Here is a 56,642-nt window from a genome sequence, read left to right as displayed (position 1 = left end):
GCCGAGGGGCCGACCATCCCGAGCCGCTGCCCGGGCTCCGCGCGCTCGGCCCAGGCGGCGGCCGGGCCGGTGTCACCGTGCAGCACGAAGTCGATCTCGACCAGGCGGGTGCCGGGCCGGCGGCGACGGAGGGTGAAGCTGCGCAGCAGCGGGCGCCGGGCCTCGGGGATCGCCAGATAGGCCTGGTACCAGCTCATCGGGTCGTCGCTCCGCGCGGGCAGCTCGGGCACCGCCTGGCCGGGGCGGGGGAAGCACAGCTTCACCTGCTGGTCGGGCGCCGTGCCCACGGAGTCCGCCAGGGCCTCGGCCTCGAAGGTGACCCGGGCGGTGCGCGGCGTGATCCGGCGGACCTCGACGACCTCGACGAAGGCGACGGGCAGTGTCATCGCAGAACCCCTTCGGTTGATAACCTTACGGCATAAAGAGTTGTCGCAGCCGAGGATACTTTACGCCATAAGGAGTTGCTGCATGGTCGTCTACGCCGGACAGGGCGACGCCCACCGGTCCCTGTCCCTGCTCTGGGGCACACCACCGCAACCGCGCACCGGGCGCAGCGGCCCCAAACCTGGCCTCAGCGTCGACGCGATCGTCTCCGCCGGCATCGCCGTCGCCGACGCGGACGGCATGGCCGCGCTCTCGATGCGCGCCGTCGGCGAACGGCTCGGCCGCACCGCCATGGCCCTCTACACCTACGTCCCGGGCAAGGCCGAACTCCTCGACCTGATGCACGACCGGGCACTCGGCGAACTACGGCTGGACGTAGCGGACTTGGACGACTGGCGCCCCGCCGTCACCGCCTGGGCCGAGGAACTGTACGCCTGCTACCTGCGCCACCCCTGGATCCTCCAGGTCTCGCAGGCCCGGCCGGTGCTCGGACCGGCCGAACTCGCCGCCATGGAAAGCCTGTTGCGCGCCCTGCGACCGGCCGCCCTCGCACCCGCGCGGCTGCACGGCGTCGTCGCGGCGCTCTGGCAGTTCGTCCGCGGCACGGCCGCCGTGGCCGCCGAATCACGCGGCGCCGCCGCCGCGACCGGCATCGCCGACGAGGACTGGTGGACCGCCCGGTCCGCCCGACTCGCCGAACTGGCACCGGACTTCACCGAGCGCTTCCCCCTGCTGACCGCCCTCCAGGGCGCGGCCGACGGCACGCCGCAGGACCGCGACCTGGCGGCCTTCCGCACCGGGCTCTCCGTCCTGCTCGACGGCGTGGCGGCCTCGGGGGCGGGGGCGACCTCGGGGGCGGGGGCGACCCCGGGGGCGGGGACTGATCAGGGTGCCGGTCGGGGCGCGGACTGAGTGCCGACCGGGCTTCGGGCTTCGGGCCTCGGGCCTCGGGCCTCGGGCCTCGGGCCTCGGGCCTCGGGCCTCGGGCCTCGGGCCTCGGGCTGATCCTCTGATCAGCCCCGGCGGGCCGCCGGGATCGCCAGCAGGACGCCGAGCACCAGCAGGGTGGCGTACCCGGCGGTCTCATGGCCGTCCGGGACCAGGAAACGGACGAAGCCGAACAGCCGGAAGCCCCCCAGCCAGTCCGCCGCCAGGCCGGACCCGCCGCCGAGGATCAGCACGAAACCGAGATAGCCGAGCAGCGTCTTCATACCCCGAGCCTAGGCAGCTCCCGGCTCCCGGGAATCCGACTTTCGGCGCGACCCGGGGATGACCAAAGTCGTCCCGGCACCTTCCCCCGGCCGTCCCCGGCGCCCTGCCACCCGGGATCCGTACCACCCGGGCTCCGGACGGAGCAGCAGGCGCGGCGGCCCGGCGGCGCCCCGGGTACGTTCGCCGTGTGCAGCAGATGCCACAGCTTGTCAGCAGAGTGGCGGCGGCCGCCGCGGTGTCCACCCTGATGCTCGCCGCCGGCGCCCCGACCGCCCCCGGGCAGGACGCCGCCGGTGCGATCGGCGGCGAACGGCTCGGCCGGTCCGACGTCCAGGTCGCCCCGCTGGCCGGGGCGCCTACGCTGCCGACCACGTTGACCGGGCGGTCCTGGCTGATCGCCGACGCCGGCACCGGCGAGGTCCTCGCGGCCCACAACGCCCACCTCCAGCTCCCCCCGGCCAGCACCCTGAAGATGCTCTTCGCGGACACCGTGCTGCCCAAGTTCGACCGCACCACGGAGCACAAGGTCACCACGGCCGAACTGGCCAACGTCGGCGCCGGCAGCAGCCTCGTCGGCGTCAAGGAGGACCTGCCGTACCGCGTCGAGGACCTCTGGCGGGGCGTCTTCCTCAGCTCCGGCAACGACGCCGTCCACGTCCTCGCGCACATGAACGGCGGCCTCCAGCAGACCGTCGCCGAGATGCAGGCCCGCGCCCAGACCCTGCAGGCCCGCGACACCAAGGTGGTCTCCCCCGACGGCTACGACATGGACGGCCAGGTGTCCTCCGCCTACGACCTCACCCTGTTCGCCCGCGCCGGGCTGCGCAACGCCGACTTCCGCTCCTACTGCTCCACCCGCACCGCGCACTTCCCCGGCGGGCTCGACAAGCTCACCGGGCAGCGCACCAGCTTCGACATCGCCAACACCGACCGGCTGCTCGGCAAGTACCAGGGCCTGATCGGCGTCAAGAACGGCTACACCACCAACGCGGGCGCCACCTTCACCGGCGCCGCCCAGCGCGGCGGCCGCACCCTGCTGGTGACGGTGATGCACCCCGACACCCAGACCCGGGTCTACGACGAGGCGTCCGAGCTGCTCGACTGGGGCTTCGCGGCGGCCGGCAAGGTCCAGCCGGTCGGGCAACTGGTGGAGGACACCGCCGCCGTCCACCCGGCCGGCATCACCGGCCGGGGCGGCACCGCCGCCGCGACCGCCGCCACCGCCGGCCAGGCGCGTCCGCAGGCCGTCCGGGGCAACGACCCCGGCCTCGCCCCGGCCGCCTGGACGGCCATCGCACTCGGCGCCGTCCTCGCCCTGTGGGCCGCCGGGCGCACCGCCGCCCGCCGCCGCGCCGCACTCACCGCCGACCCGGGCGCGCTCCCCGACCCGGGCGCCACCGCCCTCGGCGGGCACCGCCACCGCGGGCTGGCCCGCCGGGCCCGGGCCCTGGTCAGGCACGCCCTGCCGCGCGCCCGACGGGAATGATCAGGCACGCCCTAGACTTCCGGCCATGACCACGCCCGACCCCGCTTCCTCCGACCGGCTCGCCCGGATCGTCAGCCTCTCCTCCGGCAGCTACCTGCTCGTCACCACCTACAAGAAGGACGGCACCACCGTGCCGACCCCGGTGTGGGTGGTGCGCGACGGCGAGGCGCTCGGCGTCTGGACCGTCACCGACTCCTGGAAGGTCAAGCGGATCCGCAACCGCGCGGACGTCCTGGTGGGCCCCTGCGACGTCAAGGGCCGGCCGACCGGCGAGCAGTACCCCGCCACCGCCGAGATCCTCGGCCCCGAGCGCACCGCCGCCTACCGCACCCTGCTGCGCCAGAAGTACGGCCTGCTCGGCGTGCTCACCCTGCTCGGCAGCCGCCTGCGCCGCGGCGAGCGCGGCACCGTCGGCATCCGGATCACCCTCACCTGACGCGCCATCCGGCTGACGGGGCCCCGGTCACTCGCCCGGGCGGCCCACTCGGGCGGCCCACAGGCGAGGAAGGGCGTGGCAGGCTTGGCGGCCATGGGAGACGCCATGGAGGACAGGGACGCGGACGGGGCCCCGGGCGGGCTGCCGCTGCTGGTGGTCGACGGGGCCAACGTGGTCGGGTCGGTGCCCGACGGGTGGTGGCGGGATCGGCGGGGCGCCGCCGAGCGGCTGCGGGACGCGCTGGTCGCCGTCGCCGGGCAGGGACTGCCGGAGCGGCCCGGACCGCTGGAGGTGGTGCTGGTCGTGGAGGGCGCGGCCCGGGGCGTGGACGGACTGCCCGAGGTGCGGGTGGTCGCGGCGGCCGGCAGCGGTGACGACCGGATCGTCGAGCTGGTCCGGGCGGCCAGGGCCGAACAGCCGGACCGGGACTGCCTGGTCGTCACCGCCGACCGCGAACTGCGGGCCCGGGTCGGCGCGCTGGGCGCGGCGGTCACCGGGCCGCGCAGCGTGCGGGGTTAGGGCCGGTCCCGTTCGGGCCGGTCGCGCGCGGCAGGACCGAACGGGACCCGTTCCGGGACGTAGCCCCCTGGCCATGACCTCGGGTCACGGGCTGGAACGGCCCCGGGGCCGAACGCGTATGGGCGCCTCCCGGAACCGACCACGGGCACCGGCACCTAGTTGACGGGTAGTAGCCGGGGCCCAGCGCATCGGGAGGCGCCGTCCCCGACGCTACCTGGTCACATCGGGTGCGTCATCCGAATTAATCCGGGCCCGGGGCCTGCCGTACGGGTCTCGCCGAGCCCGCGGCGCCAGGGCGTTCCCCACCGGTTCGGACCGTACGGGAACCAACCGCGCCCGCCGTCCGACTGCTGGGGGGTGAGTGCGAAGTCGCCGGGTGTCCGGCCCTTGAGTGTGCTGGCGGGGTTCGCCCTGCTGCTGGTGGTGGTGTTCGTGGTGGCGTATGCGGTGGGACGGCAGGCGGGCCCGGTGTCCCCGGGGCTGACGCCCGGGGGCGGCGCGTCGCCCGGGGCGCCCGGGATGGGCGGGCACGACATGGGCGGGATGCGATGAGCCCGGTCGCGGGGGCCGACGCCGGGGCCCTGGTGAGCACCGATCTGGCGGTCGGCGGGATGACCTGCGCGGCCTGCGTGGGCCGGGTGGAGAAGCGGCTGGCCCGGATCGACGGAGTGACGGCCGGGGTGAACCTGGCGACCGGTCGGGCCCGGGTGCTGCACCCGGCCGGGGTGTCGGTCGCAGAGCTGGTGGCGGCCGTCGAACGAGCGGGCTACACCGCCGAGTCGGCGCCCGCGGGGGCGGGCGTCGGGTTGCCGGACGAGGAGCCGGCGGAGCGCTGGCGGCTGCTGGTGACGACGCTGCTGGCCGTCCCGGTGGTGGTGCTGTCGATGGTGCCGTCCCTGCAGTTCCCCGCCTGGCAGTGGGTCTGCTTCGCGCTGGCCGTCCCGGTGGTGACCTGGGGGTCGGCCGGGTTCCACCGCCGGGCCTGGCAGGGGCTGCGGCACGCGGCGGCCACCATGGACACCCTGGTCAGCCTGGGGGTGGTGGCGTCCTTCGGCTGGTCCGCGTACGCGCTGGTGTTCGGCGGCGCCGGGGAGATCGGCATGCGGATGCCGTTCTCGCTGACCGCGGACGGCGGCGGCGCGGCGCACGTCTACCTGGAGGCGGCCGTCGGGGTGCCGCTGTTCGTGCTGGCCGGGCGGCTACTGGAGGGCCGGGTGCGGCGGCGCAGCGGTTCCGCGCTGCGGGCGCTGGCCGAACTGGGCGCGAAGCAAGTGTGTGTCCGGGACGGCGGGACCGGCGAGGAGCGCCTGGTACCGATCGAACTGCTGCTGCCCGGGCAGGAGTTCGTGGTGCGGCCGGGCGAACGGGTGGCCACCGACGGGGTGGTGGTCGAGGGTGGTTCGGCGCTCGACCTGAGCCTGCTGACCGGGGAGAGCGTGCCGGTGGAGGTCGGCCCCGGGGACGCGGTGGCCGGCGCGACCGTCAACGTCGGCGGCGCGCTGGTGGTACGGGCGACGGCCGTCGGCGCCGACACCCAACTCGCCCGGATCACCGCGCTGGTGGCGGACGCCCAGGCCGGCAAGGCCCGGGCGCAGCGCCTCGCCGACGCGGTGGCCGGGGTGTTCGTGCCGTGCGTGCTGGCGGGCGCGGTGTGCGTGCTGGGCTTCTGGCTCGGCGCGGGCGCGGCCCCGCAGGCGGCGGTGACGGCGGCGGTCGCCGTGCTGGTGGTCGCCTGCCCGTGCGCCCTGGGCCTGGCCACCCCGACGGCGCTGCTGGCGGCGACCGGGCGGGGCGCGGAGCTGGGCGTGCTGGTGCGCGGCCCGGAGGTACTGGAGAGCCTGCGCCGGGTCGACACCGTGGTGCTGGACAAGACCGGGACGCTGACCACCGGGCGGATGGAACTGGCGGCGGTGACGGTCGCCGAGGGGTTCGGCTCGGGGTTCGACTCGGGGCTCGGCGAAGGTCTCGGCTCGGGGCTCGGCGAAGGTCTCGACGAGGGTGCGGTGCTGCGGCTGGCCGGCGCGGTGGAACACCGCTCGGAACACCCGATCGGGCGGGCCGTGGCGGCGGCCGCGCGGGAGCGCTGCGGTCCGCTGCCCCCGGTGGACGGCTTCGCGGCCACCACCGGGGTCGGGGTGTCCGGGGTGGTCGAGGGCCGGAGCATACGGGTGGTCCGCCCGGACGGCACGGCGCAGCCGCTGCCCGCCGACCTCGCGGACGCGGTCGCCGCCGCCTCGGACACCGGCCGCACGGCCGTGGTGGTCGAGCTGGACGGGCGGGCCGCGGCCGTGCTCGCCGTCGGCGACACGCTGCGCTCGGGCAGCTGGCGGGCGCTCCACCGGCTGCGCGGGATGGGGCTGGAGACCGTCCTGCTGACCGGCGACGGCCCGGGCGCGGCCCGGGCGGTGGCGCGCGAGCTGGGCATCGAACGGGTGCACGCCGCGGCCTCGCCGGAGGGCAAGGCCGCGGTGGTGGCCGAGCTGCGGGGCGCCGGGCGGACGGTCGCGGTGGTCGGCGACGGCGTCAACGACGCGGTGGCTCTGGCCTCGGCGGACCTCGGGGTGGCGCTGGCCTCGGGCAGCGACGCCGCGATCGGCGCGGCCGGACTCACCCTGGTGCGCGGCGACATCGAGGCGGTGGTGGACGCCGTCCGGTTGGCCCGGCGTACCCTCGGCACGATCCGGGCCAATCTGCTGTGGGCCTTCGGCTACAACGTGGTGCTGATCCCGCTGGCGGCCATCGGCCTGCTCAACCCGATGCTGGCGGCGGTGGCGATGTCGCTCAGCTCGCTGCTGGTGGTCGGCAACAGCCTGCGGCTGCGCACCTGGCAGCCCGGGCGCGGCACCTCGGCGGCCCGGAAGGGGGCGCGGCGATGAGCGCGGCAACGAGCGCGATCGGACGGCTGCGGGTGGTCGGCCCACCGGTGGGCGCGGCGGCGCTGACGCTGGTGCTGCTGACCGGGTGGACGGCGGTCGGCGGGGCCGGGCGGCCCCGGCCGGTGGAGGCCGGCCCGGGCTGGCTGCTCCTGCCGACGGCGGGCGCGGCCCCGGCCACGGCGGCGTTCTTCACGATCCGCAACCCGGGCGACGTGCCGGACGAACTGACCTCCGCCAGCTGGGAGTTCGGCGGCAGGATCACGATCAAGCGACACCTCCACCAGGGCGCCGCAGGCCGCTGGGAGCCGGTGGCCACCCTCCCGGTCCCGGGCCGCGGCGAGCTGGCGATGGCCCCGGAGGACGCCGACCTGATGATCGCCGACCCCCCACCCCTCCGGGCCGGCCAATGGGTGGACTTCACCCTCGGCTTCCGCCACAGCCCGGACCTCCGTCTCCAGGCCCAAGTCCTCCCCCCGGGCACCCGCCCCCGCTGACCGGGCCGACGACGGCCTGGCACCCCCGGCCGACTGGTCCCCGACACCCGTCGGGGCGAGACCCGGAACCGCCGATGGCCCGGACCGCTGTGCGGTCCGGGCCATCCGTCGGAGGACGATACGAGATTCGAACTCGTACGGAGTTGCCCCCGACACGCCGGCGAAGGCGGGCCTACACGGGTGCCGTGCTGCCACGAGGTGCCCCATCACTCGGACGAGTGATGCAAGGGCATCCTTGCGCAGGAATCGCCTGAGCAGTTGGGAGAGTGGGGGTGTCAGTCGGCGAAGGCCTTCCTGAGGTCGGCCGCAGCATTGGCTGCCGACGAAACGCACGCAACCGTCCTTGCGCGCGATGTGCCCATCAAATCGAGGAGTGGTCTGAGCATGTCCAAAGTCACGACGTCGGGAACCTGGACTGCTGTCACCCCGACCCCGCCCAACGTCTCGGGCCTCAACACCGGCCACGTCACCTGGGGCACTCCCGCAGGTGGGGGCGGCAAGAGCGGCTACTCGTTCGCCGGTGGGATGATCGAGATGAAGGCTGACGGTTCAGAGGTGGTACTGGGCACCTTCACCCACCAGAACTTCCCCATCTACGGTGGTGGCGTCGACCGGTTCGATGTCGACCTCGTGGTGCGCATCCGGTTCGAAGAGGACAGCAAGGACCGCGAGTTCAGCTTCAGGTTCCACCACTTCGAGACGCCCAACGTCGGCCCCGTTCATGATGACGAGGTCGACCTGCCCACCCGGGTGTCCCCGGAGAGCGTGTCCATCGACGGCGAGGAATACGCCGCCGTGATCACCGGCTTCAAGCGGAACGGAAAGATCGTCAACAAGTTCCTCAGCCCCGAGAACGGCGCCAACAGCGCCGACATCGTTGCCGTGCTCTCCCGCGTCGGCGCTCCGGACGTCATCATCACCGACGTCTGCCACAAGGGCACTGTCAAGTACACCCAGGCCGACGAGTACGTCGAGATCGTCAACCAGGGCACGGCGCACGCGGACATCTCCGGCTGGCTCCTCCACGCCGACGACCCCGGCCAGAACTTCACCTTCCCGCCCGGCACCACCCTCAAGGCCGGCCAGCGAATCCGTGTCTACACCAACGAAGTCCATGCCGAATGGGGCGGCTACTCCTTCGGCAGCGGACGCGCCATCTGGAACGACAAGGGCGACACCGCACACCTCTTCGACACCGAGGGCGCAGCCGTCCACCACTACGGCTACGGCACTGAGGCTCCCTGACCTCATTCCTTGTCGGCGGGCTGCGGGAAGGGTCGAGCACTGGCTGCGTGGCCCCGCTACGTGGCTGCAACCAAAACCGCAACCACGGATGATCGGGTTCTGCCTGGTCGAGGGCTCGATCGGGCGCAGGGACCACGGTTCAGCGGGCGGCAGATCGCCGCTCACCCGACACTTGATCACGTGAACAGGCGATCGACTCAAGGGGCGATGTCGCCACGCCCCGGCGAACCGGTCGTGCTGCGGCGCTTCACCCAGGATGACTCCGTTGAGGGACTGACGCGTCTGCTTCACCGCGCTTACTCCGATCACGTCGCCGCTGGGCGAGTCTTCTTCGCCTCGTACCAGTCCGTCCAGGACACGGCCAACCGCCTGAGGAAGGGCGAGTGTTGGATAGCTCTGATCGGGACTGAGTTGGTGGGCACCGTGACGTTGGCGGCTCCGTACGAGGCACCGGAGAGGTACCCGGCCCCGGCGGGTGCCGGTTCGTTCTGGCAGCTTGCGGTGGCCCCCTCACAGCGAGGGACGGGACTCGGGCAGCGTCTGCTGGCACTCGCGGAGGCACGGGTCACTGCTCTCGGCTCAGCTCAGGTCGCGATCGACACATCGGCCGAGGCCACCGAGTTGCTTGGCTGGTACCGCCGGCGGGGGTACGTGCCGGTCGGGACGTGGCGGTGGGATGTGACCAACTACGAGAGCGTGGTCCTCCTCAAGGACCTGGCGGCGGCCTGACGCAGGAGGCGGGGCACGGGTTGCCGGTGCCTCCCCGGTGAGGGGGAGGCACCGACAACCCGTGCCATGGATGACCTGGGGCTACTGGCCGAGAACTCGGGTCGCGTCCTGGACAGCGATGGCGAGCGCCTTGTCGAGTGCTCCGGCATGACGTCCACCGGCGCTGGCAATGGGGCCCTTGCCGCCGGCTCCGCCACCGACCGTGCGGGCGGCCGGGATGAGGATCTGGCTGGCCTGGGTGCCGGTGTCGTGGAGGCTGCGGGTGATCGCGGCGGCGAGGAGGGCCTTGCCGTCGTGTTCGGTGCCGAGGATGACGACGGCGTGGTCGTCGCCGAGGAGGTCGGCGGTGTCGGTGGCCAGGGTGCGGAGTTCGTCGGGGCTGAGGCCGGTGACGTTCTCGGTGACGATCCTGCCGCCGGGGACGGTGCGGGCGGAGGCGGCGAGTTGCTGGGCGCGGGTGCGGAGCTCGGCGTCGCGGAGGCGGGCGAGTTCCTGTTGGGCGGTGGTGAGGGCGTCGAGGCGCTTGCGGAGGGTGTCGGGGGCGTCCTGGGGGCGGGTGCCGAGAAGGGTGGAGAGTTCTTCGAGGAGGCGGCGTTCGGTGTCGTAGTGGGTGAGGGCGTCGCGTCCGGTGAGGGCTTCGATGCGGCGGAGGTTGGAGCCGATGGAGGCTTCGCCGAGGATGCGGACGGGGCCGGCGCCCGCGCCGTGCGGGACGTGGGTGCCGCCGCAGAGTTCCCGGGAGAAGTCGCCGATGTCGACGATGCGGACGTGGTCGCCGTACTTCTCGCCGAACAGGGCGGTGGCTCCGGCGGCCTCGGCTTCGGAGCGGGTGGCGTGCCAGATGCGGACTTCGGGGTCGTCGAGGAGGTGGTCGTTGACGAGGGCCTCGATGGCGGCGAGCTGGGTGCGGTCGACGGAGGAGAAGTGGGCAAAGTCGAAACGCAGGCGACCGGCGTCGACGAGGGAGCCGTGCTGGCGGGCGTGGTCGCCGAGGGTGCGGCGGAGCATGGCGTGCAGGACGTGGGTGGCGGAGTGGGAGCGGGCGACGGCGTCGCGGCGCGGGCCGTCGACGAGGGCTTCGACCTGCTCGCCGGTGCGGACCTCGCCTTCGCGGACGCGGACGGTGTGGACGTGGAAGCCTTCCAGGCCGAGCTTGGTGTCCAGGACTTCGAGGAGCGTGCCGGAGGACGTGCGGATGGTGCCGGTGTCGCCGACCTGGCCGCCGGATTCGGCGTAGAACGGGCTGCGGTCCAGGACCAGTTCGACGGTGTCGCCCTGGTCGGCGCCGGGCACGACGGTGCCGTCAGAGACGACGCCGAGGATGGTGGCCTCGGTGTCGAGGCGGTCGTAGCCGGTGAAGTCGGTGCGGCCGTGGCGGGAGGACAGTTCGCGGTAGGCGTCCTGGCGGCGCAGGGCCTCGGCGGTCTTGGCCTTGCCGCCGGCCTTGGCGCGCTTCTGCTGCTCGGCGAGCAGGGCGGTGAAGCGGTCCTCGTCGACGCTCAACCCGGCGTCGCGGGCGGCCTCGATGGTCAGCTCGACGGGGAAGCCGTAGGTGTCGTGCAGTTCGAAGGCGGTCTCGCCGGTGAGGGTGGTGGAGCGGCCCTCGCGGCTGCGGGTGATGGCGGCGTTGAGCAGGCGGGTGCCCTGGCTGAGGGTGCGGGTGAAGGACTCCTCCTCGGCGTTGACGACCTGCTCGATGAGGGCGGTCTGGCCCACGAGTTCGGGCCAGACGTCGCCGAGGTTGGCGATGACGCTGGCGGTGGCGGGCGCGAGGACGGGCTGATCGATGCCGAGCAGGCGGGCGTGGCGGATCGCGCGGCGCATCAGGCGGCGCAGGATGTAGCCGCGGCCGTCCTTGGCGGGCAGAACGCCGTCCGCGATGAGGTAGGCGACGGAGCGGGCGTGCTCGGCGACGACCTGGAAGGAGACCTTCTCCTCACCGTTGCCGGGATAGTCGCGGCCGGCGAGTTCCTGGACGGTGGTGAGGGTGGGCAGCAGGAGGTCGGTGCTGCAGACGTTCTCGACGTCCTGGAGGATCGCGGCGAGGCGGTCGAGGCCAAGGCCGGTGTCGATGCTCTGCCGGGCGAGGTCGCCGAGGATCGGGAAGGTGCCGTTGTCGTCGTCCTCGCCTCGCAGGGACTGCATGAAGACGAGGTTCCAGATCTCGACGTAGCGTTCGCCGTCGACGGCCGGCCCGCCTTCGCGGCCGAAGGCCGGGCCCCGGTCGTAGTTGAGCTCGGAGGAGGGACCGCAGGGGCCGGGGACGCCCATGTCCCAGAAGTTGTCCGCGCCGAGGCGCTGAATGCGCTCGGCGGGGACGCCGATCCGGCGCCAGAGCTGCTCGGCCTCGTCGTCGTCCTGGTGGACGGTGATCCAGAGGCGGTCCTTCTCCAGGTGGTAGCCCTGGGTGAGGAGTTCCCAGGCGTAGGCGATGGCGTCGGCCTTGAAGTAGTCGCCGAAGGAGAAGTTGCCCATCATCTCGAAGAACGTGGCGTGCCGGTTGGTGCGGCCGACGTTGTCGATGTCGGAGGTGCGGGCGCACTTCTGGATGGTGGTGGCGCGGGGGTACTCCGGGGTGACCTCGCCCAGGAAGTAGGGCTTGAACTGGTTCATGCCGGCGTTGGCCAGCAGCAGGGTCGGGTCGGAGGGGATGAGCGGGCTGGACGGGACGTGGCGGTGGCCGCGCGAGGTGAAGAAGTCCAGGAAGGTGGAGCGGATCTGCGTCGAGCGCATGGCGGTATGGCCCTCACGGAAGAGTCGCGGAGAGAGGTGGGGTGAGATCACACGCCGAGCCGGGCCGAGAACGAGGACTGAGTGGTTCTCAGTTCTCCAGCTCGGCGCAGATAGCTCGCGCCCCCACGGTGTAGACCATGACTCCGGTATCCGTCGCTCTGAGGTGGCGCAGCCGACAACGACGACGCAAACGGTCCGCTGCGGCTGCGCCACCAACAGTAGCCGGTCCGGTGTCAAGATCGCTTGGGGTTGTCCTCCTTGTGGCCGATGCCCACCAGGAGATGATCTTGCGGGTTCTTTCGGACGCGGCCATGGACAGCCCCCTGCCAGAGGAGCGGTGCCCAACGGGTGCGAACGCGACGGATCGGCCAGAGAGCCTGCCCACCGGATGCGGTCGTGCGACCGGTCCCCGGTGGGTCCCGGCAACTGCAACCAGAACGGCAACCACGGAACGACGAAGGGCCCGATCGCAGTGCGGTCGGGCCCTTCGTTTGCCCTGGCGGGCGAAGGCGGCGGATGCGAGATCCGAACTCGTGAGGGGGTGGACCCAACACGCTTTCCAATTCTCCCGAACGCCGACCGGCAGGGTTCACGCCCGTTCCGACCTGCGGTGGAGCGAAGCGCTGGGGAGCGGCTGAACCCGGCGCGGGACCGGGGTGAACGAGACCAGAACTGAGAGCAGCTGGCCGACCGACTCTTCCCGCGGTCGTGGTGACGTCAGGCGGACTTGGCGGTGGCGCGGACGCCGAAGTGGACGTAGCGGGTGCCGTCGCGGAGGGATAGAAGACGACGGGGATCCAGGCGTCCTTGTCGTTGCGGCGGCCGGCGAACATCCGGGCGAAGCGGACCACGTCGGCCGCCGTGGCGCTGATGCCGCCGTACGGCCCGGCGGAGCGCGGCAGCATGTTCCACAGCGGGGTGGGCCCCGTGAACGCCGTAACCAAGCGGAGCGGCGCCTCTAGGGCAGGGATGACGTGTGGTTTCTGGAATGGACGTCCTACCCGTATCCACAGGACCTCGCTGCGGCGATGACCCACCCGGTGGACGGCCTCGACGGTGTGGTTGCCCAACGGGTCGGCCCCACCTGGATCTTGACCTACAAGAGTGCGCAGCTGCACCTCTACGATCGGGAAGCGCCGGCGTGGTGATCACGAGAGCGTAGGCGACCAGCTGACATCGCTCCACGAGCGCTCAGCGCGAGCTGTGCTGGCGCTCACCGCTCGTAGGACCACGCTTGGCCGGTCTGACGGTACTGCTCGACAGGGATGGGCTCGACGCCAGCAGCCATGCGTGCGGTGTAGAGCAGGCCGTCGAGGTGGTCGATCTCGTGGTGGATCAGGCGGGCGAGTCCGCGTTCGTAGACGGTGGTGTTCAGTTGGCCGTCCAAGGTGGTGGTCTCTACGGTGATCCACAGTGGTCGGGGGACCAGTCCACGGACATCGAAGAAGGAGAGGCAGCCTTCGTACTGCTCGTCCGTCTCACTCGTGTGGTTGGTGATGCTGGGGTTCAGCAGGATGATCGCCGGTGCTCCGGGCTCGGCCGGCTGGACGATGGCAGCGGCGCGGCCGATGCCGATCTGCGGTGCGGCGATACCCATGCCCTTGGCGAACGGGTGGACTTGGCCGATGCGCTCCATGGCGGTGAACAGCTTCTCGATGACCTGCTCGGCGGCCCCGCGCTCGGTGGGCAGGTCGAACGCTCGGGCGGGCTCGGCGAGTACGGGCTCGCCCTCCTGGACAACGCCGAGGGACTGCATCTGCTGGCTGGGCCGCACCTCGATCATCTGATCTCCTTGGTCTGCTGCGGGTCGTTGGCGGTGGCGAGGGGGGCTACGGTCTCGGCGGTCATGGAGGTCTTGGTTCCCACGGGACTCCTTATGCCCAGACGCCGACCATTGTCGGCTCGGGCTGCAGCGCGATGCCGGTCGCGATCTCGACCTGCGTCGAGAGTTCGGTGAGGGCCTGGGCGAAGCCCGTCGCGGTCGCCCCGTCGTGGGCGGTGAGCGTGAGGGTCCGACGTTCCGAGCAGCGAATGCCGTCCGCGACTTTGCAGGTGGGGCGGTAGCCGGTGTGCTCCAGCAGCCAGCCGGCGCTGGCCCGCAGCTGCCCGTCGCTGTCGGTGTGGACCGGGCAGCCGGCAGCCGACCAGCGGGCGGCCTGGGTGGCGGTGACGGGTGGGTTGAGGAAGACCGATCCGGCCTGGCGGGCATCGGGACCGTGGGGGTCGAGGAGGAGTCCCCGGCCGTGACGGTTGACGAGGGCTGCGGCGGTCACCTCGGCGACGGGCGGACGGGCGCCGACCTGGACGCCGAGTTCGTCGGCGAGCGGCTGGTACGTGATCGGCGCAGCCGGTGAGCGGGTGAGGTGGAACGTCGCGGTGAGGATGGTCCAGCGGCCGGGGTCGTTCTTGAAGCGGCTGTCGCGGTGGCGGAGGCGGCATGCCTGGGCGGGCAGGGTTCGCAGGCGGCCCATGTCCCAGTCCCAGGCGGTGAGGTGGTCGAGGGCGTCGGAGACCTGCTGGCCGTAGGCTCCGGCGTTCTGGACGGGGGCGGCGCCGACAGTGCCCGGCATGCCGGCCAGGCACTCGATCCCGGCGAGGTGTTCGGCTGCGGCCCACTGGACGAGGTCGGCGAGCGGGTGGCCGGCCTGGACGGTCGCGGCCACCGTGTCGTCGCCCACCCGCTTCACGGTGATGCCCCGGGTGTTCATCACGGCGACGGTGCCCTCGTGGCCGGTGTCGGCGGCGATGACGTTGCTGCCGTGGCCGAGGGTGAGGGGCGCGTCCTGCTGCCGGTCGCCGATCGTATGGACCAGTTCGAACCAGTCGTCGGGATCGGCGACCTGCAGGACGTCGCTGGCCGGGCCGCCGAGCCGCAGGGTGGTGAGGGAGGCAAGCGTGGTGCTGGGCACGGGTGGCCCTCCTAGGGTTCGTCGGTGATCGCCTTGAGGGCGAGGGCCCGGAGTGGGGCGAGGCGGGTGCGGTTGTCCTGGTGGTGGTAGACGGCGTTGGTGCAGATGGCCAGGTAGCGGCCGGTGGCGGGGGCGAGGTAGAGGCTGGTTCCGGTGAAGCCGTGGTGGTAGGCGACCCGGCCCTCGTCGGCGAGGATCCAGACCAGGCCACGGTCGAGGCCGGGTTCGATCTCGGCCTGCGGCTGCATGCTGGCGGTGAGCCAGCGGCCCAGGGGCCCGCCGGTGGCGTGCGAGGACAGCAGGTAGGTGGCGAAGGTGGCGAGGTCGGCCGGGGTGGTGAACACCCCGGCATGGCCGGCGACTCCGCCGAGCAGGGCGGCGTTGTCGTCGTGCGGCATGCCCCACAGCCGGGGCCCGCCGGTCAACCGCTGCTCGGTCGGGGCGACGCGGGCAGAGCGGGCGACGGGCCCGTAGGTGGTGGCGGTCATGCCGATGTGCTGCCAGAGCTCGGCCGCCAGCTCGTCCAGGCGCTGGCAGCGGTAGTGCGCCAGGGCCAGGCCGAGGAGGATGAAACCGCGGTTGATGTAGCGGTGACCGGCCCCGGGGTCGGCGATCAGCGGCTCTCCGCAGATCAGGTCGGCCAGCGGCTCGGGGCGGTTGCGGTACTGGTCGAGGCGGGTGTCGGCCCGCAGGCCGGAGGTGTGGGCCAGGATCTGGCCGACCGTCACCCGGCCGCCGGGTGCCTCGGCCGGGATGCCGGTCAGCAGTTCGCGGATCGGGGTGTCCAGGGTGAAGCCGTCCATGAGGGAGGTGCCGACCAGCGGCCAGGTGGCCAGGACCTTGGTCAGCGAGGCCACGTCGTATACCGTGTCCGGCCCCGGCCGGGCGTCGCCGCAGTCGGGGGCGACGACGCCGGAGGCCAGGTAGCCGGGATCGGTGTCGAAGGTGCCGTGGGCGATGACGCCGCCGGGCACGGTGCCGTCTGCGGTCATCAGGTCCAGACACTCGCGCAGGTCGGCGAGCGCGTTCGGCTTCCACGGCACGGTGTTGGTCACGGCTACTCCTGGTCGATCGTCAGGTGGGCACCGAGCGCGGCCAACTTCGGCAGCAGGCTGCCGTATCCGCGCCGCAGGTGATACATCCCTCGGATCGTAGAGGTGCCCTCGGCGGCCAGGGCAGCGATCACGAGAGCGGTCACCGCCCGGATGTCCTCCCCGGCCACGTCGGCGGCGGTGAGGGCGGACCGGCCCCGGACGGTGATCACCGAGCCGGTCGCGTTGACGGCGGCGCCGAACGCGGCCAGCGCCGGTAGGTGGGTGTCGCGCTGGGTGTAGATCCGCTCGTCGATGCGGGAGTTGCCCTCGGCCTGGGTGAGGAAGGCGGTCAGCTGCGGCTGCACGTCGGTCGGGAAGCCCGGGTGCGGGCCGGTGGCCATCTGTACCGGTCGCGGCCCGGCCGGGGTGCTGACGGCCGTTCCGCCGTCCAGCGGGTCGAGCTGGATTCCGGCGTCGGCGAACACCGACACCAGCCCGTCCGGGAACGCGGCCGGCGGGAAGCCGTCCAGGTGGACGGTGCCGCCGGTGATGGCGGCGGCCAGCGCGAGGGTGGCGGCCTCCAGTCTGTCCGGTGGGACGGTGAACACCCCGCCCCGGATGCGGTCGGTGCCGGTGACGTTCAGTGCCGTCCTGCCGCGCCACTCGATGCCGACGCCGGCCTGCGAGAGCAGGGCGGCGGTGTGGGTGACCTCGGGTTCCACACTGGGGTTGAGGATCGCGGAGGTGCCCGGGGTTCGGGCGGCCAGCAGCATCGCGGTGACCGTCGCGCCCAGGCTCGGCCCCCACGAGCGGGTCTCGGCATCGGTGATGAACGGCAGCCGGTTGCCGGTGAAGCGGGCCCGCACCCGGCCCCGGCTCACCTCGACCTCGGCCCCGGCGGCTTCCATCGCGGCCAGGTGCCGGTCGATGTAGCGGGCGCAGAAGGCGTCCCCGCCGGGGGTGGGGAAGGTGACTTTGCCGGCGCGGGCCAGCAGGGCGCCGCCCATGACCGCGGTAGTGCGGATGCGCCGTCCGAGGTCCTCCGGGATGACGGGGAAGTAGGAGTCGGCCGGTCGGGTGGCGAACTCGTCTCCGGTCACGGTGGCGCGGGTGCCGGTGCGGTGCAGGATGTCGGCGACGACCAGGGTGTCCAGGATCTCGGGTGCACCGGTCAGGGTGAGCGGGTCGTCGGCGAGGAGCGCGGCGGCGTACAGGTGCAGGGCGATGTTCTTGCTGCCCTGGACGGTGGCGGTACCGGCCAGGCGGCGGCCTCCGGTGATCCGTACGGCCCGCTGGTCGGTCGTCGGGGTGGTGTCGGTGGTGGGCATGGTCACCTTCCCTGGCTTCCGGCCGGGAAGAAGCCCCCGACCTGGGTCTTCGGGTAGAGCAGGGTGTGCGCGCCGATCAGGGTGGCGGGCTGGAGCACGGTTCCGGCGGGAACGATCACGCCGTCGCCGACCACCGCGCCGAACTTCGTCTGGCCGGTGGCGATGCGCCGGCCGTCGAGGTGGGCGCAGACCTCTTCGGTGGCCGGTTCGGTGACCGGTCCGGAGGTGACCCGCAGGCCGGTGGTGGAGACGAACGCGCCGATGTTGACGCCGAGGCCGAGCACGGAGTCCCCGACGAAGCTGGTGTGCTTCATGAAGACACCGCCGACGAGGAGGGAGCGGGTGACCTCCGCGCCGAAGCCGATCCGGCAGCCGGGGCCGACGACGGTGTTGTCGCGCACCCGGGCCCCTGCCTCGATCACCGCGCCGGGGCAGACCAGCACCGGACCGGTGACGAACGCGCCTTCGGCGATGACGGCCCCGGGCGCCACGATCACGTGGCCCCGGACGGTGGCGCCGGGCTCGATGATCCCGGTCGCCTCCGGCAGCGGGATGTCCAGGTGGTCGGCCAGCAGGTCGGTGATGGCCTTCTTGAGGCCGAAGACGGTCGGGCAGCAGTTCAGCAGCTCCAGCACGACCGGATCGGTGACGTGTTCGGTGTCGAAGTAGTACTCAGGGGTGGTGCGGTAGTCGATGCGCTCCAGCTCGGTGTGCAGTGCGGGCGCGTCGGTCAGCCGGTGCATGGCTGGATCTCCTCTCGGGCAAGCGAGTGGAAGAAGGGGCCGTCGCGACGGCCCCGGGGCCTCAGGAGGCAGACAGGTCAAGCACGGCCGCCGCCATCCGGGGGCTGGCCTCGGCCGGGTGGTTGTGGACAGCCAGGGCGAGCACGGGTAGGTGCAGGGCGGCCCAGGAGGCGGTGAGGAAGGTGCCGGGCCGGTCGCGGTCCGCCGGGGCGGCGTGCCGCTGGCCAGCGGGCGGCAGGGAGGTGCTGGGCGTTGGCATGGGAGGGTCTTCGACAGCAGAGGGAGGGGTGGACGTTCCCCAGTGAACCGCCGGGCGAAAGGCCGGATCCGTAGCCGGACTACGGGCCGTAGTCCGGCTACGGGTCAGATGATCTGAACGCCCGCTCGGACGGCGAAGTCCCGTACGCCGGGCAGCTTGCGGTCGTGCCGCAGCAGGGTGGTGGCGAGGTCGCGGACGGCACCGCGGCGGATTTCCTGCGGGGCCGCCTCCTCGGCGGCCAGCAGAGCCCGGTAGCACTGTTCGGGCTTGCCCCACTGGTCGAATGCGCGGGCCACGTCGATGAAGAAGCGGGCTTGCCGCTCGGCGGTCGGCAGAGCGGCGGGGTCGATCGTGGAGGCCAGCTCGATCGCCCGGCCGGCGTCGCCCAACTCGTAGTGCACCGACAACTCGTGCAGGGCGACGCCTTGGACGCCGTCCATCAGACCAGAGGCCCGGCTGGCAGCAGCGGCACTGTCAGCAGCCTCATGGATCAGCGAGTGCGAGTAGGCGCGGTCGCCGGTCTTCGCGGCGGTGTAGGCCGCGGTGGCGTACAGGTCGCCGCGGGCAGCCAGACGGGCGGACTCGGACACCGTGGTGTCGGCGAGGAGGTCTTCGGCGGCGACCACCACGATGTCGGTTGCTCGGGCGAGGCTGCCTTGGCGGCGCCAGGAGCTGGAGACCATCCGCTGGGACTCGGCGACGACCAGAGGGTCACCGCCCGCGCGGGCGGAGGTCAGCGCGCGGTCTGCGGTGATGGCGACCAGGTTGTTGTCGCCGGCCTTGATGCACAGTCGGACGGCGAGGTTGTAGAGCTGGGCGACGTTGCATGCGCGCTCCTCCGGCGTACCGGCCATCTGCGCGGCGGCGATCCGCACGGGCAGGGCCCCGGCGAGTGCGTCGTACTTGGCCGCCTTGAATTCCTGGCGCGATGTCAGGAGTGAGGCGGTGACTGACTCCTTGGTCGGCTCGCGCCGAGGAGCTGGAATCCGGCCCGGCCCGTAGAGCAGCAGGTCTTCCAGACCGGCCAAGGGCGAGCCTGTCTCGGCATGTGCGGCCTGCTGGCCGGCAACCGGGGCGAACAGGGCGGCAGCCGCCAGGGTCAGGAACGGGCGGCGTCGCACATCGTCCTCCTCGGCAGCGGAAGTGCTCGTCAGCGTAGCGGAGGCGGACTTGCGGGGGCGGGACCTCGACCGATCCGCGGCTGGCTGCGGTAAGACCATCAGCTCGCTGAGCTCGCAACCCAGCACCGCCGCGAGGCGACGCAGCAGAGTCAGATCCTTTACCTGCTGCAGGTCGCGTTCCACCAGCGACATCCAGACCTCGCTGCGGTCGAGCTCGGCGGCGAGACGGAGCTGCGTCCACTCCATCTCGGCGCGGCGGAGTGCGATGAACTTGCCGAACGTGATGCCACTGCTCCCCACGCCGGCCCCCAGCATCGTGTTGAAACCATTACGGAGGGCTACCGTACCGATGATCGGGGGCGCGGTGTAGGGCTTTCGGGGCGACGCCGGCGTTCACCGCGCTGCCGTGCTGATGCTGCCGCCGGTGCATGTGTCTGGTGTAGCCCAGGAGCCCCTGAGGCCAGCCGGGTGGGCGGGTCTCAGGGGCTGGGTCACGACCAGGTGGTGCCGGCCAGGAGCCCGTCGAAGCCGAGCGCCTGCATTGCGGTGTCGCAGTCGTCCCACTCGTGTTCGGGGGCGGTGAAGTGGAGGTCGAAGTACGCGCGGGTGAGGTCGGCCTCGCGCCATTCGGCCGCGCAGAGGCAGCGGACGAAGACCTGGTGGCGGACGTTGAGGAGGAGCCAGAGGAGGACTTCGGCGGGGCGGTCGGTGGTGGTCAACTCCCCTTGCTGGGCGGCCTCGGCGATGGCGCGGTGGGGCGGCTGGCCAGCCGATTCGGCCTGGGCGAGTGCGGTGGCCAGGGCGCGCCAGGAGGGGGCGGCGAGGATGCGCTGAGCGTGCTCGGGGACGGTGGTCCGGACGTGGGTGGCGAGGCGGTCGGTGGCCTTGGGGGTGGGGGTGCGGCGGGTGAGGTCGGCGATGACGGGCTCGGCGGTCTGCCGGTAGGCGGTTCGCAGGTGGACGAGGCACTGCTGGGCGGCTGTGGCCTGCTTGCGGTGGCCGTGGGCTTCGCGCCAGCGGGCGATGGCGATCAGGACGAACACGGCGGTGGACAGGAGGGCGGCGGCGGTGGCGCCGTCCTCGCCGGAGTCGGCCGTGTTCAGGAGTTCCTGGGCGGCCGAGCGGAGGGCTGCGGCCTGATGGTGTTCGGCGCGAATGCGTCTTCCTGCTGTGGCCGACACCACGGCTGACGGCGGTATGGCCCTTCGCTCAGTAGCGGCCCCACGCTGAATCCTTGGAGGGCGAGCATTCTACCGATCGGATGATCTGTGATGAAGCTTCACTTCAAGGGGTCGGATGGTCTGAGGCGCTTCGACGGTTCGTCAACTACTGGACCGAATAGGACAGGTGACCTCCACGGCAACAGCGGCCGAGCGCGCCGAGGGGCTGTTCCGCATGCTCGACAATGACCATGACGGCTCCGTCGACAAAGCCGATTTCGATCTGCTGACGCTGTCCCTGGGTGCGGTGATCGGGGTCGCTCCCGGCAAGGACGGGTGGCAGCTGCTGACCAAGGGCACCGACAACCTGTGGCAGACACTGGTGGAGATCACCGGTACCGACAAGTCCGGCAAGGTCGCCAAGGGACGGGTCCAGAGCAACTGAGACCAGAACTGAGACCGCGGCACGAAGAAGGCCCCGACCGGAAACCCGGTCGGGGCCTTCAACTGCCTTGCCAGGCAAAGGCGGCGGATGCGAGATTCGAAGTCGCGAGGGGGCGAACCCGGCACGCTTTCCGAGCGTGCGCCGACGGGGCGTCGGTCAGGCGTGGGGGATGACGGCGACCGGGGACTGGGCGTGGTGCAGGGCGGCGTGGGCGACGCGGCCGAGGCGGGGGCCGAAGTCGAGGGAGCGGTGGCGGCGGCCGACGACGAGGAGGACGGCGCCGGCGGAGGCTTCGACCAGGCCGCGGGCGGAGCCGAGCCGGACGTCCTCGATCACCGCGGTGTCCGGGTGCCGCTCGCGCTGGCCGGCCAGGGCGAGGGTGAGCAGTTTGGCCTCCAGCGCCTCCAGTTGGGCGATCTCGGTGGGCGGCACGGCCCCGCCGGCGTAGCCGAAGACCGGCGGGAGGTCCCAGCCGTGCACGGCCCGCAGCCGGGCGCCGCGCAGGGCGGCCTCCTGGAAGGCGAAGGCGAGCACCTCCTCCTCAGGGGCGTGCGCGTCGACGCCGACCAGCACCTCGGGCACTCCGTCGCCGGCCCCCTCGGGCGCGCCCGGCTCGCGCACCACGACCACCGGCACCGTGCTGCGGGCGGCCGCGGCCATGCCGACCGAGCCGAGCAGCAGCCCGGTGAAGCCGCCGAGGCCGCGCGAGCCGAGCACCAGGAGGGCGGCGTCCGCGGCCGCGGCGACCAGGCCGTCCACCGGCGCGTCCAGGACGGCGTCGGTGTGCACCTCCAGGTCGGGGTGGCGCTCGCGGATCGCGTCGGCGGCCGAGGTCAGGACCCGCTGCGCGGCGGCCGGCAGGTCGTCGGGCTCGGCGAAGGTGGCCACGCCGTCGGTCAGCCACGGCCAGGCGTGCACCAGGCGCAGCGGGGCACCCCGGAGCACTGCCTCGTCGGCGGCCCAGAGGGCGGCGGTGGTGCTCTCCGGCGAGCCGTCGACCCCGGCCAGGACGGATGGCGTCATGAGGGTTCCTCCACTGTGTCGGCGCTTGGCGGGGCGGCGCGGGGACGGTGCGCGCACTGACGGCCCGTCCGCTCCTCCCCCACCCTGGCGGTCCGCCAGGGCCTCGCGACAGAGGCCGCAGGCCCCTCGGCGACGGGACGAAAGGCCCGCCCGTGGGAGCGTACGGCGCACCCCGGCGTGCGGGGTGCCGACACCCGGGCACTACCGTGAATCCGGCAATCGCCCTGATCGGGCGGCACCCGGCGCCCTCCGGCGGCGGGTGGAGGACGGGCCAGGGCGAGTACGAGGAGGACAGCGGTGGGCGGAGCGGACGGCAGCGCGGCGGTTGGCGGCGCGCGGATGCCCCGGCTGCGCCTGGACGAGCTGCTGGAGGAGCTCCAGTGGCGGATCGACGCGGCGCGCGGCACCCAGAACCGGGTGCACAGCCTGCTGGAGGCGGTGCTCGCGGTCGGCCGGGAGCTGGATCTCGGCCAGGCGCTGCACCGGATCGTCGAGGCCGCCGCCGACCTGGTGGACGCCCGTTACGCCGCGCTCGGGGTGATCGGCCCGGACGGGCACTCGCTGTCGCAGTTCCTGACGGTGGGGCTGTCCGAGGAGGAGATCGCCGAGATCGGCCCGCCGCCGTCCGGCCGGGGCATCCTCGGCGAGCTGATCCGCGACCCGCAGCCGCTGCGCTGCCCGGTGCTGTCCGAGCACCCGGCCTCGGCGGGCTTCCCGCCGAACCATCCGCCGATGCACACCTTCCTCGGGGTGCCGGTGCGGGTGCACGGCGAGGTGTTCGGGAACCTGTACCTCACCGACAAGCGCGGCGGGCTGGACTTCGACACGGATGACGAGGCGGTGATCTCCACCCTGGCGGTCGCGGCCGGGGTGGCGATCGACAACGCCCGGCTGTACGAGGAGGCGCAGCTGCGCCAGCGCTGGCTGCGGGCCAGCGCGGAGATCAGCCGCAGCCTGCTGTCGGGCGCGCCCCGGCTGGAGGTGGTGGAGCTGATCGCCCGCCGGGCCGGGGAGATCGCCGGCGCCGAGCTGGCCGACGTCTCGGTGGCGCTGGACGGTCCGCAGGAGCGGGCGGAGGAGCTGACGGTGGAGGTCGCGCTGGGCGGGGCGCCGGCCGCGCGGCTGGGGGTGACGGTGCCGGTGGACGGCACGCTGTCGGGCGCCGCGTACGCCTCCGGTTCGCCGGTGACCAGCGACGACCTGGCCTGCGACGCCCGCTACCCGGCGGGCCCGGCGGGGCGCTTCGACGGGCTGGGCCCGGCGGTCGCGGTGCCGCTGGGCACCGGGGCGGGGTACGGGCGGGGCGTGCTGCTGCTGGCCCGCGCGGCCGGGCAGCCGGCCTTCGGGCCGGACGAGACCGGGCCGCTGCTGGGCTTCGCGGACCAGGCGGCGCTGGCCCTGGAGCTGGCCGAGCGGCGGCGCGACGCCGAGCAGCTGACGCTGCTGGAGGACCGGGACCGGATCGCCCGGGACCTGCACGACCTGGCGATCCAGCGGCTGTTCGCGACCGGGATGACGCTGCAGAGCGCGGGCCGGCTGATCGACAGCCCGGCCGCCGCCGACCGGGTCGCCCGCGCGGTGGCGGACCTGGACGAGACCATCAAGATCATCCGGTCGACGATCTTCGGGCTGCGCGCCCACAGCGAGCCCGACCGGGGCCTGCGCGCCCGCGCCACCCGCGTCGTCGCCGAGGCGCAGGGGACGCTCGGCTTCGCGCCCCGGCTGAGCATGGAAGGCCTGCTGGACACCGACGTGCCGCAGGAGCTGGCCGACCACGTGGTGGCCGTCCTCGGCGAGGCGCTCAGCAACGCCGCCCGGCACGCGCGGGCGGGCCGGGTGGAGGTGACGCTGCGGGCGCTCGCCGGGCGGGTGGCCCTGGTGGTGGCCGACGACGGGGTGGGCGTACCCGAGGGCGGCCGGCGCAGCGGGCTGCGCAACCTCGCCGAGCGGGCCGAGCGGGTGGGCGGCACCTTCACGATCGGGCCCGCCGAGGGCGGCGGCGCCCGGCTCTCCTGGGAGGCCCCGCTCGGCTCCTGACGTGCGGTCAGCGGGCCTTCGCTCACGCCGCTCCGCGCCCTCGCGCACGCCGTCCCTACTCGAACGACCGAACGCCCTCGGGCGGGTTCACACGTCGGGCACGCCCCCCTCGAAGAACGCTCTCAACATCCATTGTCGCCACGCATGTTCGACGGTAGAGTCGCCGTTCGCCGAGCACGGATGAGCATTCGACAGCATCATTTGGGGCGGCCATGTCAATTAATCAGGACACCCTTAATCAGGACACCCTCCGGGTCGTTCCCGACCTGATCCACACGTTCACGGAAATGGCGCGCCGCAATCCCCGGCACCCCGCGATCGTCCAGCGGGGGCGCACCCTCGACTACGGCCGGCTCGCAGAGCTGGCGAACACCCTGGCCAGGCGCCTGGGACCGGACCCCGGCACGGTCTCCGTGCCGGCCGTCCACACGGCCGAAACGGTGGTCGCGCTTCTCGGCGTGCTGACCGCCGGAGGCACGTACTGCCCGATCGATCCGGCATTCCCCGAGGCCCGTCGACACGCCATGGCGACGGCCGCGAACTGCCGCACGGCGATACTCGGCGAAGCCGTCGCGGACCACCGACTCGACGCTCGATTAGTGGAGTTACCGACCCTCCCGGAATTCCCCGGAGAACCGCCCGGAACCCTTCCGGCGGACCACGCCGCAAGCGGCCCGGAACATCCGGCCTACATTCTCTTCACGTCGGGTTCGACCGGGCAGCCGAAACCCGTCGCCACTCCCCGCCGGGCCGTCGCGGCCACGGCCCACGCACTGCGCGACCTCTTCCACCTCACCCCCCAGGACCGGGTGCTCCAGTTCGCCTCGCTCAACTGGGACACCTGCTTCGAGGAGATCCTCCCCGCACTCACCGCGGGCGCCACCCTCGTCCTCGACCCCGACGCGCACTGCGGGTCGTTCCCGCGCTTCCTGCGGATGGTCGAGCGCGAGCGGATCACCGTCCTGGACCTGCCGACCGCCTTCTGGCACGAACTCGTCCACCACCTGGTCGACGATCGGGCCGAACTTCCGCCCTGCGTCAGGCTCCTGGTGATCGGCGGGGAGGCCGTCCAGCCGGCCCGGCTGGACGACTGGGCCCGACTGGACACCGGGCGGATCCGGCTGCTGAACACCTACGGCTGCACCGAGACCACCCAGATCACCCACGCCGTCGACCTGTCCGGACCGCTCGCCCGCGAACCGGTCGGGCCCGGCGCCCACCACGCGCCGGCCGCCCGCGCACCGATCGGCCACGCCCTGCCGCACGTCGTCGAACGCCTCGGCGAGCAGGGCGAGTTGCTGATCGGCGGGCCGGGCCTCGCACTCGGCTACCCCGGCCTGCCCGAGGCCACGGCGGCCCGGTTCACCACCGTCGACGGCGAGCGGTACTTCCGCACCGGCGACCGGGTGAGCCGCGGCCCGGACGGCCTGCTCACCCACCAGGGCCGCCTGGACGGCGAACTGAAGGTACGCGGGGTCCGGGTGGACCCGGCGGAGGTCGAGGCGCACCTCACCGGCCACCCCGAGGTGACCGCGGCCGCCGTCACCGGCGCCGCCCTGGCCGGCCGCACCACGCTGCTCGCGTACGTCGTGGCGCGGCGGCACACCTGCCCGCCGGACCTGGCCGGCGACCTGCTCTCCTACCTGCGGGCCCGGGTGCCCGGCCACCTCGTGCCCGGGCGGATCACCGTCGTCCCCCGGCTCGTGCACACCCCCAGCGGCAAGGTCGACCGGGCCGGCTGCCACCTGCGCTACGGCGCCCACGACAGGTCGAAGGAGACCTCCGTTGAGCACTGACCTCACCACCCCCGCCACCCCGCAGGACCTGGTGGACGTCTTCCGGCGCGTGCTGGAACGCGACGACGTGGCGCCCGACTCCGACTTCTTCGACCTCGGCGGCGACTCGCTGATCGCCACCCGGGTGCTGAGCGCCGTCGCGCGCGGCTACGCCGTCGAGCTCACCTTCGACGAGTTCCTGCTCGCGCCCACCCCCACCGCGCTCGCGCGCAGAATCACGGCCGGGAGATGAACGACCGCCCGTCCAACGACCGCCCGTCCAACGAGCACCCGTTCGACGCACATCGGCCAGGAGGAACCGCCGTCGTGGTCGGCGCCGGACTGGCCGGGCTCACCGCCGCCACCGGGCTGGCGGCGCACGGCTTCGACGTGACCGTCCTGGAGGCCCGGGACCGGGTCGGCGGACGCACCCACGGCATCGAGGCCGCCCCCGGCGCCCTGATCGACGCCGGAGCCGCCTACCTGGGCGACCGGCACACAGAACTCCTCGCCATGATGGACGAGTTAGGGCTCAAGACCACCCCCACCACGATGTCCGGCGCCAGCCGCTTCGCCCTCCACACCGGCAGCGACACCGACGCCGGACCCGGCACCGACGCCACGACCCGCGACGGCCGGTTCCCGCCGCTCGACGGCGTCGCGCTCGGCGACCTGTTCGACCGGCTGGCCGAACTCACCGCCGCCGTACGGCCGGAGGCGCCCTGGCTCACCCCGGACGCCGAACGCCTGGACGCCCTGACCGCCGCCGAGTGGGCCGAGCAGCACCTCACCCACCCCGACGCCCGGCTGTTCTTCCCGCTGTTCCTGGGCGAGATGACGGCCGCCGACCCGGCCGACATCTCCGTCCTCCACCTCGCCTTCTACCTGCGCTCCGGCGGCGGCCTGCGCTACCTCAACGCCTTCGCCGGCGGCGCCCAGCAGGACCGGATCTCCGGCGGCGCCCACCAGGTGTGCGAGCGGCTGGCCGAGCGCCTGGGCCACCGGGTACGGCTGGGCGAGCCGGTCCGGGCCGTCCACCAGGACGCCGACGCCGTCACCGTGCACACCGACCGCGGCGAGCACCGCGCGGACGTCGCCGTCATGGCGCTGCCGCCGCTGCTCGCCGACGCGATCGACCACCGGCCCGGCCTGCCGGTGCGCCGGGCCGGCGAGCGCACCGCGCGCGGCTGCGCGGTCAAGGTCCACCTGGTCTACCCGGCACCGCTGTGGCGCGACCACGGCCTGTCCGGCTGGTCGGTCAACGCCCGGGGGCCGCTGCTCTCCACCGTGGACGACTCCCCCGCCGAGGCCGGCATCGGCGTCCTGACCGGCTTCGTCACCGGCGCCGAGGCGCACCGCTTCGCCGCCCTCACCCCGCGGCAGCAACGCGCGGCGGCGATCGGGCAGGCCGCGCAGCTCTTCCCGATGCTCCCCGAGCCGACCGCCTGCCACGTCACCGACTGGCTCAACGACCCGTACAGCCAGGGCTGTTACGCCGCCCTGCTGGGGCCCGGCGACTGGCCGCGGCTCGGCCCGGCGCTGACCGCGCCGCACCACCGGGTGCACTGGGCCGGCACCGAGACCAGCACCGCGTACTTCGGGCTGATGGAGGGCGCGATCCGCTCCGGCCACCGGGTCGTCGCCGACATCCTCGCCCGCGCCTGACGCCCGCGCCCCGAACCCACGCCTGACGCCCCACCCCTGCCCTTCCCCGGCCTTTCCCCCTCCCCGGCGCCGGTTCCACGAGAACCCGCGCCCGCCCCCCTTCGGGAGACCCCCATGAGCGACCGCAGTTCCATCGCGCCCCTCGCCGCCAGACAGCGGCTGATGACCGAACCCGCCCTGGGCGCGGGCAACTTCCTCGACCACGCCCTCGCGGCCAACCCGCACCGCGCCGTCCCGTCCGTCTTCACCCACCGCACCGACCACCGCGGCGAGGTCGTGCTGCGCGGCCACAGCCTGCTCGACCTGGCCGCGCTGCGCGACCGCTACGCCGCCTGGTACCACGCCAACGGGGTGCGCCCCGGCGAGCCGGTGGGCGTCGTGGTCGGCGAGGGCCTGGAACCGCTGCTGCACTTCCTCGCGCTGACCTCCCTGGGCGCCGTCCCCGCGCTGGTCAACGACGCGATGCGGCACGACGTGCTGGTCCGCTACCTGGACCACGTCGGCGTGGTCGGCGTGGTCGCCGACGACCCCACCCGGCTCGCTGCCGCCTACCGCGAGGACCCGGGCCGCCGCCCGCGCTTCCTCGCCCTGGCCGCCGAGGTGCAGGCCTTCGACGCCGACGCCGTCGAGCTGCCCGCCGACCACCCGTACCGGCACGCCCCGGACGACGTGGTGGCGCTGATCCACTCCTCCGGCACCACCGGCACCCCCAAGTCGACGATGCTGGCGCACCGCCAGTTCTGGGACGGCAAGCAGCCGCGGATGGAGCGCTTCCCCGCCGAGCCGTACGACCGGCTGATGTCGCTGATGCCGCACACCCACGCCGGCGGGCTCAGCTACTTCCTCACCGCGACCCTGCTCGGCCTGCCCACCGTGGTGATGTCCGACTGGCGGCGCGCCGTCGTCGAGCCGGTGATGGAGGCCTTCCAGCCGACCATGGTCGCCTCCTTCCCCCGGACCTTCGTCGAGCTGGCCACCGGCGAACTCCCGGTCCGCGGCGCGGCCCGGGTGCACTCCTGGTTCAACACCGGCGACAGCGCGCACCACGGGCACATCCGCCGCCTGGTGACGCTCGGCGAGCGGCCGGCCGGGCTGATCCGCCCCTGGCTGCTGCCGCAGGACCGGGCCGACCGACCCGCGCTGCCCGGTTCACAGTTCGTCGACGGCCTGGGCTCCTCCGAGATGGGAATGGCGCTCTTCGGCCAGGTGACCACCCCGGAGAGCGCCCGCGACGACCGCTGCGTCGGCAGGCCGCTGGAGGTGGTCCTGAAGGCCGCCGTGCTCGACCAGGACGGCACCGAACTCCCGGACGGCACAGTCGGGTTGCTCGGCGTGGTCAGCCCCTCCCGGACCCCGGGCTACTGGCACGACCGGCGGCTGACCGAGAGCTTCGAGCTGGCCGGCTACTGGCTCACCGGCGACGTCGCCCGCCGCTCGCCCGACGGCCGCTTCTACCACCTCGACCGCACGGTGGACGTCATCGACACCGCCGACGGCCCGGTCTACAGCCTGCCGATCGAGGAGGTGCTGCTCGCCGACTGCGCCGACCTGGTGCAGGACTGCTCGGTGGTCGGCGTGCCCGGGGCGCCCGGCGAGGGCCAACGCCCGGTCGCCGTCGTCCGGTTGCAGGCAGGTGCCGGAGGGGACGCCGGGGCCGGCGCCGAGGAGGTGCGGGACGCGGCGAACAAGGCGCTGGCCGCGGCCGGGCTGGCCGCGCTCGCCGCCGTCCGGATCGCCCGCACGCCGCAGGACTTTCCGCTCGGGCCGACCGGCAAGGTGCTCAAGCGCGAGCTGCGCACCCGCTTCGCCGGCCTCCTCGCCGACCCGCGGACCGAGTCCCGAACCGACACCCGGGCCGACACCCGGGCCGAGCTCCGAACCGGCCCACGAACCGGCCTCCCCACCGCCCCCTCCGCCGGCCAGTAGCCGGCCATGGACCACCCCGTGATCCGCCAGCCGTACACGTACGCGCGAACGGCGCTGGTCGAGCCGGACTGGCGCCGGCTGCCGGGCTGGCGCCACGTCACCGAGGCGCAGTGGCGCGACGCCCAGTGGCAGCGGGCCCACTCGGTGAAGACCTCGCGGCAGCTGCGGGCCGTCGTCGGCGACCGGCTCTGCGACCACTTCTACCGCGAACTCGCCGCCGACCAGGCCGGGTTCGCCACCATGCCGATGCTGCTGCCGCCGCAGCTGCTGAACACCATGGCCCCGGACGCCCCGGCCGACCCGCAGGCCTTCACCGAGGCGTTCCTGGCCGACCCGGTGCGCCGCTACATGCTGCCGGTGCGCACCGACCGGCACCCGCACTGGCCCAGCCACCCCCGGGCCGAACGGGACTCGCTGCACGAGGCGGACATGTGGGCCGTCGAGGGCCTGACGCACCGCTACCCCACCAAGGTGCTGGCCGAGTTGACCGCCACCTGCCCGCAGTACTGCGGGCAGTGCACCCGGATGGACCTGGTCGGCACCTCGACGCCCCAGGTGGCCAAGACCCGGCTGCTGCTGCGCCCCGCCGACCGGCAGGAGCAGATGCTCGACTACCTCAAGCGCACCCCCGCCGTGCGCGACGTGGTGCTGTCCGGCGGCGACCTCGCCAACGTCCCCTGGCCCCGGCTGGAGTCCTTCCTGCTGCGGCTGCTGGACCTCGGCACCGTCCGGGACATCCGGCTGGCCAGCAAGGCCGTGGTCGGCCTGCCCCAGCACTGGCTGCAACCGCGGTTGCTGGACGGCCTGGCCCGGGTCGCCGAACTGGCCGCCCGCCGCGCGGTCAACCTGGCCGTGCACACCCACGCCAACCACGTGCGCTCGATCACCCCGCTGGTCGCCGAGGCGGCCCGGGCCCTGCTGGACGCGGGCGTACGGGACGTCCGCAACCAGGGCGTGCTGATGCGGGGCGTCAACGACACCCCCGAGGACCTGCTCGACCTCTGCTTCGCCCTCCAGGGCGAGGCGAACATCCTGCCGTACTACTTCTACCTCTGCGACGTGATCCCGGGCGCCGAGCACTGGCGGACGCCGCTGCACCAGGCGCAGCGCCTCCAGGAGGCGATCATGGGCTACCTGCCCGGCTACGCGACCCCGCGCCTGGTCTGCGACGTCCCGCACGTCGGCAAGCGCTGGGTGCACCAGGCGGTGGCCTACGACCGCGAACTCGGCATCTCGTACTGGACCAAGAACTACCGCACCGGCCTGGAGAGCGGCGGCGGCCGGGACGCCCCGCTCGACCGGCGCCACCCCTACTACGACCCGGTGGACACCCTCCCGGAGACCGGCCGCCGCTGGTGGTCCGAGCCGTCCACCGCAGGAGGAGCGCGATGAGCACCCCCGACCCGAGCCCCGACCCGAGCTCCACCCCGAGCTCCACCCCGAGCCCCGACCCGAGCCCCGACCCTCCCCGGGGCGGTGAACTGCGCCGCCTGTGCTGGATCTTCCCCGACCGGGAGTCCTCCCGGATGGCCGCGATGTGGCACGGCTTCTTCTGGGACCTCTACGCCGAGAGCGCCGCCGGCCTCGGCCTGCGTTGGACCAGGCACGCCCCGGAGGCCGTCACGGTGGACGCCACCGGGCCCGGTCGCCCCCGGGTCTACGTGGACGACGAGCCGGTCACCCCCGAGGACACCCTGTTCATCACCGCGCTCTACTCGCTGCCGTACCAGTCGATGGACGTCTTCAACCAGTACGCGCTGTACGCGGTGCTCGAACAGGCCGGGTTCTACCTGCCGTTCCCGCCGCAGGTCTCGCTGATCGGCAACGACAAGCTGGCCACCCTGCTGTTCCTGGGCGGCTCCCCGGTGCCGACCATCCCGACGGTGCGGATCGGCACCGGCCGGGACATCAGCAAGCACGGCTACGAGGTGGGCCTGCGGAACATGACCTACCCCGCGATCGTCAAACCCGCCGGCTGGTGCGGCGGCGGCGGGATCAACCTGGCCCGCGGCCCGGAGGACGTCCGGGGCCTGGCCAGCCTCGCCCAGGGCGGCGACACCACGCTGGTGGTCCAGCCCTACCTGGGCGACGGCACGATCGACTACCGGGTGTACGTCGTCGACGGCGAGCCGTACGCGGTGATGAAGCGGACCCCGGAGCCCGGCTCCCCGGTCGCCAACGCCAGCCGGGGCGGCGCCATGGAGTTCCCCCCGGTGCCGCCCGAACTCGCCGCCGCCACCGCCTGGTTCGCCGAGCGGCTGCCGATCCCGTTCTTCTGCGTCGACTTCCTGTACGACGGCGAGCGGTACTGGTTCTCCGAACTGGAACCGGACGGCGTGATCGCCCCCGACCTCACCGACCCGGACCGCACCCTCCAACGGGACGTCACCCGCGCCCGCTTCGCCGCCTACCGCGACGGCCACGCCCAGTGGCTCGCGGACGGCGCCCGCCCGCTCACCCTCGACCCCGCCCGAAGCCCCGCCCCCGCACCCACCTCCCACCGCGACCTCGACCTCGACCTCGACCCCCGGACGGACTCCCGATGACCGCCTCCTTCTCCCTGCCCCCCGAGGCCGCCGAGCCCCGCCTGCACGTGGCCCGGCGCACCCTGGAGCGGCTGCGCAGCGTCCCCGCCCTGGCCCCGCGCTACGCCAGCCACGTCAACGTCCACACCCTCGACCGGCTCGCCACGCTCCCGCCCCTGGCCAAGGACGACCTCAACGCCGCGCTCGCCCACCTGGAGCCCGCCGCCGACCAGGCCGCCACCTGGCTGTTCCAGAGCGGCGGCAGCACCGGCGCCCCCCAGGTCGGCTACGCCCCCACCGGCTTCTACATGGCCGGCGTGCATGCCCACTGGCAGCCGCTCGACCGGACGGACGTCTTCGTCAACGCCTGGGGCGCCGGCCGGATGTGGGGCGCGCACTTCCTCGCCGCCGCGCTCGCCGACCTCTCCGGCTGCCGGATCATCGCGCTCGGCTCGGTCGCCGCCGAGGAGTACGGCGACTGGCTGGCCTTCCTGGCCGCGCGCCGGGTGACAGCCATCGGCGGGACGCCCAGCGTGCTGCGGCTCTGGTTCGCGCACGCCCGCGCCGCCGGCATCCGACTCCCGTCCCTGCGCAAGGTGGTGTGGCTCGGCGAGGCCTGGCAGCCCCGACTCGACGAGGACCTCGCCGTGGTGGCGCCCGAGGCGCGGCGCTGGGGCATGTTCGGCAGCACCGAGACCTGGGTGGTGGCCACCAACACCCCCGACTGCCCGGCCGACACCTTCCACCCGCTGCCCGACCAGCTGGTCCACGCCGACGCCGGCGGCCTGCTCGACTTCACCACCCTCAACCCCGAGATGCTCAACCCGGTGCTGCGCTACCGCACCGGCGACGCGGGCGAGTTGACCGACTGCCCGTGCGGGCGCCCGGGCCCGGCGATGCGGGTGCTGGGCCGGCGCGACAGCGTCGTCCAGGTCCGCGGCCTCGGGCTGGACGTGGCCGAGCTGATCGCCCGGGCCGAGCGCGAACCGGGCGTGGCCCGCGCCCAGGTGGTGCTGACCGAACAGCGCGGCCGGGCCACCGGGGTGGAGGTCCTGCTGCTCACCGGCGGGACGGGCGCCGCGCCCGACGCCGAGCGGCTGCGCAAGGAGCTGTTCACCGCCACCTTCACGCTCAGCACCGCCTTCCAGCACGACCCGGAGTCCTTCCGGGTGCGGCCGGTCGAGGAGCTGATCAGCAACGGCCGCACCGGCAAGACCGCCGGGCTGGTCCTGCGGGAGGGTGCGTGAAGTCCGACCGGACGGGCGAGGGCACGACGTCCGACCCGGTGGAGGCCGGGGCGGCGACCGTCCGGCCGGCGCCGCTGGGCCGGGGCTTCGACCTGTTCTGGGCCGGGCAGACCGTCAGCCTGGTCGGCGACAAGGTCACCGTGTTCGTCGTCCCGACCCTGATGATCTTCGTCCTGCACGCCTCCGCCCTCCAGGTCGGCGTGGTGGCGATGGCCCAGTACCTCGGCATCCCGCTGCTCGGGCCGGTCGCCGGGGTGCTGGTCGACCGCTGGGACAAGCGCCGCACCATGCTCGGCTGCGACCTCGTCCGGCTGGCGGCGGTGGCGGCGATCCCGCTCGCGTACTGGCTCGACGTGCTGTCCACCCCGCTGCTGTTCGGCTGCGTGGCGGTGATCAGCGGCGCGACGATCTTCTTCAACGTCGGCTACCTGGTCGCCGTCCCCGCCGTGGTGCCCAAGGACGGCATGGTCCGCGCGTACTCCCGGCTGGAGGGCAGCGGCTCGGTCGCCGAGGTCGCCGGCCCCTCCATCGCCGCCGCCCTGTACAGCGCGCTCGGGGTGGCCGCCCTGCTGGTGGACGCGGCCAGCTACCTGGTCTCGGCCGTCTGCTTCCGGTACATGAGCCCGTGGGGCGAGCGGACGGTCGAACCCGGCTCGATCCGGGAGCGGCTGACCCTCGGCTTCCGGCTCAACTGGGCGGACCCGGTGCTGCGCCGGGTGGTGCTGGCGGCCGTCACGCTCAACTGCGGCGGGCCGGTCTTCGTCACCGTCCTGCCCGTCCTCGCCTACCGGGGCCTGGGCGTGACGGTCGGCGCCTTCGGCGCGGCCATGTCGGTGGCCGCGCTCGGCGCGCTGGTCGGCGCCCTGGTCGCCCCGCGGCTCAGCCGGCGGTTCGGCCTGGGCCGGACGATGGCCTGGTCGCTGCTGCTGCACTGCCTGGCCGGCCTCGGCCTGCTCGCCGCGCCCGCACTGCCGCCCGGGCCGGTGATCGCGGTGACCATGGGCTGCTACGGGTTCTTCATGTCCTGCATCAACGTGTGCAGCGCGCCCACCCGGCAGGCCCGGATGACCGCCCGCAACCAGGGCGTCATGCACGCCGCCTTCCGGACCGTCACCTGGGGCGTGATCCCGCTCGCCGCGCTGGTCGGCGGCCTGGCCGTCACCCTGCTCACCGGCCCGCTGGGCATCCTGGACGCGGCCCGGGCGGTGATGGCGGGCGGCACCCTGCTGGCCGCCTGCTCCTTCCTCCCCGCCCTCGGCCTCCAGCCGCTGCTGGACGCCGCCGGGCGCGAGGCCGCCGCCCCCGGGGAACTCGCGGAGAGCGCGTCGTGAGCGGCGGGAGCGGCGGGAGCGGCGGGAGCGGTGCGAAGGCCAGGAGCACCGACGGCAAGGTCCTGCTGATCACCGGGACGTCCTCCGGCATCGGCCTGGCCACCGCCGTCGCGGCGGCCCGGGCCGGATACCGCACGGTGGCCACCCTGCGCGAACCCGGCCGCGCCGGGGAGCTCCGGCGGGCCGCCGAGGCCGCCGGCGTCACCGTGGACGTCCGCCGCCTCGACGTCACCGACCCCGGCTCGATCGCCGCCTGCCTGGACGGCGTGGCCCGGACGTACGGGCGGCTGGACGCCGTGGTCAACAACGCGGGCGTCTCCAACTCCGACCCGACCCTGGAGATGTCCACCGACGCGGCGCTGCGGGCCAACCTGGAGGTCAACTTCTTCGGGGTGGCCGCGGTCAGCCGGGCCGCGCTGCCGCTGCTGCGGGCCGCCGCGGGCCGCCTGGTCGCCGTCGGCAGCGTGCACGGCGTGGTCGGCCAGCCGTTCAACGAGGCCTACTGCGCCGCCAAGTTCGCCGTCGAGGGGTTCCTGGAGGCGCTCGCCCCGGTCGCGGCGGCGCACGGCGTCCAGGTCTCGGTGGTCGTGCCCGGCTACGTCCCGGACACCCGGTTCGGGGTCTTCCCGGACATCGACCGCGGCACCATCCAGGCCGCCTCCGGCCCGTACGCGCCCACCTTCGCCGGTTACCTGGACTGGGTCGGCGGCCAGGGCTGGGAGTCGGCCGGCCAGCCCGCCCGGGAGGTCGCCGAGGTCGTCCTACGGACCCTGCTCGCCGACCGGCCGCCCTTCCGGGTCCCCGCCAACCGGTGGGCCGCCGACTACCTGGCCGCCAAACTCGCCGACCCGGACGGCTCCACCGTCCAGTCCCTCGCCCGGTCCTGGCTCGGACAGCCCGAAGCGCGCCTCGAAACACGAGCCGAAGCACCCCCCACAGCACCCTCCTCCTGAGCAAGGGACCCGACCACCATGCCCGCCAAGCCCCTGGCCGAGCTGATCGCCTTCGCCCGCGCCAACTCGCCGTTCTACGCCGAGCTGTACCGCGACCTGCCCCCCGCCGCCGAGCGCCTCGACCAGCTCCCCGTCATCGACCAGGCCGCCTTCTGGGCCGCCAACACCTGGCCCGACAACCGCGTCCTGACCGGCCCGCTCAGCGACGCCGGCATCTACAAGACCGGCGGCACCACCGGCGTCCCCAAGTTCTCGCCCTGGACCCGCACCGAGCACGCCGACTCGGTCACCGCCTTCGGCGCCGGACTCGTCCGGGCCGGCCTGCGGCCCGGGCACCGGGTCGCCAACCTGTTCACGGCCGGCGAACTCTACGGCGGTTTCCTCTACATCGAGGGCGCCCTGCACCACGCCCCCGTGGACAACGTCCGCCTGGGCGTCGGCGGCGCCGCCCCCGACCCGTACATCGCCGACCTCATCACCGGCTTCGGCGTCCACGTGCTGGCCGGCGAGCCGATGAAGCTCAGCGCCGTCGCCGAGTGCCTGGTCCAGCGCGGGGAGACGGCCGACGGGGTCGAACTGCTGCTGTTCGGCGGCGACCTGCTCTTCGCCGACCTGCGGCCGATCCTCTCCCGGGCCTTCCCCCACGCCGCCGTCGCCTCCGTCGGCTACGCCTCCAACGACGCCGGGCTGGTCGGCTCGCCCGTCCCCGGCGACGACGTCCGGGTGCACGAGGCCTTCGCGCACCGCACGGTGGTGGAGCTCGTCGACGACGTCACCGGCAGGACGATCACCACGCCCAGGACTCCCGGCCGGGTCGTCGTCACCAACCTGTTCCGCACCCTGATGCCGATCCTGCGCTACCCGACCGGCGACCGCGCCGAGTGGACCGACGCCCGCTGCCGCCGCTTCCGCCTGCTCGGCCGCTCCACCGAGGGCGCCCGGGTCGGCACCGTCGCCATGCCCACCGAGGAGATCCGGGCCGTCCTGCTCGCCGCCGACCCGGAGCGCCGCATCACCGGCATGCAGCTCGTGCAGCGCCGCTGGGCCGGGCGCGACGGCCTGATCCTGCGCCTCGGCTACACCGGGCAGCGGCCGGCCCCCGAGCTCGCCGACCGGCTCGTCGAGGCCGTGTACACGGCCCGGCCGCTCTACCCCGACGAAGTCGCGCTGGGCAGCATCCACGACCTCGCGGTCGAGTGGGTGCCGCGCTCCGAACTGGTCACCAACCCGCGCACCGGCAAGCTCCAGCAGGTGCTGGACGAGCGTCCGCGGTCCTGACCGGGCGGTGACGGCGGGGGCCGGGGCGGCGGTGACGGGGGCCGGGCAGCGGTAGGGGCCGGGTGCTCAGTCGGTCTGCGGTCGGCCCCCGATCACCACGCTCTGCCCGCGGAACTCGGCGACGACCTTCCCGTCCGCCCGCCGGACCGTCACGTCGTAGACCCCGCCGCGCCCGGCCCGCGACCGCTCCACCGCCTCCGCCACCAGTTCGTCCCCGACCGCCGCCGGGGCCAGGAAGACGACCTGCGCCGCCTGCGCAACCGTCACCGGGCCGTGGCTGTTGCAGGCGAACGCGAACGCGGCGTCGGCGAGCAGGAACAGGAAGCCGCCGTGCGCCGTCCCGTGGCCGTTCACCATCGTCGCGGCCACCGTCATCCGCGTCACCGCGCGACCGGCGGACACCTCGTCCAGCGCGATGCCCAGCATCCGGCAGGTCTCGTCCCGCGCGTAGAGTGCGGCGGTCCCGGGGTCGAGCATGGCGTCCTGTTCCCTCCGTCGACGGCGTCCGGGCCAGCGTAGAGCACGGCACCCGGCCGCCGTCCGGGGGAACTCGGCCGCGCCGCCCCGCCGTTCGGCCCGCCCCGCCGCCCGCCGCCCCTAGCCTGCTCAGGTTCCCCGAGCGCAAGGACGGCTGATGGCCCAGAAGTCACCCGCGACCGCCACCCCACCGGGCCCCGCCGAGATCCCGTCGGCGCAGCCGCCCAGCGGATCCGTGACGGCCCTGCGGATCGGGGCCGCCGTGGCCGGCGCGCTGCCCTCCGTGGTGCTGCGGCTGGCCGGGGTGCACCTGGCGCCCGTGCCCGGCATGGTGGTCTTCGGCCTCGGCGTCCTGGCGGCGGCGCTCCTGCTGATGTGGGCCGCGGAGACCGCCCGGGCCGACATCTCCGGCCCGCTCGCCCTGGCCCTGCTGGCGTTCATCGCCGTCCTGCCCGAGTACGCCGTCGACCTCTACTTCGCGTACGCGGCCGGCACCCGGCCTGAGTACGCCGCCTACGCGGCCGCCAACATGACCGGCGCCAACCGGCTGCTGGTCGGCGTCGGCTGGCCGCTGGTCGCCCTGGCCTCCTACTTCGCCGCCCGGCGGCGCGGCGCCGCCTCCGGGATCACCCTGCGGGAGCACCGCCGGATCGACACCGCCTTCCTCGGCGCCGCCGCCCTGGTGGCCTTCGTGATGCCGCTGACCCGGCAGATCTCCTGGGTGCTCGCGGTCGTCCTGATCGCCTGGTACGGCTACTACCTCTTCCGGGTCAGCCGCTGCGGCGAGGAGGACGAGGAGGAACTCATCGGCGTCCCGGCCCGGTTGGCCGCCCTCCCGCGGCAGCGCCGCCGGGCGACCACCGTCCTGGTGTTCGCGGTCGCGGCCGGGGTGATCTTCGCCTGCGCCGAGCCCTTCGCCACCTCGCTGGTCGACGCCGGCGCCTCGCTCGGCATCGACCGCTTCCTGCTGGTGCAGTGGCTGGCCCCGCTCGCCTCCGAGGCGCCCGAGCTGATCGTCGCGGTCGTCTTCGCCTGGCGGCTGCGCGGGGACGACGGCCTCGGCGCGCTGCTCTCCAGCAAGGTCAACCAGTGGACGCTGCTGATCGGCTGCCTCCCGTTCGCCTACCTGGCCGGCGGCGGCGCGGCCTCCCTCCCGCTGGTCGAACGCCAGGTGGACGAGGTGCTGCTGACCGCCGCGCAGACCGTCCTGGCCGTGGTGCTCCTGCTCGACCTGCGGTTCCTGCCCTGGAAGGCCGGGCTGCTGTTCGCCCTGTTCGCCGTCCAGTTCGCCCTCCCCGGCGAGTCCGCCCGGGTCGCCCTCAGCTGGGTCTACCTCGCCCTGGCCGTCCCGCTGCTCGCCGTGCGACTGCGCCAACTCCCGCCCACCGTACGCGCCTTGGCGGGCCGCATCGAGGGCGATCCACACTAGGCCCTGTCCGTGCGCGGTGGCAGGCGGCGGCCGACGACGAGTTCGGGGCGGATGCGGATCCGGACGGCCCCGGGGGTGCGGCCGGCGGCGGGGCCGACCTGGGCGCGGCCGAGGACGGTCACGTACCAGCCGGAGCCGTCCACGCCGTCCACCTCGTCGGCCTCGAAGGCGATCACGGCGTCGTCCACGGCCCGGGCGAGTTCGGAGCCGGCCGGGGCCGAGAGCAGCACTCCGCCGCCGTCCGAGAGGTCGAGCCGGAAGGACACCGGCAGCACCGCCGGGAGGGCGCGGATGGTATAGACCACCCGGCCGACCGCAGCCCTGGCCAGCAGTTCCAGCGCCCGCTCCCGGTCCAGTTCGAGCAGGTCGTGATCACCGTTCATGCCCTCGATGCTCGCCCCGGCGGTGGCGGCGCCGCGAGGGCCGATGGTCCCGCCGGGGGTCCCGGGCCCGGACGTCGCGTCAGCCCCGGAGGGAGCGCAGGTGCGCCGGCTGCGCGGCGGCGGCCTGGCGCAGTTCGGTGGAGATCAGCGCGGCCTGCACCCGCCGTTCCACACCCAGCTTGGCGAGCAGCCGCGACACGTGGTTCTTCACCGTCTTCTCGGCCAGGTAGAGCCGTTCGCCGATCTGCCGGTTGGTCAGGCCCTCCCCGATCAGCGCCAGCACCTCCTGCTCGCGCGCGGTCAGCGCGGGCCCGGTGGTGACGGGCTGCGCGGGCTCGGCGTCGCTGCGCAGGCGGTTGAGCAGCCGGGTGGCGGCGCCCGGGTCCAGCATCGAGCGGCCGGAGGCGACGGTCCGCACGGCGGCCACCAGGTCGGTGCCGCTGATCTGCTTGAGCACGTACCCGGCGGCGCCCGCCATGACGGCGTCCAGCAGCGCCTCCTCGTCGTCGAAGGAGGTCAGCATCAGGCAGGCCAGGCCGGGCATCCGGGAGCGCAGTTCACGGCAGACCGACACCCCGTCGCCGTCGCCCAGCCGGACGTCCAGCACCGCCACGTCGGGCCGCAGCGCGGGCACCCGGACGAGCGCCTGCTCGGCGGTGGCGGCCTCGCCGACCACCTCCAGATCGGGCTCGCCGTCCAGCAGGTCGTGCACTCCGCGGCGCACCACCTCGTGGTCGTCCAGCAGGAACACCCGCACCGGCGCCGGTGCCCCGGCGCCCGCCGTCTTGGTCGCCATCACGCGGCTCCACCTTCGTCACCCCCGCACACTCCCGGCAGGGCCCAGGGCATCATCGCCCACCGGCCGCCGCAGGGCCCAGGGCCCAACGACCCCATTCCGGGCGAGCGCGCGGGCGGCGCGGCCCCCGGAGGAGCCGCGCCGCCCGGGCTGGAGGGGCCGTCAGCGCCGCCGCGCGCTGCCGAGGCCCGCCAGCAGGAAGGCCAGCGCCACCCCGGCCCCGCTGACCGCCGCGAGCATCACCCGGGAGCCGACGGCGCCCTCGTCCGACAGCAGGATCGCCACCGCCCCCAGCGAGGCGACGGCGGCGCCGACGACCAGCCACCCCGCGAGGGTGACGGCGGCGGGGCGGCCGGAGCGCGGCGCCGGCCGGGCGCCCAGGGCCGCCCAGCGGGCGGCGGCCTCGTGCTGCTCCCCGCGCCGGTCCCACCGGGCGCGGACCCTCAGCGCCACGCCGCCGACCAGCCCGGCGAGGGCGATCTGCGCGGCGGGCCGCCAGTCGGGCACGGCGAGCAGCAGCCCGCCGGCCATGGCGAGGGCGGCCCACCACAGGACGCAGGCGGCCGCGGCCGTGCGGGTGGAGCGGGGCCGGTCGGCGCCGGCCTGGAGGTCGGCGATGGCGGGCAGGTACCAGACGCAGCCGCTCGCGGTGAGCGCGGCGGTGCCGATGGCGAGGACGGTGTGGGTCATGGGGCCGGCCTTCCAGGTCGCGAGGGGAGGGGGCCGTCCCCGCCCGTGACGGGGGCGCGGGCGGAGACGGCGGTCGGGGTGGGTGTTCGGCGCGGGTGGCCGGGGCGCGCCCGGCCTCGGGTCAGCTGTCCACGGCGGACCGCGCCCGCTCCGCCCTGGTGTGCGGCAGGTCGTACTTGGCCGGGCTCACGTCGCCCAGGTGGGTGGCGGGCTTGCCGGTGTTCTCCAGGACGTCCAGGGCCGCGATGTCGGGGTGGTGCAGGTCGAAGGCCGGGGATTCGGAGCGGATCCTCGGCAGCCGGACGAAGTTGTGCCGGGGCGGCGGGCAGGAGGTGGCCCACTCCAGCGAGCGGCCGTAGCCCCACGGGTCGTCGGCCTCGACCTTCTCGCCGTACTTGGCCGTCTTCCAGATGTTGTAGAGGAACGGCAGGATCGACAGCCCGAGCAGGAAGGAGAAGATGGTGGACAGGGTGTTGAGCGTGGTGAAGCCGTCCGAGGCCAGGTAGTCGGCGTAGCGGCGGGGCATGCCCTCGGCGCCGAGCCAGTGCTGGACCAGGAAGGTGCCGTGGAAGCCGACGGTGAGCGTCCAGAAGGTGATCCGGCCGAGCCGCTCGTCCAGCTTCTTGCCGGTCATCTTGGGCCACCAGAAGTGGAAGCCGGCGAACATCGCGTAGACCACGGTGCCGAACAGCGTGTAGTGGAAGTGGGCGACGACGAAGTACGAGTCGGAGACGTGGAAGTCGATCGGCGGGGCGGCGAGCAGCACGCCGGTGAGGCCGCCGAACAGGAAGGTGACCAGGAAGCCGACCGTCCACAGCATCGGTGTCTCGAAGCTGAGCGAGCCCTTCCACATGGTGCCGACCCAGTTGAAGAACTTGACCCCGGTCGGGACGGCGATGAGGAAGGTCATGAAGGAGAAGAACGGCAGCAGCACCTGCCCGGTGACGTACATGTGGTGCGCCCACACCGTCACCGACAGGCCGGCGATGGCGACGGTGGCGGCGATCAGCCCCGCGTAGCCGAACATCGGCTTGCGGCTGAAGACCGGGATGATCTCGGAGATGATCCCGAAGAACGGCAGCGCCAGGATGTACACCTCGGGATGGCCGAAGAACCAGAACAGGTGTTGCCAGAGCATCGCCCCGCCGTTGGCCGGGTCGAAGACGTGCGAGCCGAACTTGCGGTCGCACTCGAGGGCGAGCAGGGCGGCGGCGAGGACGGGGAAGACCAGCAGCACCAGCACCGAGGTGAGCAGCACGTTCCAGCAGAAGATGGACATCCGGAACATGGTCAGTCCGGGTGCGCGCATGCAGATGATCGTGGTGATGAAGTTGACGGCGCCGAGGATGCTGCCGAAGCCGGAGAGCGTCACGCCCATGATCCACATGTCGGCGCCGACGCTGGGCGAGTGGACGGCGTCGGACAGCGGCGCGTAGAGGAACCAGCCGAAGTCGGCGGCGCCCTGCGGGGTCGCGAAGCCGGCGGCGGCGATCAGCGAGCCGAACATGAACAGCCAGAAGGACAGCATGTTCAGGCGCGGGAAGGCGACGTCCGGGGCGCCGATCTGCAACGGCATGATCCAGTTGGCGAAGCCGGTGAACAGCGGCATCGCGAAGAGCAGCAGCATCACCGAGCCGTGCATGGTGAAGGCCTGGTTGAACTGCTCGTTGGAGAGGATCTGCGTTCCGGGCCGGGCGAGTTCGGCGCGCATGACCAGCGCCAGGACACCGCCGATCAGGAAGAACCCGAACGCCGACACCAGGTACATGGAGCCGATCGTCTTGTGGTCGGTGGTGGTCAGCAGTCTGACCACGGCCGAACCGGGCCGTTTCGGCCGAACCGACGGCTGCGGTACGGAGGTTGGCGGTGGCGTGGGGTCGCCCTGTGCCGGGGTGGCGCTCAAGGACGCACTCCTTAGGAACGTCGTGCGAATGGCTGGCGATCCATGATCCGAACGGACCGCCCCCAGCCCCTAGGGCCGTTCGGCCCGCGCCCCCGGGGCCGCACGGCCCGCGTTCCGGCACCCGGACCGGGACCTCCGGTGGCCGTCGGTCCCTCCCCGGCCCCTCGGGCGGCGCTCACCGCGCCGACGAGCACCGCTGGAGGAACGCCGGAACCGCCCCGGCGCCCCCGCCCCGGACCGCCCCCGCCCGGCCCCGCCCGCCCCGGGGCCCGCACCCCCGGCCCCGGCCCTCCACCGCACCCCGCCGGCCCCTCCCACCCCACCCCACCGGCCACGACACCGCGCCCGCCGGCCGCCGCCACACCCGGCCGCCCCCTCCCCCGGATGCCGCCTCCCCCAGGTGCCCGAAGTGTGAGGGTCGCGTGACCGAAACAGGCCGATTCCGTGCCCTACAGATCGGATCGGCCGTCAAGTAGCCTGCGGCCACGCCCGCACCGCACCGGTCACGCCCCCGCTCGGACACGCCCTGACCCCCACCCACGCCCCGGAGGTACGCCGATGCCCCTGGCCCAGCCCGCCGCCCCCACCCGGCCGCGCTTCTCCGTCCTCGGCCCGCTGACCGGCGAAACGGACGGCCGCCCGCTCGCCCTCGGCCCGCTGAAGCAGCGGCTGGTGCTGGCCGTCCTGCTGAGCCGCGCCAACACGGCCGTCCCGGTCGACCTGCTCACCGACGCGGTCTGGCCCGAGGAGCCGCCGCGCACCGCCCGCAAGAACCTCCAGGTCTACATCTGCACCCTGCGCACCCTGCTCGGCCGCGACCCCGGGCCCGAACGGCTGGTCCACACCGCCGGCGGCTACCTGCTGCGGGTCGCCGAACCCGAGCTCGACGTCCTGCAGTTCCGCGCCCTCGCCCGGGCCGGCCGGGCCGCCGCCGACAGCGGCGCGCTCGCCCCCGCCGCCCGGCTGCTGCGCCAGGCCCTCGACCTGTGGCAGGGCCCGCCGCTCGCCGACCTGCGCTGCTCGCCCGCCGTCCAGGCCGAGGCCGACCGGCTGGAGGCCCGCTGCCTCGGCGTCCACGAGGACTGGGCGGAGACCGAGTTGGAGCTCGGCAACGCCACCGCCGTCGCCGAAGAGCTCGCCGAGCCGGCCGAGCGCCACCCGCTGCGCGAACGTCTCCAGGCCGCCCGGATGAACGCCCTGCACCTGTCCGGACGGCAGGCCGAGGCGCTCGCCGTCTACGACACCCACCGCCAGCTGCTCGCCCGCGAGTTGGGCCTCGAACCCAGCCCCGCCCTGACCGCCCGCTACCGGCAGCTGCTCGCCCACGGCCCGGCCCGCCCCGCCACCGCCCGGCCGGCGCAGCACCCGGGCCCGAGCGGCGCGCTGCTGCCCGCCGACACCACCGACTTCACCGGCCGGAGCCACGAACTGCGGGAGCTGATCGACGCGTTGGCGGAGGGCGGCGAGCGCGTCGCGGTCCTCTCCGGGCCGGCCGGCGTCGGCAAGACCGCCCTCGCCGTGCACGCCGGGCACCTGCTCGCCGACCGCTTCCCCGACGGCCGGCTGCTGCTCCGGCTGCGCACCGAGGACGGCGCCCCGCGCCCGCTCGCCGACATCCTCGCCGAACTCGCCGCCCTCACCGGCCGATCCGGCCCCAGACCGGCCGACCCGGCCCAGGCCGCCGCCCTCTGGCGCGCCTCCCTGGCCGGACGCCGGATGCTGCTGATCCTCGACGACGCCCCCGGCGAGGCCGTGGTCCGCGAACTGCTGCCGGGCTTCGGCCCGAGCGCCACCCTCGTCACCTCGCGCAGCCAACTCGCCGGACTGGCCTCGGTGCACCGGGTCACCGTGCCGCCCTTCGCCCCCGCCGAGGCGCTCGACCTGCTCGGCCGGATCGTCGGCACCGGCCGGACCGGCACCGACCGCGCGGCCGCCGCCCGGATCGTCGAGGCCTGCGGGCTGCTGCCGCTCGCCGTCCGGGTCGCCGGCACCCGGCTCGCCGTCCTGCGCCACCTGCCGCTCGCCGAGTACGCGGCCCGCCTCGCCGACCCGGCCGGCGCCCTGGACGAACTCGTCGCCGGGGACGTCACCGTCCGCGCCCGCCTCGACTCCGGCTGGCGCGACCTCACCGACCAGGGCCGCCTCGCCCTCGGCCGGCTCGCCGCCCTCCCGCTCTCCCTGCTGTTCACCCTCCCCGAGGCCGCCGCCGCCCTCGGCCGCCCCGAACGCCTCGCCCTGCGCACCCTGGAGGCCCTCACCGACACCGGCGCCGTCACCTCCCCCACCGGCGAGGTCACCGCCCACGCCGCCCTCTACGCCCTCCCCCGCCTCACCCACCTGCACGCCCGCGAGCACAGCACCGTACTGGCCGACAGCCTCAACTGAGCCCGCCGCGCCGGCCGGAGCCCCTTGGGCCGAGCGTCAGCACGTCCAGCAACTCCCCACCCTCCAGGCCCTGTTCGACGGCCCGCAGGGCCAGCAGGACGCCCGCCGCCCCGGTGTGCAGGTCCGCCGAGAACCGGCGCAGCCGCATCCCGGGGACGAGCAGCCCCTCCGGCCGCGCGACCAGGTGCCACTGGAGCTTGCGGACCTGCTCGCGGACGGCGTCCCGGGCGGCCGCCCCGCCCAGCCGGTCCAGCGCCAGCAGCAGCCCGGCGCGGCCCCGGAACAGCCCGGGCTCGCGGACGAATCCGGGTGCGCACACCCGCCGCACGTCGGCGAGGAACTCCTCGGACCCGCCGAACTCCCGGAACCCGCCGAACCCCTCCGACCCCGCGAACTCCTCCGACCCCGCGAACTCCTCCCACCTGCTGCCGCCGAGCGCCTGGTACTCCCGGGCGACGAGCGCGATCCCGCTGCTGCCGCGGTCGAGGTAGGCGAGCCGCCGCCCCCGGTCGAGGACCTGGGCCGACCCGTCGGGCACCCGCACGCACTGCGCCACGGCCCGCCCCAGCGCCTCGCGCCCGGAGGCCAGCAGCCAGTCCTCACCGGTCCGCTGGTACAGCCGCAGCTGGACGAGGGCGATCCCGGCCAGGCCGTACAGCAGTCCGGCCGCCGTCGGCGCGCCGAGGCCCGGGACGGTCTGCCCGCGCAGCACCGCGTCGAGCGCCCGCGCGTCGGCGAGGGCGTCCGCGAGTTCGCGCCGGCTGCCGAGGGCGTCCGCGAGCCGCAGCCGGGCGAGCGCGGCGCCGGCCCGGCCGCCGTGGAGGGCGACGGTGGGCGCGGGCCGGGCCTGCCGGGCCTGCGCGGCCAGTTCGGCGGCCTCGTCGCCGCGGCCGACCCGGGCGAGCACGGCTGCCACGCCGAGCGGCCCGTCGAAGAGCCCGCCCGCACCCGGCCTCGGGCCGCGCCGCCGCATCGCCGCGATCAGCCAGTCCGCGTACTCGTCGGGGCAGGGCGCCCCGGCGCGGTGCAGCGCGTACAGCACGCCGGCGGCGCCGTGGGCGACGCCGGTGCCGCCGTCGGCGAATCCGGCCGGGTCGCCGGGGAAGAGCCGGTCCGGCCGGTCGGGGGTGGCCCCGGCGTGGATGCCGGCGACGAGTTCGTTCCTGGCGGCGTCGAGGGCGGGCCCGGCGAGGAGTTCGCGGACCCGCCGTTCACCGACCGGTTCCACCGGCGCCACCGGTGCCACGGCGCCCGGCCGTACCGGCCCGTCCTCCGGCCCGAGGCCGAACCAGTGCCGTGCCCGCCGTTCCAGCGCGGGCAGCTTGCCGGGATCGCGTTCGGCCAGCTCCATCACGGGCATCAGCAGCATCAGCCAGGTGGCCCAGAGCATGTGGCGGTCGGCGTCGGCCCCGTCGAGCCCGGGCGGGGGCTGCAGCGCGCCTGCGCCGGCGAGCGGGACACGGCGGCCGGTGAGTTCCTCCGCGTACTCGAAGTCGACGAGCACCACCGAACCGTCCGGACGGACGATCACATTGGCCGGGTGCAGGTCGCCGAACCGGACGCCCCGCTCGTGCAGGGCACCGAGCGCCTTCTCCAGCCCGGCCACGACCCCGGCCACCCAGTGCGCGTACTCGGCGCGCTGCCCGGCGGTGCAGTTCTGGTGCACCAGCGGGTAACGGCGGATCGCCTCGGCGAACAGCTGGACGCCCTCGATGTGCTCCTGGACCAGGAAGGTGTGCTCCCAGACCGTCCGGACCTCGTGCAGCCGGGGCACGCAGTCCAGGCCGGCGAGCCGTTCCAGCGCCCACTGCTCGCGCCGCAGCCGGGTGACGGCGTCGTCCCCGGCGGCGTCCAGCCCGGCGTGCGGGCGGGCCTCGCGCAGCACCACCCGCTCCCCGGTGGTCCGGTGCTCGGCGAGGTAGATCCCGCCCGCGTTGGAGAACTGCAGCACCTCGACGATCCGGTACGGCAGGTCGCCGCCGGCCGCCTCCCGGGCGGCCAGGTGCGGGCGCAGCTCCTCGGGCGGTTCGACCCAGGCGGGCAGCTGGAACACCGGGTCGCGCCGGTCGGGGACCAGCTCGCCGGACGGGTCGCGCAGCGCGGGTACCGCCCGCCCGTCCTCGTCCTGGCACCACAGCTCGACGAACGCGCCGTAGCGCACGTACACCGGCGCCGTCCCGATCCGCAGGTCGGTGAGCACGTACGGCCCCAGGCGGCCCGCCAGCACCTCGGCCAGCTCCGCCGCCACGGCCAGGAACTCCTCCTCCGACCCCGGGTAGACGGTGACGAACTTGCCGCTGCTGCCGCGCCCCATGTACTTGCCGTTCGCGACCCGCAGCGCCTCGTCGCTGCGCAGGAACTTGAACGTCGTGCGGCGTGCCAGGCAGATCCGCGCGACGGCCCGCAGGGTCGCCTCGGCCTCCTCCGGCACGGTCGAGACGTGGATCTTCCAGCCCTGCTCCGGCAGCCGGGCGCCGTCCGGCCGCAGCGCCGTCCACAGCCCGCGCCGCTCGCGCCGCCACCCCGCGGGCGGTGCGCCGAGCCCCAGCCGGTACCGGCCGGCCCGGTCGCGGAGCCGGCCGGGGGTGTCGTAGTACGTCGGATCGGCGAGGCAGTACAGCTGGGTCTCCTGGGCGCCGGCCATGGCGCGCCTCCTCTTCCGGGTCGTCTTCCGGGCTCGTCCAAGCTCTCCGGGTCGCTCGTCTCCCGGGCCGCCGAACGGTTCAGCCCGCGGGTGCGGGCGCGGGTAGCGGTGTCGGGGCCGGCGCCGGGCCGCGCCGGACCGGCGGCGCCCAGGTGACGACGGCCGCGCAGAGCGAGATGGCGAGCGCCAGCAGGGCGAAGGTCCGGGTACCGCCCAGGGCGCCGAGCAGCGCGCCGCCCACCAGCGGGCCGAACGGCTGGACCAGGGTGGACAGGAAACCGGCGGCGCTCTGCACCCGGCCGATCCGGTCGGGCGGCGCGGCGAGCAGCATGCCGGAGACGAAGCCGATGCTGGCGACCGTGGACAGGCACATGCACACCGCGCAGAGCAGCCCGATCAGCAGCGGGATCCGGGTGAGCACCAGCACCCCGGCGGTGGCGGCGGCCGCCCAGCAGCTGAGCGCCACCAGCCTGCCGTCGCGCACCCCGGGGCGCGCCCTGGCCTCCAGCCTCGGGGCGAGCAGCGCGCCGGCCAGGGCGCCGGCCGCGGTGCAGGAGACCACCGTGCCGCCGCCGATCCCGGAGCGGCCGCCGTCGGAGGCCACGGCCAGGGTGGTGAACATCAGCGCGCTGAACGCGAAGTTCATCCCGAGCCCGAAGATCAGCAGCAGGGTGCGCAGGTAGGGCTGGCGCCAGATGAAGCTGAGCCCGGCGGTCAGTTCGCCGCGGCTGAACGCCGCGCCGCCCCTGGCGGCGGGCACCGAGCGGGTCCGCATCAGCGCGACGCAGACGGTGGAGAGCAGCAGCCCGACGCCCTCGGCGAGGAACGGCAGCACCGGGTGCCAGGCGAACAGCGCGCCGCCGGCGATCGGCCCGACCAGCCGGGCGGCGGCGCCGCGCGCCTGCATCCGGGACGAGGCCGCGCGGACCTGCTCGCGCGGCACCACCGCGCGCAGCAGGCCGCCGGCGGCGGGCCCGTAGGCGCTGGTGATGAGCGCCCCGGCGGCGGCCACCAGCAGGACCAGCGGCAGCGGGGTGTGGCCGCGCAGGACGGCGATCACCAGCGCGGTGACGGCGAGCAGGCTGCCGACGTCGCACACCCGCATCAGCCGGCGCCGCTCGATCCGGTCGGCGATGACGCCGCCGGGCAGCATGGTGAGCAGCAGCGCGCCGATCGAGACGGTGCCGATGGCGCCCGCCTGGGCGGCCGATCCGGTCTCCCGCAGGACGAGCAGCGGCAGGGCGATCGAGGCGAGTTGGGAGCCGAGCGAGGCCATCAGGCCGCCGACCCAGAGCAGCCGGAAGTCCCGGTTGCGGGAGAGCGAGGTGGGCTCCATGGCCGTCCTCCGGGGTGGGGGGTGGAATCGGGCCGGGGCGGCCCCGCACCGGCGGGACCGCCCCGGAAGCCAATCACTGCCCGGCGGCCGGGGGCGGTGGTGCGCCCGCCCCCGCGCCGGACACCTTCGACCTGCCGCTGATCAGGCGGAGGTCTCGGCGGAGCTGACGTAGCTGATCAGGCTGAAGCAGCTGCCGTCGGAGGCCTCCTGGAGGACCTTCATCGCCTGGAGGTCCAGGACGTTGGCGGCGTGCGCCTGGACCTCCGGGGTCTCCTCGCTGTCCTCGCCGACGATCGGGTCGATGTTCTCGGCCATGGCCGAACTCCTTTCGCTGGGTTGATCGGTGGGGGTTCGACGGGTGGTGGCCCGCCGTGGTGAGGACGTTAGGCAGGCGGGGCTGCGCACGGCCTGCGAACCGGTACGGCCCCGGTATGGCCGCAGGTCGGGGCGTCGGCGGCGCCGCCGTCCGGCCTGCCGAGCCCGCCCGGCGGCCCTGCGCACCCGCCCCGGGCTGCGGCCATACCGCCGGCAAGGCGGCCGCGAACCGGGCCCGAAGCCGGGCCGGGGAGCCTGACCCGGCACGCCCGCACGCCCGGCTCCGACCACGCATACCCGGGCTCCATGCGCACCCCGACCTCACGCACCCCGACCTCACGCACTCCCCGATGCACTCCCCGCACCGCGAAGGACTAGCGAAGGACTGCCACCATGCCCTGCCCGCTCTGCGCCCAACTCGCCAGCACGAACGACCAGTTCTGCCCCGCCTGCGGCACCCCCCGGGCCGCCGCCCTCGACCTGGCCGCCGAGGAGCGCAAGCTGGTGACGGTGGTCTTCTGCGACCTGGTCGACTCCACCGCCCTGTCCGGCGCGCTCGACCCGGAGACGCTGCGCGAGGTGATCCTGCGCTACTTCGAACGGATGCACCGGCAGATCGAGGCGCACGGCGGCACCTTGGAGAAGTTCATCGGGGACGCGGTGATGGCGGTGTTCGGCGTCCCGGTGATCCGCGAGGACGACGCCCACCGGGCGCTGGCCGCCGCGCTCGCCATGCTGGAGGACCTGGAGGACCTCAACACCGAGCTGGACGCCACCCTCGGGGTCCGCCTGGACGTCCGGATCGGTGTCAACACCGGCCAGGTGGTGGCGGGTTCGGACGCCTCGGCGCGCCAGGCCCTGATCTCCGGCGAGACCGTGAACATCGCCGCCCGGCTCCAGACCCAGGCCGCCCCCGGACAGGTGCTGATCGGCCCGCAGACCCTGCGCGCGGCGGGGCCGGCCGCCCAGGTGCACGAGGTCGGCCCGCTGCGGCTCAAGGGCAAGGCCGAGCCGGTCACCGCGTACCGCCTGGTCGGGCTGGACGAGGACGACCCCGAGCTGCTGCGCCGCTTCGACGTCCCGCTGGTCGGGCGGGAGCGTGAACTCGCCCAGCTGGACGCCGCGCTGGTCCGGGTGGCCGGCGGCCAGGGCGCCGAACTGCTGCTGGTCGTCGGCGAGGCCGGGATCGGCAAGACCCGGCTGGTGCGCGAGTGGCAGGAGCGGACGGGCCGGCACACCGCGCGCTGCGGCACCGGCCGCTGCCGCAGCTACGGCGAGCAGGGCGTCCTGACCCCGCTCGCGGAGGCCGTCGGGGCCCTGCTCGGCGGCCCGGGGGCGCCCGCGCCCGCCGAGGCGCTGGACCGGCTGGCGCAGGCCACCGCGCCCGGGGTGAGCGCCGAACAGTCCCTGGACCGGCTGGCCGCGATCCTGCGCGGGCGGACCGTCGAGCGCCCGGCCGTGCTGGTCCTGGACGACTGCCAGTGGGCCGGCCCGGTGCTGCTGGACGCCGTCGAGCGGCTGGTCGCCGCCCTCGGCCAGGCCCCGGTGCTGCTGCTGTGCCTGGCCCGGCCGGAGCTGCCGGCCTCCCGCCCGGAGCTGCCGGCGCTGCCGGTCGGCGGCCTGTCCTGGGACGAATCGGCGCTGCTGGCAGCCCAGTTGACGGAGTTGAGCGCCCACCAGGACGCGGTGCCGACCCGGCTGCTGGAGCGCGCCGAGGGCAACCCGCTGCACCTGGAGGAGCTGCTGGCCGCCCTCACCGAGGCGGACGGCCCCGCGCTCGCCGACGAACTCCCGCCCACCGGCCGGGCGCTGCTCAGTGCGCGGATCGACGACCTGGAGCGCGACGAGCGCACCACCCTGGACCTGGCCGCCGTGCTCGGCCGCGCCTTCACCGCCGCCGAACTCGCCCAGCTCGCCCACGGCGGCGCCGACCAGGACGCCTTCGCCGACCCGGAGGACGACGTCTTCACCGGCCCGTTCGACGGCCTCCCGGGCCTGCCCGCGGGCGACGACACCCCGCCGCGGCTGCACGCCGCGCTGGCCCGGCTGACCGAGCGCCGCCTGGTCGAAGCGGCCGGCACCAGCTTCCGGTTCAGCAGCGGCCTGGTCCAGGAGTCGGTCTACCAGTCGATGTCCAAGCGGGCCCGCGCCGAGCGCCACGAACGCGCCGCCGACCTGCCGGCCGTCCGCGCCGCCGGGGACGCCGCCGTCGGCGGCCACCTGGAGCGCGCCCACCGCTACCGGCTCGAACTCGGCCTGCTGGACGCCCGGACGGACGCCCTGCGCACCCGCGCGGCGGCCGCCCTCGGCGTGGCCGGCGCCCACGCCCTCGCCCACGCCGACCTGCCCGCCGCCACCGACCTGCTGGAGCGCGCCGTCCGGCTGCACTACCCGAACGAGCGCACCGCCGGCCCGGCGCTGCGCCGCCTCGGCGAGGCCCGGCTGGCGCTCGGCCGGGCCGACGAGGCCCTGCCCGTCCTGGCGCAGGTCCGCGACTCGGCCGCCGACCCGCTGGACGCCGCGCACGCCCGGCTCGCGCTGGCCGCGCGCGGCCTGCCGCCCGGCCCGGAGCAGCCCGCCGCCACCGCCCGCGCCGTCCTCCCGCTCTTCATCGACCTGCGGGACGACCTGGGCCAGGCCCGGGCCGGGCTGCGTCTGGCCGAGGAGCACCTGCTGGCGGGCCGGCACGCCGAGGCGGAGCGACTGCTGGACGACGCCCTCGACCACGCCGCCCGCACCGACGCCGAGCTGGACCGGGCCGCCGTGCTGGCCGCGCTGGCCGCCTCCCTGCTGGCGGGCCCCGAGCCCGTCCCGAACGCCGTCTTCCGGCTGCGGGCCCTGCTGGCCGGGCACGGCGCCGGCCACCGGACGGTGCGGGTCGCGCTCAACGGCCCGCTGGCCGTCCTGCTCGCCCTGCGCGACCGGCCCGGCGAGGCCGAACTGCTGCTGGCCGAGGCCAACGGCCTGGCGGGCGAGCTGTCGCTGGCCGACGCGATGATCTCGCTGCCGGCCCTGACCGCCCAGGCCGCGGCGGCCACCGGCCAGACCGCGCAGGCGCTGGACCTGCTCGCCGACGCCGCCGAGGTCGCCCGCCGGCTGGGCAACTCCGCCCCGCTGCCCCGGCTCGCCCTCACCACCGCCCGCGCCCTGCTGGACGCCGACCGCCCGGGCCCGGCCGCCCGCCACCTGGACGGCGTCGACGCCGCGGCCGCGCTGCCGCCGGTGCTGGCGATCGAGCTGGACGCGCTGCGCGGCCGGCTCGCCGCCTCCCGGGGCGAGGCCGACCCGGCCCTGGAGCTGACCGCGGCCGCCGCGCGGGCGGCCGAGGCCACCGAGTCGCTGCTGCTCCAGGCGCTCACCGCGCTGGACCGCGCCCACGCGCTGCTGCTGCTCGACCGGCGCGCCGAGGCCGCCGTCGCGGCCGCCACCGCCCGGGACCGGTTCGCCGCCAAGGGCCACCTGCCGGGCGTGCGCCGGGCCGAGCGGCTCGGGGACGCCCGGTGAGCGGCCCGGCCGGCCTCACCTGGAGCCTGCGCGGCCGGGCCGCCGCGGACCTGCCGGTGCTCGCCGACACCACCGCCCACGACACCACCGGCCCCGACACCACCGGCCCCGACGGCGCCCTCGACGGCGGGGGCACCGGCAAGGGCGTGCGGGTGTGCGTCGTGGACTCCGGCATCGAGCCGGACCACCCGCTGGTCGGCCCGCTGAACGGCTCCTGGGTGGTCGTCAAGGACCCGACGACCCGGGAGCTGGTGGTCCGCCCCGACCGCACCGGCGACACCTGCGGCCACGGCACCGCCTGCGCGGGCATCATCCGCCGCACCGCCCCGGACTGCGAGCTGTACAGCGTCCGGGTGCTCGGCGAACGCTTCACCGGCACCGGCGACATGCTGATCACCGGGCTGCGCTGGGCCGTCGAGCAGGGCTTCGACATCGTCAACCTCAGTCTCTCCACCACCCGGACCCGCTTCCTGGAGGAGCTGCACGCGATCGCCGACGACGCCTTCTTCGCCCGCACCGCGATCGTCGCCTCCGCGCACAACACCCCGGTGGAGAGCTACCCCTGGCGGTTCTCCTCGGTGATCTCGGTCGGCAGCCACCAGGAGGAGGACCCGGCCCTGCACCTGTACAACCCGGCGCCGCCGGTCGAGTTCTTCGCCCCGGGCCAGAACGTCCGGGTCCCCTGGCTCGGCGGCTCCACCATCCGCACCACCGGCAACAGCTTCGCCACCCCGTACGTCGCCGGGCTGTGCGCCCGCATCCTGTCCGGCCACCCGAGGCTGACGACCTTCCAGCTGAAGAGCGCGCTCTACCTCACCGCGGCCAACGTCCAGGTCGGCCCCGGTGCCGGTCCTCGCCGTCCCCCGGGCGGGAGTTCGACGACCGGGCCCACCCCGTCCACCCCCATCACGGAGGCGCCCGATGACCCTCAGCACTGATCCCGCCGTCGACCCGCTGGCCCGCGAACTGCTGCAGTCCGTGGTGGACGTGGCCCGAGCGATCTTCGGTGCCGAGGCCGGTTCGGTCTGCCTGCTCGACGAGGCGGCCGGGGAGCTGGTGTTCCAGGCCGTCTCGGGGCGCGGCGAGGAGTCCCTGGTGGGCCGCCGCTTCCCGGCGGGCAGCGGCATCGCGGGCTGGGTCGCCGCCTCGGGCGAGCCGATGGTGGTCGACGACCTGGGCGCGAACCGCACCTTCGACCGGGCCTTCGCCGAGTCCACCGCGTACGTTCCGAACGCGCTGATGGCGGCACCGCTGACGCACGGCAGCAGGGTGCTGGGCGTCCTGGAGGTGCTGGACCCGGCCCCGCAGGCCCGGTCCAGCCTGCCCGAGCTGGACCTGCTCGCCCTGTTCGCCCGCCAGGCCGCCGCCGCCCTGCGGGTCATCGCCGAGCGCTCCCCGGCCCCGGCGGCGGTGCCCGACCGCGCCGCCGCCCTCGACCTGCTGGCCGACCTGGAGGAGCTGCTGCGCCGTCAGCCCTGACGCGGCGCCAACCTCGCGATCGATCCGCGCTCCAGCGCCGCGTACACCGCGCCGTCCGGGCCGACGGCGATGCCGTGCGGCTCGGCGGCCGGGCCGGGCAGTTGGTGGCCGTCGAGCAGCCCGTCCGGGCCGAGCACTCCGATCCGGCCGGCGCCCCACTCGGTGAACCAGAGCCGGCCGTCCGGGCCGCAGGTGATCGCGTGCGGCCGGGCCGCCCGGTCGGCCAGCGGGTACTCGGTGACCTCGCCGTCCACCGTGATCCGGCCGACCAGCCCGCCGCCGATGCCGACGTACCAGAGCGCGCCGTCCGCCCCGGCGGCGATCCCGACCGGGGCGGTGCCCCCGGTGGGCAGCGGGTGGACGGTCACCTCGCCCCCGACGGTGATCCGGGCGACGGCGTCCGCCTGGTTGAGCGTGCACCAGAGCGCGCCGTCCGGGCCCGCCGTGATGAACGACGGGAAGGCCCCGGCCCGCGGCAGCGGGTACTCCGTCACCTCGCCCTCGACGGTGATCCGCCCGATCCGGTCGGCGTTCAGCTCGGTGAACCAGAGCGCCCCGTCGGGCCCCGCCGCGATCCCGTACGGCCCGGCGCCCGCCGTCGGGACGGGGAAGGAGGACGCCTTCCCGTCGGTGTCGATCCGTCCGATCCGGTGGTCGCGCATCCGGGTGAACCAGAGCGCGCCGTCCGGGCCGACGGTGAGCACCGCGGGCCCGCACTCCGGCGCCCCGAGGCCGTAGCGCGCGACCGTGCCGTCCGCCGCCAGCCGTCCGATCTCCCCGGCGTGCACCAGCGTGAACCACACGCCCCCGTCCGGCCCCACGGCGACCCCGTACGGTCCGGCCCCCTCCTCGGCGACCTCGATCAGCTCCGCGATCCGTGCCATGCGAACCCCCGCCCTCACTATTGCGACTATCGTCGCATTAGCGATCCTCGCACGGCCTCTCCGCCCCCGGCAACCGGATTACACCCCGTTCCCCGCGCGGCGGGCGGCCCGCGGGGCGGGGACGCCGCGCAGGACGGAGACGATGCCCACGCCGGCGGCGCACACCGGGACGGCGAGCAGCGCCCCGAGGATGCCGGCGATCCCGGAGCCGGCCACCACCGCGACCATGATGGTGGCCGGGTGCAGCTCCACCGTCCGGCTCTGGATGAGGGGTTGGAGGACGTTGCCCTCGAACAGCTGGACCGCCATCACCACGCCGAGCGCCCACAGCGCCGTCCCGATCCCGCCGTCGGCGAGCGCGACCAGCACGGACACCGCCCCGGACAGGAAGGCCCCGACGAACGGGATGTAGGCACCCATGAACACCAGCGCGCCCAGCCCCGGCGCGCCGGGCACGCCGAGCGCCACCAGGCCGATGGTGATGAAGGTGGCGTCGATCAGCGCGATCAGCGTGGTGCCGCGCATGAAGCCGGCCATCGCGTCGAAGGCCCGCTCGGCACAGGCGATCACGGTCTCGGCGCTGCGCTCGGGCAGGTAGGAGCGGATCGTGTCACCGGTGCGGTGGCCGTCCCGGAGGAAGAAGAACACCAGGGCGAGCGCCAGCACGCCGCCGGCGATCAGCTGGGTCGCCAGGCCCAGCCCGGACAGCACACCGTTGGTGACGGTCGAGACCAGCGAGTTGGTCTCCCCCTTCGCGTTGTCCAGCGCGTGCCGGATCTTCTCCCCGGTCGGGCCGAGCCACGCGGCGAGCTGGTTGCCCGCCTGCTGGAGGGACTCGGCGATCTGCGGGGCGCTGTGCACCAGGGCGTTGACCAGCAGCGCGATCACCCCGCAGACGGCCGCGACCAGCAGCACGCAGGTGAGCCCGGCGGCCAGCCCCCGGTTCACACCCCGCCGGACCAGCCACGGCACCGCCGGGTAGAGCAGCGAGGCCCCCAGCAGCGCCAGCACCACCGGCACGGTCGCGGCCCGCAGCTCGACCAGCGCGAAGACCAGCAGCGAGGCGAGGGCGAGCAGCAGAATCACCGCCGCCGCCCAGGCGGCCGCCTGCCGGACCACCGGCGGCAGCATCAGGTACGGCCTGCGGGGGTCCGGCGCGGCCCCGCCCACGAACCGGGGCTCCGCCTGGCCCTCCCCGGCCGGGTGCTCCTCGGGCACGGCCACCTCCGCCTGGCTCGTCGACGAGTCCGAATCGCCCCGTCTCGACGGACGATCCGTCAGCGTGCCCGCTTCCGGCCGTCCCTCCGGCGACAACGGCACGCCGCCGTCCGGCCGATCAAGGGTGGAGCCGATTCAATCCGCCCCCGTCCGTCGCGTACAGAGCAGCCGGTGGAGCTCACCTCATCGGACGAAGCGCCCTGGCGGACGCGTTCGAGCGCCGGACCTCAGTTCGGCTCGAAACGGCACGCTCAGCGGCGGCCGTCCAGGACGGCGCGCAGCACGCCGATCCGGTTGCTGGTGATGGAGGCGACCCCGGTGTCGCG

General features: G+C 74.4%; 49 protein-coding genes (2 of these 49 cut by a window edge). 26 read left to right on the top strand and 23 right to left on the bottom strand.

The annotated features are described in order from the left end of the window. Positions 1 to 386, bottom strand: partial view of a siderophore-interacting protein gene (locus ABT015_RS16890; protein ID WP_350879804.1) — the start only. 466 nt of this gene lie to the left of the window's left edge; only the first 386 of its 852 coding nucleotides appear in the window; it begins with the start codon at positions 384 to 386; its stop codon lies beyond the left edge, outside the window. Between the two features lie 82 nt (positions 387 to 468). Here ABT015_RS16890 and ABT015_RS16885 point away from each other — a divergent pair, with 82 nt between their 5' ends. Then, positions 469 to 1,296 (top strand): TetR/AcrR family transcriptional regulator, encoded by an 828-nt coding sequence (locus ABT015_RS16885; protein ID WP_350879803.1) that lies wholly within the window; start codon positions 469 to 471, stop codon positions 1,294 to 1,296. A gap of 101 nt (positions 1,297 to 1,397) precedes the next feature. On the opposite strand, the gene ABT015_RS16880 is transcribed toward ABT015_RS16885, so the two are convergent. Further along, the gene (locus ABT015_RS16880; RefSeq protein ID WP_350879802.1) at positions 1,398 to 1,595 is read right to left on the bottom strand and encodes a hypothetical protein; all 198 of its coding nucleotides are present in this window, start codon (positions 1,593 to 1,595) and stop codon (positions 1,398 to 1,400) included. Positions 1,596 to 1,792: 197 nt separating this feature from the next. Between ABT015_RS16880 and ABT015_RS16875 the strand changes: the two genes are divergently transcribed. The 8 genes from ABT015_RS16875 (at position 1,793) to ABT015_RS16840 (ending at position 9,381) form a co-directional block, all read left to right on the top strand. Next, positions 1,793 to 3,082 carry a D-alanyl-D-alanine carboxypeptidase family protein gene (locus ABT015_RS16875; RefSeq protein ID WP_502897334.1) on the top strand — a complete coding sequence of 430 codons (1,290 nt, stop codon included), beginning with the start codon at positions 1,793 to 1,795 and terminating at the stop codon, positions 3,080 to 3,082. 25 nt (positions 3,083 to 3,107) lie between these two features. Beyond that, positions 3,108 to 3,518 carry a PPOX class F420-dependent oxidoreductase gene (locus tag ABT015_RS16870; protein WP_350879801.1) on the top strand — a complete coding sequence of 137 codons (411 nt, stop codon included), beginning with the start codon at positions 3,108 to 3,110 and terminating at the stop codon, positions 3,516 to 3,518. Positions 3,519 to 3,623: 105 nt separating this feature from the next. Then, positions 3,624 to 4,037, top strand: a complete 414-nt coding sequence (locus tag ABT015_RS16865) for a PIN domain-containing protein (protein ID WP_350879800.1) — start codon at positions 3,624 to 3,626, stop codon at positions 4,035 to 4,037. A gap of 387 nt (positions 4,038 to 4,424) precedes the next feature. After that, positions 4,425 to 4,589 carry a hypothetical protein gene (locus ABT015_RS16860; protein WP_350879799.1) on the top strand — a complete coding sequence of 55 codons (165 nt, stop codon included), beginning with the start codon at positions 4,425 to 4,427 and terminating at the stop codon, positions 4,587 to 4,589. After that, positions 4,586 to 6,913 (top strand): heavy metal translocating P-type ATPase, encoded by a 2,328-nt coding sequence (locus tag ABT015_RS16855; RefSeq protein ID WP_350879798.1) that lies wholly within the window; start codon positions 4,586 to 4,588, stop codon positions 6,911 to 6,913. The genes ABT015_RS16860 and ABT015_RS16855 overlap by 4 nt, the downstream gene beginning before the upstream one ends. Then, positions 6,910 to 7,407: a copper chaperone PCu(A)C domain-containing protein gene (locus ABT015_RS16850; RefSeq protein ID WP_350879797.1), complete on the top strand. Its 498-nt coding sequence runs from the start codon at positions 6,910 to 6,912 to the stop codon at positions 7,405 to 7,407. The genes ABT015_RS16855 and ABT015_RS16850 overlap by 4 nt, the downstream gene beginning before the upstream one ends. 384 nt (positions 7,408 to 7,791) lie before the next feature. Then, positions 7,792 to 8,652, top strand: a complete 861-nt coding sequence (locus ABT015_RS16845; RefSeq protein WP_350879796.1) for a lamin tail domain-containing protein — start codon at positions 7,792 to 7,794, stop codon at positions 8,650 to 8,652. Positions 8,653 to 8,832: 180 nt separating this feature from the next. Then, entirely contained in the window at positions 8,833 to 9,381 is a 549-nt protein-coding gene (locus ABT015_RS16840) for a GNAT family N-acetyltransferase (RefSeq protein WP_350879795.1), read from the top strand. An 81-nt stretch (positions 9,382 to 9,462) separates the two neighbouring features. Here the strand turns inward: ABT015_RS16840 and alaS are convergent, their stop codons facing one another. From alaS to ABT015_RS16795, 9 genes are all read right to left on the bottom strand, one after another. After that, a complete protein-coding gene (gene alaS / locus ABT015_RS16835; protein WP_350879794.1) occupies positions 9,463 to 12,114 on the bottom strand; it encodes an alanine--tRNA ligase in 2,652 nt (883 codons plus the stop codon). Positions 12,115 to 13,327: 1,213 nt separating this feature from the next. After that, positions 13,328 to 13,897: a peptide deformylase gene (locus ABT015_RS16830; RefSeq protein ID WP_350879793.1), complete on the bottom strand. Its 570-nt coding sequence runs from the start codon at positions 13,895 to 13,897 to the stop codon at positions 13,328 to 13,330. A 91-nt stretch (positions 13,898 to 13,988) separates the two neighbouring features. Then, positions 13,989 to 15,023, bottom strand: a complete 1,035-nt coding sequence (locus tag ABT015_RS16825) for a UDP-N-acetylmuramate dehydrogenase (RefSeq protein ID WP_350879792.1) — start codon at positions 15,021 to 15,023, stop codon at positions 13,989 to 13,991. Positions 15,024 to 15,034: 11 nt separating this feature from the next. Beyond that, positions 15,035 to 16,078 carry a serine hydrolase domain-containing protein gene (locus ABT015_RS16820; RefSeq protein ID WP_350879791.1) on the bottom strand — a complete coding sequence of 348 codons (1,044 nt, stop codon included), beginning with the start codon at positions 16,076 to 16,078 and terminating at the stop codon, positions 15,035 to 15,037. Between the two features lie 2 nt (positions 16,079 to 16,080). Continuing rightward, positions 16,081 to 17,385, bottom strand: coding sequence for a UDP-N-acetylglucosamine 1-carboxyvinyltransferase (locus ABT015_RS16815; RefSeq protein WP_350879790.1), 1,305 nt, complete (start codon positions 17,383 to 17,385; stop codon positions 16,081 to 16,083). 2 nt (positions 17,386 to 17,387) lie between these two features. Beyond that, entirely contained in the window at positions 17,388 to 18,128 is a 741-nt protein-coding gene (locus ABT015_RS16810; RefSeq protein WP_350879789.1) for an LbetaH domain-containing protein, read from the bottom strand. A 61-nt stretch (positions 18,129 to 18,189) separates the two neighbouring features. Then, a complete protein-coding gene (locus tag ABT015_RS16805) occupies positions 18,190 to 18,387 on the bottom strand; it encodes a hypothetical protein (protein WP_350879788.1) in 198 nt (65 codons plus the stop codon). Between the two features lie 104 nt (positions 18,388 to 18,491). Continuing rightward, positions 18,492 to 19,823, bottom strand: a complete 1,332-nt coding sequence (locus tag ABT015_RS16800; protein WP_350879787.1) for a helix-turn-helix domain-containing protein — start codon at positions 19,821 to 19,823, stop codon at positions 18,492 to 18,494. Positions 19,824 to 19,999: 176 nt separating this feature from the next. Then, a complete protein-coding gene (locus ABT015_RS16795; RefSeq protein WP_350879786.1) occupies positions 20,000 to 20,692 on the bottom strand; it encodes a hypothetical protein in 693 nt (230 codons plus the stop codon). Between the two features lie 163 nt (positions 20,693 to 20,855). On the opposite strand from ABT015_RS16795, the gene ABT015_RS16790 reads away from it, so the two are divergent. Beyond that, positions 20,856 to 21,113, top strand: a complete 258-nt coding sequence (locus ABT015_RS16790; protein ID WP_350879785.1) for an EF-hand domain-containing protein — start codon at positions 20,856 to 20,858, stop codon at positions 21,111 to 21,113. 156 nt (positions 21,114 to 21,269) lie between these two features. On the opposite strand, the gene ABT015_RS16785 is transcribed toward ABT015_RS16790, so the two are convergent. Further along, entirely contained in the window at positions 21,270 to 22,136 is an 867-nt protein-coding gene (locus tag ABT015_RS16785) for a universal stress protein (RefSeq protein WP_350879784.1), read from the bottom strand. A 339-nt stretch (positions 22,137 to 22,475) separates the two neighbouring features. Between ABT015_RS16785 and ABT015_RS16780 the strand changes: the two genes are divergently transcribed. The 11 genes from ABT015_RS16780 to ABT015_RS16730 all read left to right on the top strand — a co-directional run bounded on the left by ABT015_RS16780 (position 22,476) and on the right by ABT015_RS16730 (position 36,873). Continuing rightward, the gene (locus ABT015_RS16780) at positions 22,476 to 24,173 is read left to right on the top strand and encodes a sensor histidine kinase (RefSeq protein ID WP_350879863.1); all 1,698 of its coding nucleotides are present in this window, start codon (positions 22,476 to 22,478) and stop codon (positions 24,171 to 24,173) included. A 212-nt stretch (positions 24,174 to 24,385) separates the two neighbouring features. Then, on the top strand, positions 24,386 to 25,969 hold the full coding sequence (locus tag ABT015_RS16775; protein ID WP_350879783.1) for an AMP-binding protein: 1,584 nt from the start codon (positions 24,386 to 24,388) through the stop codon (positions 25,967 to 25,969). Then, positions 25,959 to 26,201 (top strand): acyl carrier protein, encoded by a 243-nt coding sequence (locus tag ABT015_RS16770; RefSeq protein ID WP_350879782.1) that lies wholly within the window; start codon positions 25,959 to 25,961, stop codon positions 26,199 to 26,201. The genes ABT015_RS16775 and ABT015_RS16770 overlap by 11 nt, the downstream gene beginning before the upstream one ends. Then, positions 26,198 to 27,613 carry a flavin monoamine oxidase family protein gene (locus ABT015_RS16765; protein WP_350879781.1) on the top strand — a complete coding sequence of 472 codons (1,416 nt, stop codon included), beginning with the start codon at positions 26,198 to 26,200 and terminating at the stop codon, positions 27,611 to 27,613. The genes ABT015_RS16770 and ABT015_RS16765 overlap by 4 nt, the downstream gene beginning before the upstream one ends. A gap of 114 nt (positions 27,614 to 27,727) precedes the next feature. Then, complete coding sequence (locus ABT015_RS16760; RefSeq protein WP_350879780.1) at positions 27,728 to 29,539, top strand: class I adenylate-forming enzyme family protein; 1,812 nt, start codon at positions 27,728 to 27,730, stop codon at positions 29,537 to 29,539. Positions 29,540 to 29,545: 6 nt separating this feature from the next. Continuing rightward, positions 29,546 to 30,931 carry a KamA family radical SAM protein gene (locus ABT015_RS16755; RefSeq protein WP_350879779.1) on the top strand — a complete coding sequence of 462 codons (1,386 nt, stop codon included), beginning with the start codon at positions 29,546 to 29,548 and terminating at the stop codon, positions 30,929 to 30,931. Further along, the gene (locus ABT015_RS16750; protein WP_350879778.1) at positions 30,928 to 32,085 is read left to right on the top strand and encodes an ATP-grasp domain-containing protein; all 1,158 of its coding nucleotides are present in this window, start codon (positions 30,928 to 30,930) and stop codon (positions 32,083 to 32,085) included. The genes ABT015_RS16755 and ABT015_RS16750 overlap by 4 nt, the downstream gene beginning before the upstream one ends. Continuing rightward, on the top strand, positions 32,082 to 33,311 hold the full coding sequence (locus ABT015_RS16745; RefSeq protein WP_350879777.1) for an AMP-binding protein: 1,230 nt from the start codon (positions 32,082 to 32,084) through the stop codon (positions 33,309 to 33,311). Before ABT015_RS16750 ends, ABT015_RS16745 begins: the two co-directional genes overlap by 4 nt. Continuing rightward, complete coding sequence (locus ABT015_RS16740) at positions 33,308 to 34,642, top strand: MFS transporter (protein ID WP_350879776.1); 1,335 nt, start codon at positions 33,308 to 33,310, stop codon at positions 34,640 to 34,642. Before ABT015_RS16745 ends, ABT015_RS16740 begins: the two co-directional genes overlap by 4 nt. Continuing rightward, positions 34,639 to 35,595, top strand: a complete 957-nt coding sequence (locus ABT015_RS16735; protein WP_350879775.1) for an SDR family NAD(P)-dependent oxidoreductase — start codon at positions 34,639 to 34,641, stop codon at positions 35,593 to 35,595. Before ABT015_RS16740 ends, ABT015_RS16735 begins: the two co-directional genes overlap by 4 nt. Positions 35,596 to 35,613: 18 nt before the next feature. Continuing rightward, the gene (locus tag ABT015_RS16730; protein WP_350879774.1) at positions 35,614 to 36,873 is read left to right on the top strand and encodes a phenylacetate--CoA ligase family protein; all 1,260 of its coding nucleotides are present in this window, start codon (positions 35,614 to 35,616) and stop codon (positions 36,871 to 36,873) included. 66 nt (positions 36,874 to 36,939) lie between these two features. Here ABT015_RS16730 and paaI read toward each other — a convergent pair whose 3' ends face one another. Further along, entirely contained in the window at positions 36,940 to 37,350 is a 411-nt protein-coding gene (gene paaI, locus ABT015_RS16725) for a hydroxyphenylacetyl-CoA thioesterase PaaI (RefSeq protein WP_350879773.1), read from the bottom strand. Positions 37,351 to 37,507: 157 nt separating this feature from the next. Between paaI and ABT015_RS16720 the strand changes: the two genes are divergently transcribed. Next, a complete protein-coding gene (locus ABT015_RS16720; protein ID WP_350879772.1) occupies positions 37,508 to 38,779 on the top strand; it encodes a calcium:cation antiporter family protein in 1,272 nt (423 codons plus the stop codon). Here ABT015_RS16720 and ABT015_RS16715 read toward each other — a convergent pair. The 4 genes from ABT015_RS16715 to ctaD all read right to left on the bottom strand — a co-directional run bounded on the left by ABT015_RS16715 (position 38,776) and on the right by ctaD (position 42,581). After that, positions 38,776 to 39,162, bottom strand: a complete 387-nt coding sequence (locus ABT015_RS16715; RefSeq protein WP_350879771.1) for a pyridoxamine 5'-phosphate oxidase family protein — start codon at positions 39,160 to 39,162, stop codon at positions 38,776 to 38,778. The two genes, ABT015_RS16720 and ABT015_RS16715, sit on opposite strands and share 4 nt — an antisense overlap. 79 nt (positions 39,163 to 39,241) lie before the next feature. Continuing rightward, positions 39,242 to 39,958 (bottom strand): response regulator, encoded by a 717-nt coding sequence (locus tag ABT015_RS16710; protein ID WP_350879770.1) that lies wholly within the window; start codon positions 39,956 to 39,958, stop codon positions 39,242 to 39,244. A gap of 162 nt (positions 39,959 to 40,120) precedes the next feature. After that, complete coding sequence (locus tag ABT015_RS16705; RefSeq protein ID WP_350879769.1) at positions 40,121 to 40,648, bottom strand: hypothetical protein; 528 nt, start codon at positions 40,646 to 40,648, stop codon at positions 40,121 to 40,123. Positions 40,649 to 40,769: 121 nt separating this feature from the next. Beyond that, complete coding sequence (ctaD, locus tag ABT015_RS16700; RefSeq protein WP_502897333.1) at positions 40,770 to 42,581, bottom strand: aa3-type cytochrome oxidase subunit I; 1,812 nt, start codon at positions 42,579 to 42,581, stop codon at positions 40,770 to 40,772. A gap of 528 nt (positions 42,582 to 43,109) precedes the next feature. Here ctaD and ABT015_RS16695 point away from each other — a divergent pair. Further along, positions 43,110 to 44,936: an AfsR/SARP family transcriptional regulator gene (locus tag ABT015_RS16695; protein WP_350879767.1), complete on the top strand. Its 1,827-nt coding sequence runs from the start codon at positions 43,110 to 43,112 to the stop codon at positions 44,934 to 44,936. Here ABT015_RS16695 and lanKC read toward each other — a convergent pair. The 3 genes from lanKC to ABT015_RS16680 form a co-directional block, all read right to left on the bottom strand. Continuing rightward, positions 44,929 to 47,580, bottom strand: a complete 2,652-nt coding sequence (gene lanKC / locus ABT015_RS16690; RefSeq protein WP_350879766.1) for a class III lanthionine synthetase LanKC — start codon at positions 47,578 to 47,580, stop codon at positions 44,929 to 44,931. The two genes, ABT015_RS16695 and lanKC, sit on opposite strands and share 8 nt — an antisense overlap. Before the next feature lie 79 nt (positions 47,581 to 47,659). Next, complete coding sequence (locus ABT015_RS16685; protein WP_350879765.1) at positions 47,660 to 48,916, bottom strand: MFS transporter; 1,257 nt, start codon at positions 48,914 to 48,916, stop codon at positions 47,660 to 47,662. Between the two features lie 141 nt (positions 48,917 to 49,057). Beyond that, entirely contained in the window at positions 49,058 to 49,231 is a 174-nt protein-coding gene (locus tag ABT015_RS16680) for a hypothetical protein (RefSeq protein ID WP_350879764.1), read from the bottom strand. Positions 49,232 to 49,624: 393 nt separating this feature from the next. Between ABT015_RS16680 and ABT015_RS16675 the strand changes: the two genes are divergently transcribed. From ABT015_RS16675 to ABT015_RS16665, 3 genes are read left to right on the top strand one after another with little or no spacing between them, the layout of a single operon-like run. Beyond that, complete coding sequence (locus tag ABT015_RS16675) at positions 49,625 to 52,735, top strand: adenylate/guanylate cyclase domain-containing protein (RefSeq protein WP_350879763.1); 3,111 nt, start codon at positions 49,625 to 49,627, stop codon at positions 52,733 to 52,735. Further along, positions 52,732 to 53,673, top strand: coding sequence for a S8 family peptidase (locus ABT015_RS16670; protein WP_350879762.1), 942 nt, complete (start codon positions 52,732 to 52,734; stop codon positions 53,671 to 53,673). The genes ABT015_RS16675 and ABT015_RS16670 overlap by 4 nt, the downstream gene beginning before the upstream one ends. Next, positions 53,657 to 54,214, top strand: coding sequence for a GAF domain-containing protein (locus ABT015_RS16665; protein ID WP_350879761.1), 558 nt, complete (start codon positions 53,657 to 53,659; stop codon positions 54,212 to 54,214). Before ABT015_RS16670 ends, ABT015_RS16665 begins: the two co-directional genes overlap by 17 nt. On the opposite strand, the gene ABT015_RS16660 is transcribed toward ABT015_RS16665, so the two are convergent. The 3 genes from ABT015_RS16660 to ABT015_RS16650 all read right to left on the bottom strand — a co-directional run. Next, the gene (locus tag ABT015_RS16660) at positions 54,205 to 55,098 is read right to left on the bottom strand and encodes a virginiamycin B lyase family protein (protein ID WP_350879760.1); all 894 of its coding nucleotides are present in this window, start codon (positions 55,096 to 55,098) and stop codon (positions 54,205 to 54,207) included. The genes ABT015_RS16665 and ABT015_RS16660 overlap by 10 nt on opposite strands. 78 nt (positions 55,099 to 55,176) lie before the next feature. Further along, on the bottom strand, positions 55,177 to 56,316 hold the full coding sequence (locus tag ABT015_RS16655; RefSeq protein WP_350879759.1) for an AI-2E family transporter: 1,140 nt from the start codon (positions 56,314 to 56,316) through the stop codon (positions 55,177 to 55,179). Positions 56,317 to 56,567: 251 nt separating this feature from the next. Next, positions 56,568 to 56,642: the end of a glycerophosphodiester phosphodiesterase gene (locus tag ABT015_RS16650; RefSeq protein WP_350879758.1), read on the bottom strand. The gene runs 687 nt beyond the window's last position; 75 of the gene's 762 nt are visible here — the last part of the coding sequence; the start codon falls outside the window, past its right edge; the stop codon is at positions 56,568 to 56,570.

The organism is Kitasatospora sp. NPDC094016 (assembly GCF_040304045.1).
In the GTDB taxonomy this organism is placed as follows: domain Bacteria; phylum Actinomycetota; class Actinomycetes; order Streptomycetales; family Streptomycetaceae; genus Kitasatospora.
Note: the sequence above shows the minus strand (reverse complement) of the source record. Positions and strands in the feature narration are given on the sequence as shown.

Coding starts and splice junctions, on each gene's coding strand:
- ABT015_RS16885 (WP_350879803.1), top strand. CDS start 469: ATGGTCGTCTACGCCGGACAGGGCGACGCCCACCGGTCCCTGTCCCTG.
- ABT015_RS16880 (WP_350879802.1), bottom strand. CDS start 1,595: ATGAAGACGCTGCTCGGCTATCTCGGTTTCGTGCTGATCCTCGGCGGC.
- ABT015_RS16875 (WP_502897334.1), top strand. CDS start 1,793: ATGCCACAGCTTGTCAGCAGAGTGGCGGCGGCCGCCGCGGTGTCCACC.
- ABT015_RS16870 (WP_350879801.1), top strand. CDS start 3,108: ATGACCACGCCCGACCCCGCTTCCTCCGACCGGCTCGCCCGGATCGTC.
- ABT015_RS16865 (WP_350879800.1), top strand. CDS start 3,624: ATGGAGGACAGGGACGCGGACGGGGCCCCGGGCGGGCTGCCGCTGCTG.
- ABT015_RS16855 (WP_350879798.1), top strand. CDS start 4,586: ATGAGCCCGGTCGCGGGGGCCGACGCCGGGGCCCTGGTGAGCACCGAT.
- ABT015_RS16850 (WP_350879797.1), top strand. CDS start 6,910: ATGAGCGCGGCAACGAGCGCGATCGGACGGCTGCGGGTGGTCGGCCCA.
- ABT015_RS16845 (WP_350879796.1), top strand. CDS start 7,792: ATGTCCAAAGTCACGACGTCGGGAACCTGGACTGCTGTCACCCCGACC.
- alaS (WP_350879794.1), bottom strand. CDS start 12,114: ATGCGCTCGACGCAGATCCGCTCCACCTTCCTGGACTTCTTCACCTCG.
- ABT015_RS16830 (WP_350879793.1), bottom strand. CDS start 13,897: ATGATCGAGGTGCGGCCCAGCCAGCAGATGCAGTCCCTCGGCGTTGTC.
- ABT015_RS16815 (WP_350879790.1), bottom strand. CDS start 17,385: ATGCCCACCACCGACACCACCCCGACGACCGACCAGCGGGCCGTACGG.
- ABT015_RS16810 (WP_350879789.1), bottom strand. CDS start 18,128: ATGCACCGGCTGACCGACGCGCCCGCACTGCACACCGAGCTGGAGCGC.
- ABT015_RS16805 (WP_350879788.1), bottom strand. CDS start 18,387: ATGCCAACGCCCAGCACCTCCCTGCCGCCCGCTGGCCAGCGGCACGCC.
- ABT015_RS16800 (WP_350879787.1), bottom strand. CDS start 19,823: ATGCTGGGGGCCGGCGTGGGGAGCAGTGGCATCACGTTCGGCAAGTTC.
- ABT015_RS16785 (WP_350879784.1), bottom strand. CDS start 22,136: ATGACGCCATCCGTCCTGGCCGGGGTCGACGGCTCGCCGGAGAGCACC.
- ABT015_RS16780 (WP_350879863.1), top strand. CDS start 22,476: ATGCCCCGGCTGCGCCTGGACGAGCTGCTGGAGGAGCTCCAGTGGCGG.
- ABT015_RS16775 (WP_350879783.1), top strand. CDS start 24,386: ATGTCAATTAATCAGGACACCCTTAATCAGGACACCCTCCGGGTCGTT.
- ABT015_RS16765 (WP_350879781.1), top strand. CDS start 26,198: ATGAACGACCGCCCGTCCAACGACCGCCCGTCCAACGAGCACCCGTTC.
- ABT015_RS16760 (WP_350879780.1), top strand. CDS start 27,728: ATGAGCGACCGCAGTTCCATCGCGCCCCTCGCCGCCAGACAGCGGCTG.
- ABT015_RS16755 (WP_350879779.1), top strand. CDS start 29,546: ATGGACCACCCCGTGATCCGCCAGCCGTACACGTACGCGCGAACGGCG.
- ABT015_RS16750 (WP_350879778.1), top strand. CDS start 30,928: ATGAGCACCCCCGACCCGAGCCCCGACCCGAGCTCCACCCCGAGCTCC.
- ABT015_RS16745 (WP_350879777.1), top strand. CDS start 32,082: ATGACCGCCTCCTTCTCCCTGCCCCCCGAGGCCGCCGAGCCCCGCCTG.
- ABT015_RS16730 (WP_350879774.1), top strand. CDS start 35,614: ATGCCCGCCAAGCCCCTGGCCGAGCTGATCGCCTTCGCCCGCGCCAAC.
- paaI (WP_350879773.1), bottom strand. CDS start 37,350: ATGCTCGACCCCGGGACCGCCGCACTCTACGCGCGGGACGAGACCTGC.
- ABT015_RS16720 (WP_350879772.1), top strand. CDS start 37,508: ATGGCCCAGAAGTCACCCGCGACCGCCACCCCACCGGGCCCCGCCGAG.
- ABT015_RS16715 (WP_350879771.1), bottom strand. CDS start 39,162: ATGAACGGTGATCACGACCTGCTCGAACTGGACCGGGAGCGGGCGCTG.
- ABT015_RS16710 (WP_350879770.1), bottom strand. CDS start 39,958: ATGGCGACCAAGACGGCGGGCGCCGGGGCACCGGCGCCGGTGCGGGTG.
- ABT015_RS16705 (WP_350879769.1), bottom strand. CDS start 40,648: ATGACCCACACCGTCCTCGCCATCGGCACCGCCGCGCTCACCGCGAGC.
- ABT015_RS16695 (WP_350879767.1), top strand. CDS start 43,110: ATGCCCCTGGCCCAGCCCGCCGCCCCCACCCGGCCGCGCTTCTCCGTC.
- lanKC (WP_350879766.1), bottom strand. CDS start 47,580: ATGGCCGGCGCCCAGGAGACCCAGCTGTACTGCCTCGCCGATCCGACG.
- ABT015_RS16685 (WP_350879765.1), bottom strand. CDS start 48,916: ATGGAGCCCACCTCGCTCTCCCGCAACCGGGACTTCCGGCTGCTCTGG.
- ABT015_RS16680 (WP_350879764.1), bottom strand. CDS start 49,231: ATGGCCGAGAACATCGACCCGATCGTCGGCGAGGACAGCGAGGAGACC.
- ABT015_RS16675 (WP_350879763.1), top strand. CDS start 49,625: ATGCCCTGCCCGCTCTGCGCCCAACTCGCCAGCACGAACGACCAGTTC.
- ABT015_RS16665 (WP_350879761.1), top strand. CDS start 53,657: ATGACCCTCAGCACTGATCCCGCCGTCGACCCGCTGGCCCGCGAACTG.
- ABT015_RS16660 (WP_350879760.1), bottom strand. CDS start 55,098: ATGGCACGGATCGCGGAGCTGATCGAGGTCGCCGAGGAGGGGGCCGGA.